The 54252-nt window shown below is 65.9% G+C and carries 59 protein-coding genes and 1 riboswitch (1 of these 60 cut by a window edge); of the genes, 30 read left to right on the top strand and 29 right to left on the bottom strand.

Annotation, left to right across the window (positions count from 1 at the left end; genetic code table 11):
* Positions 1-235, bottom strand: the 5' end (the start) of a protein-coding gene (locus ACQR1B_RS18235) for a TetR/AcrR family transcriptional regulator (RefSeq protein WP_434836190.1). The gene continues 392 nt to the left of window position 1, outside the view; the window shows 235 of its 627 coding nt (coding positions 1-235); the start codon lies at positions 233-235; the stop codon falls past the left edge of the window.
* A gap of 98 nt (positions 236-333) precedes the next feature.
* Between ACQR1B_RS18235 and ACQR1B_RS18240 the strand changes: the two genes are divergently transcribed.
* Positions 334-1119, top strand: coding sequence for a crotonase/enoyl-CoA hydratase family protein (locus ACQR1B_RS18240; protein ID WP_434836189.1), 786 nt, complete (start codon positions 334-336; stop codon positions 1117-1119).
* Here the strand turns inward: ACQR1B_RS18240 and ACQR1B_RS18245 are convergent, their stop codons facing one another.
* The 3 genes from ACQR1B_RS18245 to ACQR1B_RS18255 are packed head-to-tail and all read right to left on the bottom strand — an operon-like array spanning position 1120 to position 2857.
* Positions 1120-1815, bottom strand: coding sequence for a glutathione S-transferase family protein (locus ACQR1B_RS18245; RefSeq protein ID WP_434836188.1), 696 nt, complete (start codon positions 1813-1815; stop codon positions 1120-1122).
* A gap of 30 nt (positions 1816-1845) precedes the next feature.
* On the bottom strand, positions 1846-2085 hold the full coding sequence (locus ACQR1B_RS18250) for a hypothetical protein (protein WP_434836187.1): 240 nt from the start codon (positions 2083-2085) through the stop codon (positions 1846-1848).
* Between the two features lie 7 nt (positions 2086-2092).
* Positions 2093-2857: a TSUP family transporter gene (locus ACQR1B_RS18255; RefSeq protein ID WP_434836186.1), complete on the bottom strand. Its 765-nt coding sequence runs from the start codon at positions 2855-2857 to the stop codon at positions 2093-2095.
* Between the two features lie 92 nt (positions 2858-2949).
* On the opposite strand from ACQR1B_RS18255, the gene ACQR1B_RS18260 reads away from it, so the two are divergent.
* The 5 genes from ACQR1B_RS18260 to ACQR1B_RS18280 all read left to right on the top strand — a co-directional run bounded on the left by ACQR1B_RS18260 (position 2950) and on the right by ACQR1B_RS18280 (position 8641).
* On the top strand, positions 2950-3873 hold the full coding sequence (locus ACQR1B_RS18260) for a LysR substrate-binding domain-containing protein (RefSeq protein WP_434836185.1): 924 nt from the start codon (positions 2950-2952) through the stop codon (positions 3871-3873).
* Between the two features lie 66 nt (positions 3874-3939).
* Complete coding sequence (locus ACQR1B_RS18265; RefSeq protein ID WP_172112391.1) at positions 3940-4152, top strand: hypothetical protein; 213 nt, start codon at positions 3940-3942, stop codon at positions 4150-4152.
* Between the two features lie 181 nt (positions 4153-4333).
* Positions 4334-4516 (top strand): hypothetical protein, encoded by a 183-nt coding sequence (locus ACQR1B_RS18270; protein ID WP_434836184.1) that lies wholly within the window; start codon positions 4334-4336, stop codon positions 4514-4516.
* Between the two features lie 186 nt (positions 4517-4702).
* Positions 4703-7936, top strand: a complete 3234-nt coding sequence (gene uvrB, locus ACQR1B_RS18275; protein WP_434836183.1) for an excinuclease ABC subunit UvrB — start codon at positions 4703-4705, stop codon at positions 7934-7936.
* Positions 7937-8110: 174 nt separating this feature from the next.
* Positions 8111-8641, top strand: a complete 531-nt coding sequence (locus tag ACQR1B_RS18280; protein WP_434836182.1) for an REP-associated tyrosine transposase — start codon at positions 8111-8113, stop codon at positions 8639-8641.
* 917 nt (positions 8642-9558) lie between these two features.
* On the opposite strand, the gene ACQR1B_RS18285 is transcribed toward ACQR1B_RS18280, so the two are convergent.
* On the bottom strand, positions 9559-10512 hold the full coding sequence (locus ACQR1B_RS18285; protein WP_434836181.1) for a ribose-phosphate pyrophosphokinase: 954 nt from the start codon (positions 10510-10512) through the stop codon (positions 9559-9561).
* On the opposite strand from ACQR1B_RS18285, the gene ACQR1B_RS18290 reads away from it, so the two are divergent.
* The gene (locus ACQR1B_RS18290; RefSeq protein WP_434836180.1) at positions 10502-10681 is read left to right on the top strand and encodes a hypothetical protein; all 180 of its coding nucleotides are present in this window, start codon (positions 10502-10504) and stop codon (positions 10679-10681) included. The two genes, ACQR1B_RS18285 and ACQR1B_RS18290, sit on opposite strands and share 11 nt — an antisense overlap.
* On the opposite strand, the gene ACQR1B_RS18295 is transcribed toward ACQR1B_RS18290, so the two are convergent.
* The 4 genes from ACQR1B_RS18295 to lgt all read right to left on the bottom strand — a co-directional run bounded on the left by ACQR1B_RS18295 (position 10678) and on the right by lgt (position 14190).
* Complete coding sequence (locus ACQR1B_RS18295; RefSeq protein WP_434836179.1) at positions 10678-11241, bottom strand: hypothetical protein; 564 nt, start codon at positions 11239-11241, stop codon at positions 10678-10680. The two genes, ACQR1B_RS18290 and ACQR1B_RS18295, sit on opposite strands and share 4 nt — an antisense overlap.
* A 200-nt stretch (positions 11242-11441) precedes the next feature.
* Positions 11442-12188 carry a peptidoglycan editing factor PgeF gene (gene pgeF / locus ACQR1B_RS18300; RefSeq protein ID WP_434836241.1) on the bottom strand — a complete coding sequence of 249 codons (747 nt, stop codon included), beginning with the start codon at positions 12186-12188 and terminating at the stop codon, positions 11442-11444.
* 20 nt (positions 12189-12208) lie between these two features.
* On the bottom strand, positions 12209-13336 hold the full coding sequence (locus tag ACQR1B_RS18305; RefSeq protein WP_434836178.1) for a class I SAM-dependent methyltransferase: 1128 nt from the start codon (positions 13334-13336) through the stop codon (positions 12209-12211).
* Positions 13333-14190 (bottom strand): prolipoprotein diacylglyceryl transferase, encoded by an 858-nt coding sequence (lgt, locus tag ACQR1B_RS18310; RefSeq protein WP_434836177.1) that lies wholly within the window; start codon positions 14188-14190, stop codon positions 13333-13335. Before lgt ends, ACQR1B_RS18305 begins: the two co-directional genes overlap by 4 nt.
* A gap of 251 nt (positions 14191-14441) precedes the next feature.
* Between lgt and ACQR1B_RS18315 the strand changes: the two genes are divergently transcribed.
* From ACQR1B_RS18315 to ychF, 4 genes are all read left to right on the top strand, one after another.
* Positions 14442-14726 carry an accessory factor UbiK family protein gene (locus tag ACQR1B_RS18315; protein WP_434836240.1) on the top strand — a complete coding sequence of 95 codons (285 nt, stop codon included), beginning with the start codon at positions 14442-14444 and terminating at the stop codon, positions 14724-14726.
* 189 nt (positions 14727-14915) lie between these two features.
* Positions 14916-15614 (top strand): 50S ribosomal protein L25/general stress protein Ctc, encoded by a 699-nt coding sequence (locus tag ACQR1B_RS18320; RefSeq protein ID WP_434836176.1) that lies wholly within the window; start codon positions 14916-14918, stop codon positions 15612-15614.
* 72 nt (positions 15615-15686) lie between these two features.
* Positions 15687-16292, top strand: a complete 606-nt coding sequence (gene pth / locus ACQR1B_RS18325; RefSeq protein ID WP_434836239.1) for an aminoacyl-tRNA hydrolase — start codon at positions 15687-15689, stop codon at positions 16290-16292.
* A 40-nt stretch (positions 16293-16332) separates the two neighbouring features.
* A complete protein-coding gene (ychF, locus tag ACQR1B_RS18330) occupies positions 16333-17430 on the top strand; it encodes a redox-regulated ATPase YchF (protein WP_434836175.1) in 1098 nt (365 codons plus the stop codon).
* Positions 17431-17448: 18 nt separating this feature from the next.
* Here ychF and ACQR1B_RS18335 read toward each other — a convergent pair whose 3' ends face one another.
* Positions 17449-17739 carry a DUF4282 domain-containing protein gene (locus ACQR1B_RS18335; protein WP_434836174.1) on the bottom strand — a complete coding sequence of 97 codons (291 nt, stop codon included), beginning with the start codon at positions 17737-17739 and terminating at the stop codon, positions 17449-17451.
* A 219-nt stretch (positions 17740-17958) separates the two neighbouring features.
* On the opposite strand from ACQR1B_RS18335, the gene ACQR1B_RS18340 reads away from it, so the two are divergent.
* The 3 genes from ACQR1B_RS18340 to ACQR1B_RS18350 all read left to right on the top strand — a co-directional run bounded on the left by ACQR1B_RS18340 (position 17959) and on the right by ACQR1B_RS18350 (position 19155).
* Positions 17959-18420: a MaoC family dehydratase gene (locus tag ACQR1B_RS18340; protein ID WP_434836173.1), complete on the top strand. Its 462-nt coding sequence runs from the start codon at positions 17959-17961 to the stop codon at positions 18418-18420.
* Positions 18420-18899, top strand: a complete 480-nt coding sequence (locus ACQR1B_RS18345) for a MaoC family dehydratase (RefSeq protein WP_434836172.1) — start codon at positions 18420-18422, stop codon at positions 18897-18899. The genes ACQR1B_RS18340 and ACQR1B_RS18345 overlap by 1 nt, the downstream gene beginning before the upstream one ends.
* A gap of 109 nt (positions 18900-19008) precedes the next feature.
* Positions 19009-19155, top strand: coding sequence for a hypothetical protein (locus ACQR1B_RS18350; protein ID WP_434836245.1), 147 nt, complete (start codon positions 19009-19011; stop codon positions 19153-19155).
* Positions 19156-19521: 366 nt separating this feature from the next.
* Here ACQR1B_RS18350 and ACQR1B_RS18355 read toward each other — a convergent pair whose 3' ends face one another.
* From ACQR1B_RS18355 to ACQR1B_RS18375, 5 genes are all read right to left on the bottom strand, one after another.
* A complete protein-coding gene (locus tag ACQR1B_RS18355; protein ID WP_434836171.1) occupies positions 19522-19935 on the bottom strand; it encodes a hypothetical protein in 414 nt (137 codons plus the stop codon).
* Positions 19936-20086: 151 nt separating this feature from the next.
* Positions 20087-21022, bottom strand: coding sequence for a hypothetical protein (locus ACQR1B_RS18360; protein ID WP_434836170.1), 936 nt, complete (start codon positions 21020-21022; stop codon positions 20087-20089).
* Between the two features lie 127 nt (positions 21023-21149).
* Positions 21150-21590, bottom strand: a complete 441-nt coding sequence (locus tag ACQR1B_RS18365) for a nuclear transport factor 2 family protein (RefSeq protein ID WP_434836169.1) — start codon at positions 21588-21590, stop codon at positions 21150-21152.
* A gap of 199 nt (positions 21591-21789) precedes the next feature.
* Positions 21790-22056 carry a hypothetical protein gene (locus tag ACQR1B_RS18370; protein ID WP_434836168.1) on the bottom strand — a complete coding sequence of 89 codons (267 nt, stop codon included), beginning with the start codon at positions 22054-22056 and terminating at the stop codon, positions 21790-21792.
* A 133-nt stretch (positions 22057-22189) separates the two neighbouring features.
* Entirely contained in the window at positions 22190-22636 is a 447-nt protein-coding gene (locus ACQR1B_RS18375; protein WP_434836167.1) for a nuclear transport factor 2 family protein, read from the bottom strand.
* Between the two features lie 256 nt (positions 22637-22892).
* Between ACQR1B_RS18375 and ACQR1B_RS18380 the strand changes: the two genes are divergently transcribed.
* The 7 genes from ACQR1B_RS18380 (at position 22893) to ACQR1B_RS18410 (ending at position 29766) form a co-directional block, all read left to right on the top strand.
* Positions 22893-23132: a hypothetical protein gene (locus tag ACQR1B_RS18380; RefSeq protein WP_434836166.1), complete on the top strand. Its 240-nt coding sequence runs from the start codon at positions 22893-22895 to the stop codon at positions 23130-23132.
* A gap of 155 nt (positions 23133-23287) precedes the next feature.
* Positions 23288-23680: a hypothetical protein gene (locus tag ACQR1B_RS18385; protein WP_434836165.1), complete on the top strand. Its 393-nt coding sequence runs from the start codon at positions 23288-23290 to the stop codon at positions 23678-23680.
* A gap of 236 nt (positions 23681-23916) precedes the next feature.
* Positions 23917-25149 (top strand): benzoate/H(+) symporter BenE family transporter, encoded by a 1233-nt coding sequence (locus tag ACQR1B_RS18390; protein WP_434836164.1) that lies wholly within the window; start codon positions 23917-23919, stop codon positions 25147-25149.
* A gap of 127 nt (positions 25150-25276) precedes the next feature.
* Positions 25277-26596: an ABC transporter substrate-binding protein gene (locus ACQR1B_RS18395; protein WP_434836163.1), complete on the top strand. Its 1320-nt coding sequence runs from the start codon at positions 25277-25279 to the stop codon at positions 26594-26596.
* Entirely contained in the window at positions 26593-27528 is a 936-nt protein-coding gene (locus tag ACQR1B_RS18400; protein ID WP_434836162.1) for a carbohydrate ABC transporter permease, read from the top strand. The genes ACQR1B_RS18395 and ACQR1B_RS18400 overlap by 4 nt, the downstream gene beginning before the upstream one ends.
* Complete coding sequence (locus ACQR1B_RS18405) at positions 27525-28349, top strand: carbohydrate ABC transporter permease (RefSeq protein WP_434836161.1); 825 nt, start codon at positions 27525-27527, stop codon at positions 28347-28349. Before ACQR1B_RS18400 ends, ACQR1B_RS18405 begins: the two co-directional genes overlap by 4 nt.
* A gap of 322 nt (positions 28350-28671) precedes the next feature.
* Positions 28672-29766 carry an HWE histidine kinase domain-containing protein gene (locus ACQR1B_RS18410; RefSeq protein ID WP_434836160.1) on the top strand — a complete coding sequence of 365 codons (1095 nt, stop codon included), beginning with the start codon at positions 28672-28674 and terminating at the stop codon, positions 29764-29766.
* Between the two features lie 20 nt (positions 29767-29786).
* Here the strand turns inward: ACQR1B_RS18410 and ACQR1B_RS18415 are convergent, their stop codons facing one another.
* From ACQR1B_RS18415 to ACQR1B_RS18450, 8 genes are all read right to left on the bottom strand, one after another.
* A complete protein-coding gene (locus ACQR1B_RS18415) occupies positions 29787-30602 on the bottom strand; it encodes an XdhC family protein (RefSeq protein WP_434836159.1) in 816 nt (271 codons plus the stop codon).
* A gap of 28 nt (positions 30603-30630) precedes the next feature.
* Positions 30631-31836, bottom strand: coding sequence for a vWA domain-containing protein (locus ACQR1B_RS18420; RefSeq protein WP_434836158.1), 1206 nt, complete (start codon positions 31834-31836; stop codon positions 30631-30633).
* Positions 31833-32702, bottom strand: coding sequence for an AAA family ATPase (locus ACQR1B_RS18425; protein WP_434836157.1), 870 nt, complete (start codon positions 32700-32702; stop codon positions 31833-31835). The genes ACQR1B_RS18420 and ACQR1B_RS18425 overlap by 4 nt, the downstream gene beginning before the upstream one ends.
* A 316-nt stretch (positions 32703-33018) precedes the next feature.
* Positions 33019-35439, bottom strand: a complete 2421-nt coding sequence (locus ACQR1B_RS18430; RefSeq protein ID WP_434836156.1) for an aerobic carbon-monoxide dehydrogenase large subunit — start codon at positions 35437-35439, stop codon at positions 33019-33021.
* Entirely contained in the window at positions 35436-35936 is a 501-nt protein-coding gene (locus tag ACQR1B_RS18435) for a (2Fe-2S)-binding protein (protein ID WP_434836155.1), read from the bottom strand. The genes ACQR1B_RS18430 and ACQR1B_RS18435 overlap by 4 nt, the downstream gene beginning before the upstream one ends.
* 222 nt (positions 35937-36158) lie before the next feature.
* A complete protein-coding gene (locus tag ACQR1B_RS18440; RefSeq protein WP_434836154.1) occupies positions 36159-37022 on the bottom strand; it encodes an FAD binding domain-containing protein in 864 nt (287 codons plus the stop codon).
* 231 nt (positions 37023-37253) lie between these two features.
* Entirely contained in the window at positions 37254-38498 is a 1245-nt protein-coding gene (locus ACQR1B_RS18445) for an MHYT domain-containing protein (RefSeq protein WP_434836153.1), read from the bottom strand.
* Positions 38499-39133: 635 nt separating this feature from the next.
* Positions 39134-39745, bottom strand: a complete 612-nt coding sequence (locus tag ACQR1B_RS18450; protein WP_434836152.1) for a 6,7-dimethyl-8-ribityllumazine synthase — start codon at positions 39743-39745, stop codon at positions 39134-39136.
* 74 nt (positions 39746-39819) lie between these two features.
* Positions 39820-40015, bottom strand: a riboswitch (FMN riboswitch).
* A gap of 401 nt (positions 40016-40416) precedes the next feature.
* On the opposite strand from ACQR1B_RS18450, the gene ACQR1B_RS18455 reads away from it, so the two are divergent.
* Positions 40417-40917: a YbjN domain-containing protein gene (locus ACQR1B_RS18455; RefSeq protein ID WP_434836151.1), complete on the top strand. Its 501-nt coding sequence runs from the start codon at positions 40417-40419 to the stop codon at positions 40915-40917.
* A 164-nt stretch (positions 40918-41081) separates the two neighbouring features.
* Entirely contained in the window at positions 41082-41909 is an 828-nt protein-coding gene (gene proC / locus ACQR1B_RS18460; protein WP_434836150.1) for a pyrroline-5-carboxylate reductase, read from the top strand.
* A gap of 154 nt (positions 41910-42063) precedes the next feature.
* Here proC and ACQR1B_RS18465 read toward each other — a convergent pair whose 3' ends face one another.
* The 4 genes from ACQR1B_RS18465 to ACQR1B_RS18480 all read right to left on the bottom strand — a co-directional run bounded on the left by ACQR1B_RS18465 (position 42064) and on the right by ACQR1B_RS18480 (position 46399).
* Positions 42064-42459 (bottom strand): thioesterase family protein, encoded by a 396-nt coding sequence (locus ACQR1B_RS18465; protein WP_434836149.1) that lies wholly within the window; start codon positions 42457-42459, stop codon positions 42064-42066.
* A gap of 225 nt (positions 42460-42684) precedes the next feature.
* Positions 42685-42888 (bottom strand): tautomerase family protein, encoded by a 204-nt coding sequence (locus ACQR1B_RS18470; RefSeq protein ID WP_434836148.1) that lies wholly within the window; start codon positions 42886-42888, stop codon positions 42685-42687.
* 230 nt (positions 42889-43118) lie between these two features.
* Positions 43119-44711, bottom strand: coding sequence for a histidine--tRNA ligase (hisS, locus tag ACQR1B_RS18475; protein ID WP_434836147.1), 1593 nt, complete (start codon positions 44709-44711; stop codon positions 43119-43121).
* A 608-nt stretch (positions 44712-45319) separates the two neighbouring features.
* Positions 45320-46399, bottom strand: coding sequence for a branched-chain amino acid aminotransferase (locus ACQR1B_RS18480; protein ID WP_434836146.1), 1080 nt, complete (start codon positions 46397-46399; stop codon positions 45320-45322).
* A gap of 342 nt (positions 46400-46741) precedes the next feature.
* Here ACQR1B_RS18480 and ACQR1B_RS18485 point away from each other — a divergent pair, with 342 nt between their 5' ends.
* The 3 genes from ACQR1B_RS18485 to ACQR1B_RS18495 all read left to right on the top strand — a co-directional run bounded on the left by ACQR1B_RS18485 (position 46742) and on the right by ACQR1B_RS18495 (position 49950).
* Complete coding sequence (locus ACQR1B_RS18485) at positions 46742-47293, top strand: MarR family winged helix-turn-helix transcriptional regulator (RefSeq protein ID WP_434836145.1); 552 nt, start codon at positions 46742-46744, stop codon at positions 47291-47293.
* Positions 47290-48021: a response regulator gene (locus ACQR1B_RS18490; RefSeq protein WP_434836144.1), complete on the top strand. Its 732-nt coding sequence runs from the start codon at positions 47290-47292 to the stop codon at positions 48019-48021. Before ACQR1B_RS18485 ends, ACQR1B_RS18490 begins: the two co-directional genes overlap by 4 nt.
* 540 nt (positions 48022-48561) lie before the next feature.
* Entirely contained in the window at positions 48562-49950 is a 1389-nt protein-coding gene (locus ACQR1B_RS18495) for an ATP-binding protein (RefSeq protein ID WP_434836143.1), read from the top strand.
* Positions 49951-50242: 292 nt separating this feature from the next.
* On the opposite strand, the gene ACQR1B_RS18500 is transcribed toward ACQR1B_RS18495, so the two are convergent.
* Positions 50243-50788: a DUF3617 domain-containing protein gene (locus ACQR1B_RS18500; RefSeq protein ID WP_434836142.1), complete on the bottom strand. Its 546-nt coding sequence runs from the start codon at positions 50786-50788 to the stop codon at positions 50243-50245.
* 80 nt (positions 50789-50868) lie between these two features.
* Positions 50869-51174, bottom strand: a complete 306-nt coding sequence (locus ACQR1B_RS18505) for a hypothetical protein (protein WP_434836141.1) — start codon at positions 51172-51174, stop codon at positions 50869-50871.
* 167 nt (positions 51175-51341) lie between these two features.
* Between ACQR1B_RS18505 and ACQR1B_RS18510 the strand changes: the two genes are divergently transcribed.
* The 4 genes from ACQR1B_RS18510 to ACQR1B_RS18525 all read left to right on the top strand — a co-directional run bounded on the left by ACQR1B_RS18510 (position 51342) and on the right by ACQR1B_RS18525 (position 54074).
* Positions 51342-51821 carry a hypothetical protein gene (locus ACQR1B_RS18510; RefSeq protein ID WP_434836140.1) on the top strand — a complete coding sequence of 160 codons (480 nt, stop codon included), beginning with the start codon at positions 51342-51344 and terminating at the stop codon, positions 51819-51821.
* A 116-nt stretch (positions 51822-51937) separates the two neighbouring features.
* Entirely contained in the window at positions 51938-52639 is a 702-nt protein-coding gene (locus ACQR1B_RS18515) for a ribonuclease T2 family protein (RefSeq protein ID WP_434836139.1), read from the top strand.
* Positions 52640-52745: 106 nt separating this feature from the next.
* Positions 52746-53606, top strand: a complete 861-nt coding sequence (locus ACQR1B_RS18520) for a 23S rRNA (adenine(2030)-N(6))-methyltransferase RlmJ (protein ID WP_434836138.1) — start codon at positions 52746-52748, stop codon at positions 53604-53606.
* A gap of 252 nt (positions 53607-53858) precedes the next feature.
* Entirely contained in the window at positions 53859-54074 is a 216-nt protein-coding gene (locus ACQR1B_RS18525) for a cold-shock protein (RefSeq protein WP_006612991.1), read from the top strand.
* The last annotated feature ends 178 nt before the right edge of the window (positions 54075-54252 follow it).

The raw sequence follows: 54252 nt of genomic DNA on the forward strand, positions 1-54252 counted from the left end.
CCTCGGTCTCGTCGAACCAGCGTTGAAACAGCGCGAGGTTCGGCTGATCCCGCGCGCTGAGATAGGCTGCCACGAGATCATCCTTGCTACGGAAATGATAGTACAGCGTCTTCTTGGTGACGCCGGCCTTCTCGGCCACGGCATCGACGCTCACGGCGCGGATGCCATCGGCGTAAAACAGCTTGCTTGCCGCGGCGACAATGCGCCCCCGGGTCGGATCTGAAGAACGGGCCATGGCAACGCTCCGGCTCGAAGTATACTGACCAGTGAATATACGTGGCGCAGCACCAAGCCTAGTGTCGGTGGCATCACGTCGACCCGCGAGGCGCAGCCATGACCGAGCCTGTCCTGTTTCAAATGTCCGACCGCATCGCCCTGCTCACGCTCAACCGGCCGGAGCAGCTGAACGCGCTGAGCTACGCCCTGATCGATGCGCTGATGGCCGCGCTCGACCGCATCGAGACCGATGCCGGCATCAGGGCCGTGATCCTGACCGGCGCCGGCGACCGCGCCTTCTCGGCCGGCGCCGACATCGATGAGTTTTCGGAGAGCGTGCGCCAGGGCCGCGCCGCCGCGCTGCGCGACTTCGTGCGCCGCGGCCAGGCCATGACCGCGCGGCTGGAGGCGTTCCGCAAGCCGGTGATCGCCGCCGTGAATGGCCTCGCCTTCGGCGGCGGCTGCGAGATCACCGAGGCCGTGCATCTCGCCGTCGCGAGCGAGCGCGCGCGCTTCGCCAAGTCCGAGATCCGGCTCGGCATGCCGCCGACCTTCGGCGGCACGCAGCGGCTGCCGCGGCTGGTCGGCCGCAAGCGCGGGCTCGAGCTGCTGCTGACGGGCGATCCCGTGACGGCCGAGCGCGCGCTTGAGCTCGGCCTCGTCAACGCGGTGGTGCCGCATGACGACCTGCTGCCGGCGGCGCGTGCGCTGGCCCAGCGCATCATCCGCCACGGGCCGGACGCCGTGGCCAGCGTCATCACGGCCACGACGCGCGGGCTCAACATGGCCATCGCCGAAGGGCTGCAGGTCGAGAGCGAGCAGTTCGCCGGCCTGGTCGGCAGCCGTGATCTCGACGAAGGCCTGGCGGCGTGGCGCGCTCGCCGGCCGCCGCACGCCTCCTGATCAGACCGGAAAGCCCGGCGATTTCCGCGCCAGGCCGTCAAAGGCGTCGAGCAGCCGCTCGCGCCAGGCGTAGACGCTGTCGGTCTCGTCCAGCAGCTTGAACGGGCTCACCACGCGCGCCCATTGGAAGCCGCCGAACACGATGTAGTCGGCGTAATCGGGCGCGTTGCCGCCGATGAAGGCTTGCGTCTTCAAGGTCTGGCGCAGCGGCTCCAGCGATTTGCGGAAACTCGTGACCGTCTGGTCGCGCGGCGCCATGATCTCTTCGAGGCTCCTGCCGAACCGCGCCTCGCGCGAGGCGCGGAAATAGGCGGCATCCTCGGCCGCCAGATTCTTCGGGATGTCGGCGATGATCAGCGGAAAGATGCCGCCGACGATCGCGATGTCGCCCCAAGCGTTGATGAAGCGCGCCATGGCGCGGCCGCCGGCGCCGCCGAACAGCGACGGCCGGTCCGGATAGGTGTCCTCGAGGTAATTGGCGATCACCCAGGAATCCGCCACCGCGCGGTCGCCGTCGAGCATGACCGGCACCTTCTCCGAGCCATGCGGCGAGATCGCGCTCTTTTCGGTGAAGCGCCAGGGAATCGTATCAGCATTCAGCCCCTTGTGCGCCAGCGCCATCCGCGTGCGCCAGCAATACGGGCTGAACGGACGCGCCGCATCGGTCCCGACGAGTTCGAACAGCTTCAGTGCCATGCCCGGTCCTTTCTCGAGTCCGGCACCGTTCTAACCCACGACACGGCCGTTGTCGCGCAGCAGCTGCGCGCCGGCCTCGGTGACCATGACGACGGTGCCGACGCCCGCAATGGCCGCGCGCGCGACATAGCCGAGATCGGCCGCATCCTCCCACACCGTCAGCCGCGGGCAGCTCGTCCGCCAGGTCTCGACGACCTCGGCATGGCTGCGCGGCGCGCGCGCGACCCATTCGACGAAGTCCAGCACCAGGGGATCCGCGGTCGCCGCCATGGCATCCTCATTCCGCCGCCGCCGAGTTCTGCGCGAGCAGCAGCAGCCAGCCGCCGTAGAGAATGTAGTAGCTCGCCACCGCCGTGATGATCCGGTTGGCCCAGGTCCGGAACTGCTGCTCGCTCATCGCCTCCAAGAGACGGCGCGCCAAGGTGGTGCCGAGCATGGAGGCTGCGACGGCCACCAGGGCGAGCACGGGATCGAGGCTCGCGGCCTGGTCGATGATGCCGCCGAAATAGATCAGCTTGGTGAGATGGCTCGCGACCTGGCACGTCGCCTTGGTGGCGACGATGGATCGTCGGTCGAAACGCGCGCCGAGGAAGAAGGTGTCGAGCAGCGGTCCCGACACGCCGGTCATCAGCATCAGCCCCATGCAGATCGTGCCGTAGATCGCGCCCTGCCAGAGGCTGTCCGGATCGGGCTTGAGTCCGGCCGGCATCAGCCGCGCCATGAACGGCGTGACGCCGAGCAGCAGCAGCGCCACCGGCGTGTCCGGGACGTAGCGCAGCAGCGACCACAGGCCGAGCGCCAACGCGCAGCCGACCAGATACACCGCGACCGGCCGCCAGCGGATGTGCTTCCGCCACAGCACGGCGCGCCAGCCATTGGAGGCCATCTGCGTGATCGCGTGCAGCACCATCGCCGCCGGCAGCGGCATGATCGCGAGCAGCACGCCGATCAGGATCAGGCCTCCCGCCATGCCGAACAGGCCCGACAGAAACGCCGTCGCCACCATCAGCAATCCGAGCGCTGCAATCAGGACGGGCGTCATGGCCGATCTCCATTCAGTGCAATCATGTCGCACTGGCGGCCGCGGCACAAACCGAGTTATCTTGCCCTCCATCAGTTTTCCTGACGGCTGGCATGCGGCGGCTTCTGTTCCTGAACGGCATCAAGGCATTCGAGGCGGCGGCGCGGACCGGCAGCTTCGCGGCGGCCGGAGGCGAGCTCAACGTGTCGGCGGCGGCGATCAGCCGCATGGTCAACCTGCTGGAGCAGCGGCTCGGTGTGGTGCTGTTCGAGCGCAAGGCCAACCGGCTGGCGCTGACCGCGGCGGGCCGCGCCTATCAGAGCGGGCTGACGCCGATCTTCGACGCGCTGTCGAGCCTGACGGCGCAGATCATGGCGCCATCGTCGATGCGGGTGCTGACGCTCGGCGTCGGTCCCACCTTCGCGATGAAATGGCTGATCCCGCGGCTGGCCGATTTCAGCACCGTAGAGCCGGACATCGAGGTGCGCATCACCACCGGCGGCGCCGCGGTGCCGTTCGGCGACGATTGGAGTTGCGGCATCAAGCTCGGCGACGGCGCCTGGCCCGGGCTCGTCGCCGAGCCGCTGTTCGCCGCCGATCTGCTGCCGGTGTGCACGCCGCGGCTCGCCGCCACGCTGAAGCGGCCGACCGACCTCAAGGGTCCCAGCCTGCTGCGGGTGTCCCACGCGGCGGAGGACTGGGCGTTGTGGCTGAAGGCGGCCGGGGTCACGCGCGTGACCGCGCGCGGCACCGAGTTCCAGTATTACGGCCATGCGCTGCAGGCCGCCATCGACGGGCTCGGCGTCGCTATGGGCATCCGCCCCTACATCGATGACGACCTCGCCGCCGGACGTCTGGTTGCACCGTTCGCGCTGACCATCCCAAAAGGCGAGCGCTGGTATCTCGTCTACCGCAGCTTCCAGGCCGGACAGCGCGATTTCAGCGCATTTCGCCGCTGGATCATGCGCGCAGCCGCGCAATCCGCAACACGAAATGCGCAGCGAAGAGACCCGCTCAAAAAAGATCCCGTTCTGTGAACCTCTTCACAAATGACGGGACCAATCCATGCTGTCGTTGCCGTTCGGGACATCCAGGACTACGCAATGACGTACTTGTACGAAGATTTCGCCATAGAGCCGTTCGAAGCAGGAAAAGGCCTATGGCATGCGCGGATTCGCCGTGCGGACATGACTCCAGTGGTGATCAATGGCGTTTCGTTCCCCTCACTCGAAGTCGGCTTCGCCTGGTCGGATGCGGACATGGCGATCGCCGACGCCAAGAGTCACATCGACCGCTTCCGGAAACGCTGGGGATAGAGCGGCGAATCTGCAGCCAGCGGAGGATATCGGTCGAACCCCGGGAAAAGACGGATAGCGCAGCGTGGAGCAATCTCCGAGAGTGAACGCTCTGGGAGTCGTCCCGCTTCGATGGTTCCAAGCCGACATTCACAACGCCAATTCGAAATGCCGAGTGTATTCGTAATGCGGACTGCAATTCATGGCTGAGCCTGCCGTCAAACACCTCACTTATTCGGTTCGCACACGATGTCCGGACTGCGATGCGGAACTGAGCGTGCTCAGCGTCATCAATGGCCGCGGCGGCTCTGAATACTGGGCCCTGCAATGCGTCGCCTGTCACGGCGTGCATCTCGACATCGTCGAGCCGCCGACCCGGCATTAGGGCTGCGCCCACCCTGCGATCGACGATGGCTTCGCCGGCCGGCGAGCCGCATATGCACGAGCCACAGATCCATGCGCCGCGGATGCATGGGCGTGAGCCATCCTGCTGCCAGCATGCTGTCAGCAAGGGGCTGGCCGGCCTCCAATCGCTCTTTCATGTCGGCGTCTCCGGTCCCATATTCGGGCCATGGCGAAGACCCCCGACACCCCAAAAAAGCCCGGCCGCACGCCGAAATCCAAGGCGCATCGCCCGGACGTGCAGCCGATCGCGCCGGCGCTGGCCGAGCTGCTGAATCCCGCCATCAACCGCGGCGAGAGCGGCATCGGCTCCTCGACGGGACTGAAGCCGCCGCCGGATAATTCCTGGGACCGCCGCAGCGGCGGCGAAGCCGCCGCGCACCGCGCGCGCGCCTCGACCCGGACCAAGAGCAATGATGTCGCCGCCCGCGATGCGTCCGATCGCCCGATGCCGCTGCGGCCGAATCCGCAGCCGGTTGGACGCAAAACTTCAACGACCGATGCCCGTGGCTTGCCCCCACCCGCCCCTCTCAGAGCGAGCGAAGCTCGTCTCGACCCGCAGGCGGCGGAGGGCCAGGATGGGAGCGACTCTCCTCGCCATCAGAACCTCGAGGCGGATGATGCCGCCGCATCCCCCGGCCTCTCCGAGGCCCCGCAGGCCAATTACGGCACCGCCGCCACCATCCCCACGCTCGATCCCGAGCTGGCGCGGCAGCCCGGCCTGCCTACCGCCGAGGACGACGACGAGGCGCTCGCCCGTCCGCCGCGCAACAAGATGGAGGCACTCGGCGTCAAGGCCACGGCGGAAGCGCTGGAGTCGCTGATCCGCGAGGGCCGTCCCGAGTTCCGCAAGGACGACGGCTCGTTGCGGGTGTGGACGCCGCACCGGCCGCCGCGCCCGGACAAGTCGGAAGGCGGCGTCCGCTTCGAGATCAAGTCGGCCTATGAGCCGAAGGGCGACCAGCCGCAGGCGATCAAGGAACTGGTCGAAGGCATCGCGCGCAACGACCGCACCCAGGTGCTGCTCGGCGTCACCGGCTCGGGCAAGACCTACACCATGGCCAAGGTGATCGAGGCGACGCAGCGCCCGGCGATCATCCTGGCGCCGAACAAGACGCTGGCCGCCCAGCTCTATGGCGAGTTCAAGAGCTTCTTCCCCGACAACGCCGTCGAATACTTCGTCTCCTATTACGACTACTACCAGCCCGAGGCCTACGTCCCGCGCACCGACACCTACATCGAGAAGGATTCCTCGATCAACGAGCAGATCGACCGCATGCGCCACGCCGCGACGCGCGCGCTGCTGGAGCGCGACGACGTCATCATCGTCGCCTCCGTGTCGTGCATCTACGGTATCGGCTCGGTCGAGACCTACACCGCGATGACCTTCGCGCTGAAGAAGGGCGAACGCATCGACCAGCGCCAGCTGATCGCCGACCTCGTCGCCCTGCAATACAAGCGCACCCAGCACGATTTCACCCGCGGCACCTTTCGTGTGCGCGGCGACGTCATCGACATCTTCCCGGCGCACTACGAGGACCGGGCTTGGCGCGTGAACCTGTTCGGCGACACCGTGGAGAACATCGAGGAGTTCGATCCGCTCACCGGCCACAAGCAGGACGAGCTGGAGTTCATCAAGGTCTACGCCAACTCGCACTACGTCACGCCGCGCCCGACCCTGGTGCAGGCGATGAAGTCGATCAAGTCCGAGCTGAAGATGCGGCTCGACCAGCTGCACGCGCAGGGCCGGCTGCTGGAGGCGCAGCGGCTGGAGCAACGCACCACCTTCGACATCGAGATGATGGAGGCGACCGGCAGCTGCGCCGGCATCGAGAACTACTCGCGCTATCTCACCGGCCGCCTGCCCGGCGAACCGCCGCCGACCTTGTTCGAATATGTCCCCGACAACGCGCTGGTGTTCGCCGACGAGAGCCACGTCACGGTGCCGCAGATCGGCGGCATGTTCCGCGGCGACTTCCGCCGCAAGGCGACACTCGCCGAATACGGTTTCCGCCTGCCCTCCTGCATGGACAACCGCCCGCTGCGCTTCGAGGAGTGGGACATGATGCGGCCGCAGACGGTCGCGGTGTCCGCGACGCCCAGCGGCTGGGAGATCAACGAGGCCGGCGGCGTGTTCGTCGAGCAGGTCATCCGCCCGACCGGTCTGATCGATCCGCCGGTCAACATCCGCCCCGCCCGCACCCAGGTCGATGATCTCCTCGGCGAGGTCCGCGCCACGGCGCAGGCCGGCTATCGCTCGCTGATCACGGTGCTGACCAAGCGCATGGCCGAGGACCTCACCGAATATCTGCACGAGCAGGGCATCCGCGTCCGCTACATGCATTCGGACATCGACACCATCGAGCGCATCGAGATCATCCGCGACCTTCGTCTCGGCGCGTTCGACGCGCTGGTCGGCATCAACCTCTTGCGCGAAGGCCTCGACATTCCCGAATGCGCGCTGGTCGCGATCCTCGACGCCGACAAGGAAGGTTTTCTGCGCAGCGAGACGTCGCTGATTCAGACCATCGGCCGCGCCGCGCGCAACGTCGACGGCAAGGTGATCCTCTATGCCGACCAGATGACCGGCTCGATGGAGCGCGCCATCGCCGAGACCAACCGCCGCCGCGAGAAGCAGGTCGAGTACAACACAGCCCACGGCATCACGCCGGAGAGCGTCAAGAAGTCGATCGGCGACATCCTCAACTCGGTCTATGAGCGCGACCACGTGCTGATCGAGACCGGCGGCGGCACCGCGACCGACGACGCGATCTCGATCGGGCACAATTTCGAGGCCGTGCTCGCCGATCTCGAAACCCGCATGCGCGAGGCCGCCGCCGATTTGAACTTCGAGGAAGCCGCCCGCCTCCGCGACGAGGTCAAGCGCCTGCGCGCCACCGAGCTCGCGGTGGTCGACGATCCCACCGCCAAGCAGCGCACCGTGCAGAGCAAGGCGGGCGCTTACGCCGGCGCCAAGAAATACGGCGACGCCGCCAATCTGCCGACCACGGCCCTGAAGGGCCGCGGCGGCGCGCGCGGCGGATCGAAGTCGCGCGACCGCGATCCGCTCGCTCCCTCGATCGGCGATCTCATTGGCGGCTCGCCCCACGAAGACGGTGCCTCCGCCCCCTCTCCCCGTTCTTCACGGGGAGAGGGTCGGGGTGAGGGGCGCCCCACGGGCAGTCCCTCCACCTCCAAAGTCCACAAGCCCCATCTCGACGAGATGCACGGCCCGGAATCCCTGCCCTACCGCCCCAACGCCAAACTGCCGCCAAAACCTTTCGGCAGCAGCAGCAAGATCATCCAGCCGACCAACTCCCGCGAGTCTGGCCCCGAATTCGGCCCCGCGCCACGCTCGACCGGCGGCCAGCCGGGCAAGCGGGGCGGCTGGAAGAAGCGGTAGTTTCCATTCCTCAGACTAATGAGTTGCGGGCTCAAGCAGAATGCGTAGACGCGTAGGGCGGATTGGGCGAAGCCGTAATCCGCCGCCACTTCGCTTCGGCCACCGCTGGATCTTGTTCTACTACCCCTCTTCCGGTAGGCTGACCATTGATCATCTCGACGCTGGCTCTGGCCCATGCCCAACTATCGTCGCGCATTCGTTTCCGGCGGCTGCTGGTTCTTCACCGTCAACCTCCTCGATCGGCGTCGGAGTCTGCTGATCGAGCACGTCGATCTCTTGCGTTCGTCCGTAGCCACGACCCGGAAGCGATACCCTTTCGAGATCGATGCCTTCGTCGTCATGCCGGATCATCTGCACGCCGTCTGGACCCTGCCGCCTGGTGATGCCGACTTCTCAACGCGCTGGCGGCTGATCAAAAGTCGGTTCGCGCGTGAGTTGCCACGAACAGAAAGCCTGAGCTCAGTTCGCCTTGCGAACCAGGAGCGAGGCATCTGGCAGCGTCGATTTTGGGAGCATCTGATCCGCGACGAAGACGATTATGCCCGGCACGTAGAGTATTGTTACATCAATCCCGTGAAGCATCGTCTCGTCAGTCGTGTGGTCGATTGGCCGCATTCGTCATTTCACCGCGATGTGCGCGCAGGGCTGTTTCCGAGCGATTGGGCTGGCGATGCCGCCGTTAGCGGCGCGTTCGGAGAGCGATGATCGTTCCGCCATCTCGAAATGATTGTGCTGGGCGATGGCGGATTACGCTACGCTAATCCGCCCTACGGGTGCGGAGTGCGTAGGGCGGATTAGGCAAAGCCGTAATCCGCCATTGCCGCTTCTTCGGATAAAAATAAATCACTTGACGATTTCGCCAAATCAGCATTATGGTCCGCTCGTTCCGTTGCGTCGGAGGGGACGTATCGCGGTCGTCATGGACGTCGGCAGCGGAATGCGGTGGGCGCAGGGAAACGCAGCGTGGCTTCGTGTCGCGCCGACGAACGGTTTCCTGCGCACGGCGAAATCGTGCGGTCCTGACACCCCGATGCTGGTGTCCCGCGGCGGCGTGCGCGAGCGCGTTGTCGCGACATGGTGGCCAGAAAGCCCGGTGCACCAGGGAGACCACGTATAAGCCGTTCCAACCATTGCGCGGGGAAGGCCGGGCGTTTCTCGGCCAGACCTGTGGTACCTGCCGCCTGCATTTTTTACGCAGGCGGGCCACGGGCGCGGCCAGCGCCCGGCCTTCCCTGCACCCTTCATTTGAAGGGTGATGCTGAGATCAAAGCTCGGACGCGACACGCGCCGCGAGATCGAGGCGACGCGTCCGCAGTGTCGATTGCTGATGCAAATCGTAGTTGTGGAGCCGTCAATGCGCCTCATCCTCCACTGTCGTCCCGGACAAGCCGCAGTGAGCGGCAGCGCGCTGCGGCGCAGATCCGGGATCCATACGCCGCGGAAGTCATGATGAGCAAAAAGCCAAATGGCCAGCGTGCCTCAATCCGCACCCTGGGGGTATGGGTCCCGGCGTTCGCCGGGACGACGGCAGTGGCCGCTGGGACAGCCGGGCCGGCATCTCGCCGTCATGGCAAAATGTCCCGTTCGACTAGGATCAGTCGAACAGGCTCAGTCCAACAGCCTCAGTCGAACAGGCTCGACACCGACTCTTCCGCGGCGGTGCGGCCGATGGCCTCCGCGATCAGCGGAGCGATCGGGAGTGCGCGGATGTTCGGGGCGTTGCGCACGGCTTCGGTCGGCTGGATGGAGTCGGTGATGACGAGCTCCTTCAGGCGCGACGAGGTGATGCGGGTCGCAGCACCGCCGGAGAGCACGCCATGGGTGATGTAGGCGTAGACTTCCCTGGCGCCGTGCTTGAGCAGCGCATCCGCCGCGTTCACCAGCGTGCCGCCGGAATCGACGATGTCGTCGATCAGGATGCAGGTGTGGCCGGAGACGTCGCCGATCACGTTCATGACCTCGGACTCGCCGGGGCGCTCGCGGCGCTTGTCGACGATGGCGAGCGGCGTGTTGATGCGCTTGGCCAGCCCGCGAGCGCGGGCGACGCCGCCGACGTCGGGCGAGACCACCATGACGTTGGAGAGGTCGAAGCGGTTCTTGATGTCGCGCACCATCAGCGGCGCGGCATAGAGGTTGTCGGTCGGGATGTCGAAGAAGCCCTGGATCTGACCGGCATGCAGGTCGAGCGTCATGACGCGGTCGACGCCGGCATGGGTGATCAGATTGGCGACCAGCTTGGCCGAGATCGGCGTGCGCGAGCCGGATTTGCGGTCCTGCCGGGCGTAGCCGAAATACGGCACCACGGCGGTGATGCGGCGCGCGGAGGCGCGGCGCAGCGCATCGGTGATGATCAGCAGCTCCATCAAGAGGTCGTTCGCCGGATAGGACGTCGACTGGATGATGAAGACGTCGGAGCCGCGCACGTTCTCCTGGATCTCGACGAAGATCTCCATGTCGGCGAAGCGCCGGACCACGGCCTTGGTCAGTGCCAGCCCGAGTTCGGCGGCGATGCCGGCGGCGAGAGCGGGGTTGGAGTTGCCGGCTACGAGCTTAATGGAGCCGTTCTTGGCCGACATCGCGAATTCTCCTCGCGTCTCGCTGGAGACCTTGTTCAGCATATCGGGCTATCCGTGGAACCGGCGGTTTTGCACGGGCGAGGTGATATCAAGGACACTGCGCAGCTGGCAACCCGCCGCGGCTGTTTTCCCGATCAAAAAGCGGCGCAAAATGCGCCGCTTTGCCTAATGGTCGGTGTAGCCGAGGGCGACGACGCTGCCGCCGGCGGACGCAGGCGATGCCGGCTCGGCCGCGGCAACGGCAGGGCCGCTGGCGGCGGGCGCCGCCGGGGGCGCGCTCTCGACCGGGCCCGTGCCGTTCAGCATGCTGGTGAGACCGCTGAATCCGGCCTGCGCGATCTTCCGCAGCACCATGTCGTCGACGGTGCTCCAGGGATCACGGCCACCGCGTCCGATCGCCTCCTGGCCCGAGAGGCGGAGCGCGCGTTGCTGGTTGCGATCATAGACGTCGAACACCCAGGCGATCACGCTCTTGCCGCTGACGACCTGCGCCGAGAGATAGGCGCGCACACGATACGCCGCCGGCGCCTCGCGCGAGACGATCGCGAGGCTGCGCAGCTTGGATTCGCTGTCGAGCACGCTGACCATACGATCGAAGATCTGCGGCGGCGGGCCGTCGATCTGCTCGAACGCGATGGTCGCGGCATCGGACGACGGCGCCATCGCATAGGCGTTGGCCGGACCAGCGCCGCTGCTGCTCGCGCAGCCGCCGAGCGTTGCTGCGGACATCACCAGGGCTGCGGCAGCGCAGGCGTGCTGCGCGGCGCGGCTGATCCGTCGAAATGGTGTGGGCGCTCCCCTCATCATCGGGAGCGATATCGTTAAAATGGATTAACGTCTAGGTCGCGGCTGCCACAGATTGGGACAGAGTGCACTCGATTGTACAGAAAGGGTTAAGCATCGCCATGCAGCCACAATCGCACCCAGCTTCAGCCTTCGAGCATGATCGCGTGGACGTGGCGGCCGTAGTCCGGCTCCTGGCGATGCACCGAGCGGCGGTAACTGAAGAAGCGCGCGTCGGCATAGGTATCGAGGCCGAGATCGTCGATCAGCAGCACGCCGGCTCTTTCCAGCCGCATCCGGATGAAGCCGCCGAGGTCGAACATCGCATGGCCCGCGCGATCGGACGGCAGGAAGAAGCGGCCGTGCTCGGCGTCATCGTCGACGAAGCGGGTGACGAATTCCGCGCCGACCTCGTAGCTCTGCTGGCGGATCAAGGGACCGATCGCGGCGATGATCCGGCCGCGCTCGGCGCCCAGTTGCTCCATCGCCTGCAGCGTGGATTCGAGCACGCCGGTCAGCGCGCCCTTCCAGCCGGCATGAGCCGCACCGATGACGCGCGCGTTCGGATCGACGAACAGGATCGGCCCGCAATCGGCCGTGGTGACGCCGATCGCGAGGTTGGGCGTCGCGGTCACCAGGGCGTCGGCCTTCGGCCGGACGGCCCCGTCCCAGGGCCCGGTCGCGACCACGGCGTCGGGCGAATGGATCTGGTGCACGCTGAGGAAGTGCTCGGGGACGACGCCGAGATGCGCGGCCATGCGGCGGCGGTTTTCCCGGACGTGCTCCGGATCGTCGTTCGATCCGAGCCCGCCATTGAGCCCGGCATAGATGCCGTCGGAGACGCCGCCCTCGCGGGTGAAGAAGGCGTGGCGCAGGCCCGGAATCGCAGACATCACATCCGATGACACCAGCATCACGCGCCTCCCGTCTTGTCGTTGGTGTGCTCGTCGCTGATGCCCGCCAGCACCGGTATCGCCGGATCGGAGACGCCGAGCACCTTGAACAGCGCGCCCATGCCGTCGCGGCCGCCGCCGGTCAGCCGCTTCAGCCCGCTCGCGATGTCGGCGGACACGTCCGCCGATGCCTTCTGCATCAGGGTCAGGGCCCGCGTCTCGATCCCGAGCCGCTGCAGGAACTCGCCTTGCGTGACAGGCCCGTGCACGCGCGCGCCGACCGCCTCCGCCGTCCGCGCCAGCGCATCGAAATCGACATGCGCGGTGATATCGGCAAGCCCCGGCGTCTTCAGCGGATCGGCAAAGCTGTGCCGCGCGATCGCCTGGAAGGTGTCGCCGACATCGCTGCGAACATGGCCGTAATCGATGATGACGGCGGCGCCGCGCTGCTCGCGCAGGCGTTTTGCGATCGCCATCATCTCGGTGTTCGGCCGCCATTCGAAGATCGCGCCGGACGGTGCGGCGCGCACCAGCGGCGGCAGCAGCAATTCGAAGCCCGGCATCGGCTCCGCGGCCGTGCCATAAACGAAGTTCTCCTCGTCATCGAGTTCGACCACGCGCTCGTGCCAGCCGGTTTCGCGCCTCACCATCTGGTGCACCGGCAGCACGTCGAAATACTCGTTGGCGAAGATGACGCTCGGCCCCTCCGGCACGTCGTCGAAACTGTCGTGCCAGCTGACGTTGCGCAGGCCCGTCAGCGTCGCCTTCTGTTTGTCCCGCAGCACCGGATTGACCTCGACCAGGTGCACCGAGATCGTCTGGTACAGCGGCGGCAGCACGCGCAGCGCGCGCAGCGCATCGGACATCATGGTGCCGCGGCCCGGCCCCAGCTCGATCAGGCGGAACTGCTGCGGCGAGCCGGCCGACTTCCAGATCGACGCCGCCCACAGGCCGAGCAGCTCGCCGAACATCTGGCTCACTTCCGGGGCGGTGGTGAAATCGCCCTCGCGCCCGAGCGGATCGCGCGAGATGTAGTAGCCGTGCTCGGGATGCATCAGGCACAGCTCCATGTAGCGCCACACCGGCATCGGGCCGGACGCCTTGATCAGCCGCTTGATCTCGGTGTGGAGCGGAGAGGTTTCGATCACGACTGGGCCTGCAACGAGGGAGTGGCGTGATGGACCTCGGGCTTGCGCAACGCCCTGATCACCAGGATCGCGCCGACGATCAGCATCGGCAGCGACAGGATCATGCCCATCGTGAGGTGGCGCCAGAAGAAGCCGAGCTGTTCGTCCGGCTCGCGAAAGAACTCGCTGACGATGCGGGCAACGCCATAGAGACCAATGAAGCTGCCGAGGATCAGGCCTGGGCGTTTCAGCGCGCCGAACCGGATCATGGTGGCGAGCACGACGAACAGCACGATGCCTTCGAGGCAGGCTTCGTAGAGCTGGCTCGGATGGCGCGGCAGATGGGTCGGATCGCGCGGGAAGATCATCGCCCAGGGCACGCTCGAATCGGCCGGGCGGCCCCACAACTCACCATTGATGAAATTGGCGATGCGGCCGAGCAGCAGGCCGATCGGGGCGACCGCGGTGGTGATGTCGCCGAGCGACAGGATCGGCAGGCCGTTGCGACGGGCGAACCAGATCACCGCGACCACGCAGCCCATGAAGCCGCCATGGAAGGACATGCCGCCGTTCCACAGCTGGAAGATCTCGAGCGGATGATCGATGAAGAACGGCAAATTGTAGAACAGCACGTAGCCGGTGCGGCCGCCGAGGATGATGCCGAGCGTGGCCCACAGGATGAAGTCGTCGAGTTGGATCAGCGACACCGGCGCCGGGCCGCCCCACAGCCGTTCCTTCTTCAGCAGCGAGCGGGCGTAGAGCCAGCCAAGCACGATGCCGCAGATATAGGCCAGCGCATACCAGCGGATCGCGAGCGGGCCGATCGCGATCGCAGTCGGATCGAACACGGGAAAGTCGATGAGGAGAGGCGTCATTCACAGGCTTTCGTGGGCGCGGCGTTCCGCGTCGGGACGCACGGGGCGATGCGGGCTTTGAACGGGCCCCACATGAACATATGCGGCGCATGTGGTCCTTCGGCCGCTCATACAGCGCGGCGGGCCGGCGCAACAAGTACGATGACAAGGAAACCGCGGCATGACAAGACGGGCCCATCTTGAAGGCGGCGGCGCGGATCGCCATTCTGTCTTCCATCATCGTGCTCGTCGCGGGACGCGGAGTTTTTGACATGACCCAGACCAACAACCGGTTTTTCGATGAACTCGGCCGCCTGATGAACGACGCCGCGGGCGCCGCCCAGGGCATGAAGCGGGAGGTCGATTCCGTCATCCGCAATCAGGCCGAAAAGATCCTGAACGACCTGGACATCGTGAAGCGCGAGGAGTTCGAGGCGGTCAAGGACATGGCCCGGCTTGCCCGCGAGGAGAACGAGGCGCTGAAGGCGCGGATCGCCGCCCTGGAGGCGAAGCTGGACGGGGCGGCCACGTCGGGAGCCGGCAGCACCGGTGGCTGAGGCCGCGGCCGGACCGCACCGGGACCGGAGGAAGGGGCGGCCTGCCCCTTCATTTCCTTGTCATTTCCCGGGTTTGCGGCTAGAACGCCGCCACGTCCGCGGCCCCCGCACCCCTGGAGGCTTGCCGAAGGACGTCCAGCAACGGGCCGCATTGCGGCCTTTAACTTTTTAAAACAAGGACTTAACACGATGGCGACCGTCAGAGAACTGAAGGCGACCGCCCGTCCGTCAGTCGGCAAGGGGGCCGCACGGGCAGAGCGTCGCGCCGGGAGAGTGCCCGGAGTGATTTATGGAGACAACCAGCCCCCTCTGCCGATCTCGGTGGAAGACCGCGAACTGCGCCAGCGCATCCTGGCGGGCCGGTTTCTGACCACGATCTTCGACGTCACCCTCGACGGCAAGAAGCACCGCGTGATCCCGCGCGACTTCCATCTCGATCCGGTCAAGGACTTCCCGATCCACGTCGACTTCATGCGGCTCGGCCAGGGCGCGACCATTCGCGTCAGCGTGCCCTTGCATGTGGTGGGTTCGGAAGGCGCCCCGGGCGTCAAGCGCGGCGGCACCGTCAACATCGTGACCCACACGCTCGACCTCGAGTGCCTCGCGGAGAACATTCCGCAGTTCATCGAGGCCGATGTCAGCGCGCTCGAGATCAACCACTCGCTGCACATCTCCGACGTCAAGCTGCCGACCGGCGTGAAGACGCTGTCGCGCGACGATGCGACGCTCGTCACCATCGTGCCGCCGTCGGGCTATGGCGAGGAGGCGAAGACCGCTGGTGCAGCGGCTGCTCCGGCCGCTGCGGCGCCGGCTGCCGCTGGCAAGGCTCCTGCCGCTGCCGCCAAGGCGCCGGCTGCCGCTGCCAAGGCACCCGAGAAGAAGAAGTAAGCCGATGTGCCTCCGGCCTGCGCGAGCCCTGCTCGCGCCGGCCGGAGCACCGGCATGTCCGGATGCCGCGCCATGCTGCTGTTCGTCGGTCTCGGCAATCCCGGCGCGAAATATGCGCGCAACCGGCACAATATCGGCTTCATGGCCGTGGACGAGATTTCGCGGCGCCACCGCTTTTCGCCCTGGCGCCGCAGGTTTCAGGGCGAGACCTCGGAAGGCACGCTCGACTCCGAGAAGGTGATCCTGCTGAAGCCGACCACCTACATGAACGAATCCGGCCGCGCCGTGCAGGAAGCGGCCAGCTTCTTCAAGCTCGGCGTCGGCGACGTCACGGTGTTCCAGGACGAGTTGGAATTGCCACCCGGCAAGCTGCGCGTGAAGGTCGGCGGCGGCATCGCCGGCCATAACGGGCTGCGCTCGATCTCGGCGCATCTCGGCAACGACTACCGCCGCGTGCGGCTGGGCATCGGTCATCCCGGCGTCAAGGAGCTGGTGCATGGCCACGTGCTGTCGGATTTCGCCAAAGCCGACATGCCCTGGGTCGAGGCGCTGTGCGAGGCTGTCGCCGACAATGCGGAATTGTTGACGGGCAAGCGCGACTCCACCTTCGCCAACAAGGTGCATCTGGCGCTGCAGGCCAAGGGTTTTCTGGACAAGGGCGATGCCGGCGCCGCGTGAGGCGCGCACGGCCGTCGCCTGAAAGGATGCGGGACGGATCATGGGATTCAAATGCGGTATCGTCGGGCTGCCCAATGTCGGCAAGTCGACGCTGTTCAACGCGCTGACGGAGACGGCGGCGGCGCAGGCCGCGAACTATCCATTCTGCACCATCGAGCCGAATGTGGGCGAGGTCGCCGTGCCCGATCCGAGGCTCGACAAGCTCGCAGCCATCGCGAAGTCGGGGCAGATCATCCCGACGCGACTCACCTTCGTCGACATCGCCGGCCTCGTGCGCGGCGCCTCCAAGGGTGAAGGCCTCGGCAATCAGTTCCTCGCCAACATCCGCGAGACGGACGCGATCGCCCATGTCGTGCGCTGCTTCGAGGATTCCGACATCACCCATGTCGAGGGCAAGATCGCCCCGCTCGCCGACATCGAGACCATCGAGACCGAGCTGATGCTGGCCGATCTCGACAGCCTCGAGAAGCGGGTCGACAATCTGGCTAAGAAGGCCAAGGGCGGCGACAAGGATGCCAAGGAGCAGTACGAGATCGTCACCCGCGCGCTGGTGCTGCTGCGCGACGGCAAGCCGGCGCGGCTGCTGGAGCGCAAGCCGGAAGAGGAGCGCGCCTTCGGCATGCTAGGCCTGCTGACCTCGAAGCCGGTTCTGTACGTCTGCAACGTCGAGGAAGGTTCGGCCAAGGACGGCAACAGCTTCTCGCAGGCCGTTTTCGCGCGCGCCAAGGAGGAAGGCGCGATCGCCGTCGTGATCTCCGCCAAGATCGAATCCGAGATCGCGACCTTGTCGCGCGAGGAGCGGGTTGATTTCCTGGAGACGCTCGGGCTCGAAGAGGCCGGTCTCGATCGGTTGATCCGTGCCGGCTATCAGCTGCTCGACCTGATCACCTATTTTACCGTCGGCCCTAAGGAAGCGCGCGCCTGGACCATTCACCGCGGCACCAAGGCGCCGGCGGCGGCGGGCGTGATTCATACCGATTTCGAGAAGGGCTTCATCCGCGCCGAGACCATCGCCTATGCCGACTACGTCGCGCTCGGCGGCGAGGCGGGCGCGCGCGAGGGCGGCAAACTGCGGCTCGAAGGCAAGGAATATGTGGTCGCCGACGGCGACGTGATGCACTTCCGCTTCAACAACTAAAGAGGTACCGTGGAGCGGCTACATCCGCCCCTGCTCGCGGATCGCGCCCAGATGCTCGTTGATGCGGAAGACGATCAGCACGAACTCCGCGATGATGCGCGAGAACACCATGCCGACGATGATGCCCGCGAGCGAGGACAGCAGCATCAGGAAACCGCCGAACGGGCTGATGGCCATTTCGGCAAGGCCGGTGAAAATACCGCGGATTCCCGAGAGGATGACGAGCGCGATCACAAGCCAATAGAACGTCTTGATGATCGTGGGCGTGATGAAACGGTCCCACTGGAACAAATCGCGAAATTCCAACATCTGATCCCCCAGCAACTTCCGAATCGCGGTCGAATACGTCTTTAAGTCGCGCTCGAATCCCGCGCCAGATGACGATCGGGCGCGGCCCCATCATCTCGGTGTGCGGAGCCTTATGGCACTCTTTCGCGACCGGACCGGGCGTCAGCCATGCGAGCAGCCCGGTTGTGATTGCCGCAAACTGCGGCCACAATCAGGCTTCTTTCAGCCATTCACGACTCCATGACCCTGACCTTCGAAGATTTTCCGCCAGGACCGTTCGGCAGCTTCGGTCCGCGACACGTGTCCCGCGACGAGATCATCGCCTTCGCATCCGAGTTCGATCCGCAACCGATGCATCTGGATGAAGGCGCAGCGATGCAGTCGATGCTCAAGGGCCTGTCCGGCTCGGGATGGCATCTCTGTTCGCTGATGATGCGCATGATGTTCGACGGCTTCATCAGCCGCACCGCCTCGCTCGGCTCTCCGGGAGTCAACGAGGTCAGGTGGCTATCGCCGCTGCGGCCCGACGACGAGCTGACGCTCGATGTCGCGGTCGTCGAGTCCCGCGTGTCGCGGAGCCGGCCGTCGACGGGAATCGTCACGTTCAAATGCCGCGCGCGCAACAAGGCCGGCGCGATCCTTTGCGAGATGGAATCTCCGATCATCGTCGAGCGGCGCGACAGCAGCGGACAGGTGAGCTGATGCGCTTCTTCGAAGATCTGGAGGTCGGCCAGCGGCGCGAACTCGGCTCCTACACGTTCACCGCCGACGACATCAAACGCTTCGCCCGGCAATTCGATCCGCAGCGCTTTCATCTCGACGAGGAAGAAGGCCGCAACTCACTATTCGGTGGGCTCGCCGCATCGGGCTGGCACGTCGGCTCGGTCTGCATGAAGCTGATCATCGCCGACAATCAGCGGCTGGCGGAGATCGCGCGCTCGCGCGGCGAACCGATCGCCGTCGGAGGACCGTCTCCCGGATTTCGCGAGCTGCGCTGGCTCAAGCCCGTGCTCGCCGGCGATACGATTACCTTCTCCAGCGAAATTGATTCGCTGCGTGCATCCGCCTCGCGCCCGCAATGGGGCATACTGCAAGCGCGCAACACCGGCATCAATCAACATGGTGAGCTGGTGTTTTCCGTGCTCGCATCGGTGTTTGTCCCGCGAAGGAACAATGGTTGAGGCGAAAAGGTCACGCTTGGTAGGATTGTCGGCGCGGAACGAACTTCGCGCTAACGCATTCTGAACCTCGACTCTATAAGACAGCCAACCAGGGATCAGGATGTGGGGGATGAGTATGGCAGATCGCAGCGGTCTGAAACTCCTCGGCTTTATCTTTGCCAGCGTGACACTCGCGGTGATGCTCGCGACCGGGATGGTCGTGAAAGGTTATGCCGACGGCTCGTATTCGCTGGAAACGTCAGCGTCCCTCGATTGAGGTCTTAAGCAGCCGTTAACCGATTTACGGCACTGCTCTCTTCATCGGTGGCCTCTTCATCGGAGGTCTAGCGGCTCCGGATGAACACCAAGGCCGCCGTCGCAACCAACAGCAATCCGACGAAGCGGACCATGATGGTCCCGATCCGCTGAGGCTCTTGCCGAAAAGGTATCGGATCGGGTTTTTCCGGCCGGATCGTTTCCATCGAGATGGCAGCCCCTAGACCCAACGATGCCCGCAAGCAGATGGGCATGTGTTGGTCACGGGGCTTCTGGCAGACGTTCAACGATATGACGACGTCCCAAAGACGAAAACCGCCGCGCGATCTCTCGCGCAGCGGGTTCATATAAGAGCCGGAAATAACGTTCAGCTGCCGCGCAGTCCGTCGGCCGCACGCTTCCACTGGGTAACGTTTTCGGCGATGGCGCGGGTGGACTTCATCGCCGCCTGGCTCAGCTGAGCGTAGCTCGCGATCTCACGCTGGACGCGCTGGCCTTCGGCATGCAGCAGTTCGCGCAGGCCCTCGAGCTCCCCGATCAGGCTCTCGATCTCCGACAGCGACGTGCCGGCGACACGCTGAATCAGCGTGGTGACGCTGTTGACCGCGGCGTCGGCATCGATCGCGGCCTCTGCCGTGGCAGCGGCATTGGGACGGCGCAGATAGGCGATATCATTACGCACGAAATCGCGAATGCCGGCCTCGACTTCGGAGACCGCCGCAAGATCCGTGTCCAGCTCGGCTTCAGTTCCATCGATCTTGTCCGGACGAATGACATTCATCGGCTATTTCCTCATTTCGCGTTCAAGCGAGCGCGGTGTCCCCGCACGACGAAATTCTCAAAGCCTATCAGTGCGGCGAAATTGGGCCATAACGCGGCGAAGCTGCGGCGATGGTTCGACTATTCGTGACGGCTGCCGCAATCGTTAACGATTACCAACTCCGCTTGAAGCCGGCCGAGATGCTCTTGCTGGTGCCGCCCTGCGCGGTTTCGCCGATCGCACCCGATACGGTGAGCCCATCGCTGAGCTTCTGCTCGGCGCCGAGCTTGCGCAGCCACTTGTCGTCGCTCGACGACATGGTCTGGCCGGCGACGACGCTGGTGCCGGTCTCGCCGATCGAGAGCCTGGCTGATTGCTCGGTGTCGAAGCTGCGGCTGGTCTTCGGCGCCGCGCCTGGGATCGGCACCATGCCCTGCTGGGTGACGTTGTAGCCGTTCTGGAGGGTCAGATTATAGTGATCAATCGGCACCGCCTTGGTGATGGTGGTGCCGAGCCGGCTCTGATCCGACCCCGGATCGACGCGGGCCTCGATGGCGGTCTTGTCCCAGATCGAGCCGGCGCCGGGCGCGGTGATGGCAGCCCAGGCCGAGCCGCCGGATTGCGGAGCACTGCCGCCGTTCTCAGCCTTCTCTGCCAGCAATTCCGACATCGTGGTCGGCTGTCGCGCGACCGTCATGTCTGCGCCTACGCGGGCATCCCAGAACGGCGACACCGACTGCTTGACCGCCACGCCGGAGGCGAGGTTGCCCTTGTTCTGGTTTGACCAGTCAAGCGAGGCGGCCCTCTCGGCAGCTGCCTTGCGCTTCGCCGCAGCGGCCGCCTCCGGGCGATCGAGGAAGGTCGTCTCGTCGATCGCGAGCTGGCTCCAGTCGAGCTTGTCGACCTCGATGTCCTTCATCGGGTCGGCTGCGGCAACCTGGTCGTCAGGCTTGTCGTCGTCCTCGTCCGGTTGCGCCGGCGCGATTTGCTGCCACGGGACGATCTGCAGCGGTTGCGGCGCCTGAAGCAGCGTCTGGGCCGGCGCCACGGACGCAAGAAGGCCGAAGCCGGCCGTGAAAAACGCCAGCGCGCAACCATAAGATGTCATGAGAGCAACCCCCGCCGCCCGAACCTGTCCGTCGAAATATGGTGGAATCTTGGCGCAAAATTGTGACTGCGCCAGTCACGATGTGTTGGGTTGTTGGTGAGTGTGACTGCAATCCAACACGCTGAGGTCAGGCGAAGCTGCCGATGCGCGGCAGGTCGATCGGGCGGCCGAGTGTCTGCTCGACGAGATCGAACGTGTCGATCAGGATTCGCAACCGCGACAGCTTGCCGGCGCGGAATTGCAGGAATTGCGCGAGCCGGGCGGTGATGGGCTTGTCGGAATCCTGCGTCGTCATCGCGCAACGGACCATAGTGGCTGCGGCGCCGTCGTCCAGCATCAGCGTCTCGCGCTCCACCTTGCGAATGTGCACGTTGTTGGCGATCTGCCTGACCGTATCGAGTACGGCGTCCTTGCCCATGCGGGCGCCGAGAAAAGGAAACATGTCGATGGGGCCGTAGATGGCCCAATCGATATCCTCGTCGACCATTGCGGCGAACTCGTCGAATTGGCGTTCGTTGATCGCACGATGCAGCGCGCGCGACAGACGCCAGAGGCTGTGCTCCGTCATCTTTCCGGTGATCCTGATCTGGCCTGCGAGGCGGCGCGCCGGAATGCGGCGACATCGTCAATGATATCGCGCCGGGGCACTGAATTTAACTCATCGATCGCCTGAATACGCCAATGAGAGGCATGCGCAATGATTGTTTTTGCATTGCACAAATGCTGGAGTTTGCGCCCCAGCTCAGGGGTGGCGCGTTCATGATCCGTTAGTGCTGTTCGCGTGGCATGTGCTGACGTGCGATCGCGACCTCATGATCACGGAAGGCCGCCATCCCGAACATCGTGGCACCGGCGAGCCCGCCGATCAGGGCGCCGAGCGGCATGAAGGTGAAGAACACCAGCATCCCGGCGTAGCCCTCGAACTCGCTGGTGCTGAACAGTTCGATCCAGGCAAGCCCGAGGCCGATTCCGACCGTGGCGCCGCCCACGACTCCCATCACCAATCCTGCCATTGCCAGGAACGCGATCTTCATGTGCACCGATGCCCCATCAACCACCGCTGATGGGTCAGCAGCCCCGGCTGAAGGTTCAAAGCGCGCACCGACTTTTTTCTGACGTTTGCGTGATCGAAGCGGCGTGTCCGCGCAGGGCCGGGCTCGGCGCGATTCAGGGCCGCGCGGTGCCGGCGATCAGCAGCCGGCTGAGATCGCATTCGAGCACCTGCTGCACCAGGTCGAACGTATCCATGATTTCGCGGATGCGGCTGATGCGGCCGTCGCGCAGCGTATAGAACACGGCGAGGTCGTATTGCACGATGCGATCGTTGTCGCGCTTGCGCAGGTAGATGCGGAGGTCGGCAGCGACCTGGTCGCCTTCGCAGATCATCGATTTGATCTCGTGCCTGACGCCGACATAGCGGCTGCGCGCGATCTCCCACATCTGCCGCACCTCGGCCTTGCCGCGGCGCCGCCCGAGATGGGGGAAGATGTCGATCGGCGCAGAGGCGAAATGCTCGATGTCGTCGTTGCAATGCGCCAGCACGGTGTCGAAATCGCCGGCGGCATGGGCCTCGAGCAGCTTGCGCACGCGCTGCTTGTTGATGTGCTCGATCATCCTGTCTCCACCGACTGGAGTCCCCTTCCGCACCATACGTTCTGGAGAGTGTGGCCCACACTCGTCAATCATTTGTGCGACCACCTGCAGTTTCAAAGCTCCGAACGGTGAATGGAAGCTTGGCGACAAGCCCGTGCGCGATTGAACTTCTCAAGCCGTAGGTCACACGTGCGATCAAGAGGTTCACAGCAGGCTCTGTCGCGGAACCACGTCGCAGGACCGTCGTTAGAGAGCAACATTCCTGCGGAGCACGATCATGAAGACCATGCTTGCCTTGTCCGTCGCAGCCGTCGCGCTGCTGTCCGCCCCGGCCGCCGACGCCAAGGGTTGCATCAAGGGCGCAATCGTCGGTGGCGTCGCCGGCCATTATGCCGGTCACCACGGCGTGCTCGGCGCTGCCGCGGGCTGCCTCTATGGCCGTCATCGCGCCAAAGAGCAGGACCGCCAGCAGCAGCAGCAGCAGCAGAGCCAAGTGAACGGCCAGAGCCGCATGTAGCCCAGCGCCGGCGTCGACCGGCCTTGACGCATCATGGCGTCAGCGGGTCATGACGCCGCGATCTGTGATTGGCCTCACGGTCCTTCCGGCGGTCGCGGGCTAGATGGCAGAGGTCTGGTCCTCACCGAGGGCCTCCGCCAACCGGATGTTCAACCATGTCGGCCGCGTCGTCTCCCGGTTCATCGGCGCCGAAGGCGCCACTGCTCAACCTGCTCGAAGGCATGGCGCTGACGGCGCTGTTTCAAGCCCTTCCCACCTACGCAGGCGCCGCGCTGATCCTCAAGCTCGCCCACAGCAGCACGCTACCGATGAGCATCATCGGCTTCGTCGTGCCGGCGAGCATCATCCACGTGCTGATGATCTCGGCCATCGGGCCGCGTTATCCGCAATTGCTCAAACAGGCCTATGCGGCCAACTTCTACGACGCTACGCTCGGCCTCGCCGACAAAATCTTCCGCTGGCGCACGCAGCCGGAGGGCTCGCTGCAACTGCTGGGCTCGACGGCCATGCTGGCGCTGCTGTCGACCGCCGTGCTCGCGATGGGCTGAGGCGCGTCCTCAGCATCGCTGCGAGTCCGGCTCATCACCAATCCAACGTCGTGACGCGCCGAGGCCGCTGTGGGCGCCACGATGACATCCCATCGGAGCATGGGCTCCATTGAGAGGCGACGACCAGCGAAGCGACGGCCAACCAGCGCCCGCCTTGCACACTTCGTCCGGTTCAGCCACAACGTCTCGCGCGACACCCCGGACAACAACAAGAACACGGCCCGAGCCCGCCCTCCATGTTCAGCGCCATCGAACGCCCCGCGGGCTCTCCACCCGGCCTGAGCCGGATCGCCGATGATTTCGGTCCGCTCTACGCCTCGCACGGCTTCATCGGCTGGCTGTTCGCCATCACCGGACCGGTCGCCATCATTCTGTCGGTCGGCGCCAATGGCGGACTGTCGCAGGCGGAGATCGCGTCGTGGATCTTCGGCGTGTTCTTCATCAACGGCCTGATCACGCTGCTGCTGTCGTGGCTCTACCGCGAGCCGCTGGTGCTGTTCTGGACCATTCCCGGCACCGTCCTGGTCGGCCAGTCGCTGACGCATCTCAGCTTTCCGCAGGTCGTGGGTGCATTCTACGGTACGGCGCTGCTGATGCTGGTCCTCGGGCTGTCGGGCTGGGTCAAGCGCGCGATGCAATTGGTGCCGATGCCGATCGTGATGGGCATGGTCGCCGGCGTCTTCCTGCGCTTCGGGCTGGACCTCGTCCGCGCCGTGTTCGCCGACTTCGCCATCGCCGGACCGATGGTCGTGTTCTGGCTGCTTCTGACCGCGCTGCCTGCGCTCGGCCGGCGCTGCCCGCCGATCATCGGCGCGCTCATCATCGGTACGCTCGCAACCATCCTGTTCGGCAAATACGACCAGAGCGCATCACTGCAACTCGCGCTGATCCATCCCGTGATCCCGACGCCGTCCTGGTCGCTCGCGGCCATGATCGAGTTGATCGTGCCGCTCGCGGTCACCGTGCTCGTGGTGCAGAACGGCCAGGGCCTTGCCGTGCTGGCCGCCGCCGGCCACAAGCCGCCGGTCAATCTCGTTACCGTCGCCTGCGGCATCGGCTCGGCGTTCGCCGCGATGGTCGGCGGCGTCTCGACCTGCCTGACCGGACCGACCAACGCGATCGTCGTCTCCGGCGGCGAGCGCACGCGCCATTACACCGCGGCGATGGTCGTGGGCGTGCTTGCGCTCGGCTTCGGCCTGCTGGCCCCGACCTTCACGGCCCTGCTGCTGATCGCGCCCAAATCACTGATCACGGCGCTGGCGGGCCTCGCCATGCTGCGCGTGCTGCACACGGCGTTTGTGACCGCGTTCAAGACGCGGTTCTCGCTCGGTGCGCTCATCGCCTTTCTGGTGACCGTCGCCGATGTGCCGCTGCTCAACATCGGTGCCGCGTTCTGGGGACTGGTGGCAGGCTTCGCGCTGTCGCTGCTGCTGGAGCGCGCGGATTTCGCGGCGCCGTCCGACGCGTGAGCTGCTTGCCGCATCGCACCACGCGGCATCGTCGCATCCCCTGTTGAACGAGCAACGCGCTGTTGCAGCGCCGCTGGATCACGCTACACTTCCCAACCAAAGAAGAATGATCCTGGGGAGGTTACGAATGACCGCGATTACGCGCCGCAACATGCTTGCGGGCACGGCAGCAGCAGGCGCGCTGGCGCTTGCAGGCCAGCCTGCCTGGTCGGAGCCGCAGTGGAAGAAATATGCCGGCACCAAGCTCGAGGTCATCCTCGCCAAGGGTCCGCGCGGCGACAATCTGCAGAAGAACATCAAGGAATTCACCGCGCTGACCGGCATCGAGGTGGAGTCCGAGCAGATTCCCGAGCAGCAGCAGCGGCAGAAGGTCGTGATCGAGCTGTCGTCCGGCAAGCCGAGCTTCGACGTCGTCCATCTCAGCTATCACGTGCAGAAGCGGCAGTTCGAGAAGGCCGGCTGGCTCACCGACGTCACCGATTTCATGAAGGATCCGAACCTCACGGCGCCGGATCTCCTGCAGAGCGATTTCTCCGCCGCGGGTCTGACTTACGCCAGCAACGACAAGGGCCGCATGTTCTCGCTGCCTTGGTCCGTCGACTATTTTATCCTCTACTACAACAAGGAGCTGTTTGCGAAGAAGGGCGTCGAGGTGCCGAAGACGCTCGACGAGATGGTCGCGGCGGCGCAGAAGCTCACCGATGCCAAGGACGGCACCTTCGGCTTCGTCGGCCGCGGCCTGCGCAACGCCAACATGACGCTGTGGACCAACTTCTTCCTGAACTATGGCGGCGAGTTCCTCGACGCCAAGGGCAACATTCAGACCGATGGTCCGGAGGCGATCGAGGCCACCAAACTGTATCAGAAGCTGTTGACGACCTGCGCGCCGCCCGGCGTCGCCGGCTTCAACTGGATGGAGTCGATGGCCTCGTTCACGCAAGGCCGCTCGGCGATGTGGATCGACGGCGTCGGCTGGGCGCCGCCGCTGGAGGATCCCAACGCCTCGCGCGTCGTCGGCAAGGTCGGCTACACGGTGGTGCCGGCCGGACCCAAGGGGCAGTATTCGGCGACCTATGGCGACGGCGTCGGCATCCCCGCGGCGTGCAAGAACAAGGAGGCCGCCTGGCTGTTGTGCCAATGGGTGGTCTCCAAGGCGCAGGGCGCGCGTCTGGTGCAGGCCGGTGGCGGCGTGCCGTTCCGCAACTCGGTGCTCAACGACGCTGAGGTGCAGGGCGGCGTGAAGATGCCGAAGGAGTGGCTGCAGTCGGCGATCGACTCCGGCAAGATCTCCAAGCTCGGCCTGCCCGTCATCATCCCGGTTGCCGAATTCCGCGACCTCGTCGGTGCGGCGCTGACCGCGACGCTGTCCGGCGCCGATCCCGCGACCGAGTTGAAGAAGGCGCACGAGCAGTTCCGCCCGATCCTGGAGCGCAGCGAAAAAGCGTGAGCACGATCGTCGAACAGGCTGGCGCGGCAGCGGAGGCTGCTGCGCCGGAACGTGCGTTGCGGCCGCCGTCGTACTGGCCGTTCGTGGTGCCGGCGCTGGTCACCGTGCTCGCGGTGATCATCTTTCCCTGGCTGTTCACGATCTGGATGAGCTTCCAGGAGTGGAAGGTCGGCGCGCCCACCACCTTCGTCGGGTTGTCGAACTATCTGCGGCTGCCGGCCGATCCGCGCTTCGTCGAGTCGGTCGGGCATACGCTGTCCTACACGGCCCTCTCTGTGCTGCTGCCGCTGGTGCTCGGCACCTTCGCCGCCGTGGTGTTCCATGCCCGCTTCCCCGGGCGCGGCCTGCTGCGCGCCCTGTTCATCATGCCGATGATGGCGACGCCGGTCGCGATCGCGCTGGTGTGGACCATGATGTTCCACCCGCAGCTCGGCATCCTGAACTATGTGCTGTCGCTCGCCGGCCTGCCGCCGCAGCTCTGGGTGTTTCACCCGGGCACGGTGATCCCCTCGCTGGTGCTGGTGGAGACCTGGCAATGGACGCCGCTGGTCATGCTGATCGTGCTCGGCGGCATCGCCTCGCTGCCGACCGAGCCGTATGAAAGCGCGCAGATCGACGGCGCCAGCACCTGGCAGATGTTCCGTTACATCACCCTGCCCTTGATCATGCCGTTCCTGTTCATTGCCGCGATGATCCGCGCCATCGACGCGATCAAGAGCTTCGACATCATCTTCGCGATCACCCAAGGCGGACCGGGCTCGGCGTCGGAGACCATCAACCTGTATCTCTACAGCGTCGCCTTCGTCTATTACGACCTCGGCTATGCCTCGGCGATCGCGGTGGTGTTCTTCGCGCTGATCGTGGCGCTTACCGCGCTGCTGCTGTGGCTGCGCCGGCGCGCGCAGTGGAATGCGCTGGGGACCGACACATGAGCGTGCACACGCTTCTCGGCCGGCTTGGCCTCGCGCTCGGCGTCTTCCTCATCGTTTCGCCGGCGATCCTGTTCTTCCTCTGGATGATCTCGCTGTCGGTCAAGTTCGAGGTCGACAACGCCGCCTATCCGCCGGTGTTCTGGCCGGAGCATTTCGCCTGGAAGAACTACACCGACGTGCTGTCGTCGAACCGCTTCTTCACTTACTTCAAGAACAGCCTGCTGGTGACCGGCGGCGCGACGTTCCTGGCCATGCTGGTCGGCGTGCCCGCAGGCTACGGCATCGCGCGGATGGCCGCGCACAAATCGGCGATCGTGATCCTGATCGCGCGCATCACGCCCGGCCTGTCCTATCTCATTCCGCTGTTCCTGCTCTTCCAGTGGCTCGGCCTGCTCGGCACCCTGTGGCCCCAGATCATCATCCATCTCGTCGTCACCGTGCCGATCGTGATCTGGATCATGATCGGCTATTTCGAGACCACACCGATCGAGCTGGAAGAAGCCGCACGGATCGATGGCGCCACGCGCTGGCAGGTCTTCCGTCACGTGGCATTGCCGGTGGCGAAGCCGGGACTCGCCGTCGCCTTCATCCTGGCGGTGATCTTCTCGTGGAATAATTTCGTATTCGGCGTCGTGCTGGCCGGCCGCGAGACGCGCACTCTGCCGGTAGCCGTTTACAACATGATCTCGTTCGATCAGCTGAGCTGGGGCCCGCTCGCCGCCGCGGCACTGATCGTAACGTTGCCGGTGCTGCTGCTGACGGTATTTGCGCAGCGACAGATCGTTGCGGGCTTGACCGCAGGTGCCGTGAAGGGTGGCTGACCACCGCTGCGAATCGTGCAGGACGGCCTGCTTCGGCTGAGGTCCCCAGTATAATGCATTCCAGCCAAAAGCAGCGGCAGAATACCCAAATTGCCTTGGTCAGGCCATAGTCTGCCCCTTGGTTGTCATTCATGGAACCTGGAATCGTCAACGTATGCCTGGGGCTTGCGACCCCGGACTGGAAGCTTTCCAGATGTGTCCGTACAGGCTTCGCTTCAGCCGACCTGTCACTACGTCGCACGATCGACCGATTCTGGACTGGCGCCCGCTCGGTCCGTCGTGCCCCACTTCACAGGCTGAATGCCCGACCGACGAAAGCTGCATGACGTCCGATCGCGACGCCTCCGCGCCAAACCGAATGACTGCCTTGTTGCAGACGGAGCTGCTCGACTCGCCGCCCGAGCCGGGCTTCGACCGGGTGACGCGTCTGGCAACGCGGCTGCTCGCGGCGCCGGCCTCGATCATTGCGCTGGTCGACCGCGACCGGCAATTCTTCAAGAGTTCGTTCGGCCTGTGCGAGCCGTGGAATTCACTTCGCGAGACGCCGCTCAGCCATTCATTCTGCCAGCACGTGGTCACAACGGCACATCCGCTGATCGTGAGCAATGCGCAGCAGCACCCCCTGGTGAAGGACAACCTCGCAATTCCCGTCCTCGGCGTGCACGCTTATCTCGGCGTGCCCTTGAAGCTGCCCGGCGGAGAAGTGATCGGCGCGCTGTGCGCCATCGATCACGAGCCGCGGCCATGGAGCGACGACGACATCGCGCAGCTCACCGAGCTCAGCGAGATCGTGATGGACGAGATCGCGCTGCGCACCGAGAACGCGCGGCGGCGCGCGATCGAGCAACACCATCGCGTGCTGGTCCATGAGCTCAATCACCGCGTCAAGAACACGCTGGCGCTGGTCGACAGCGTCATCGCGCTCAGCATCCGCGCCGATCCCGCGCTGACGGAGTTCGGCGAGGTGCTGCGCGGCCGTATCGCCGCGCTGACCCGCAGCCATGCGCTGGCGCTGGATCGCGGCCGCGAGGCCATCGCGCTTGACGAATTGGTTCAGGCTGAGCTGGCGCCGCTGCAGGGCGACCGCGTCGCCGTCGACGGCCCTCCCGTGCAGCTCGCGCCGGGCGTCGCGCTCTATCTGTCGATGGGACTGCACGAACTCGTCACCAACGCGGTGAAATATGGTGCGCTGTCGAACGATGCAGGCCGCGTGGCGCTGAGCTGGACATTCGATGACGGCTGCCTGGTACTGCGCTGGCAGGAGAGCGACGGTCCGCCGGTCACGCCGCCCGCCCGCAACGGCTTCGGCTCGCTGCTGTTCGAGCGCATCCTCGGCGCAGCGCTCAAGGGCCAGGTGACGCGCGACTTCGCCCCGGACGGGCTGAAGGTGACGTTCGAGCTGCAACTGGCGCTCTGAGCCAGGCCGCAGCACCCGTCTCAGCCGCGCTGGCCGCGCCGGCGCGTCAGCGTGATCTCGGCCAGGATCGACATCGCGATCTCCTCCGGCGTGATGGCGCCGAGATCGAGGCCGGCCGGCGCCTTCACCTTGTCGAGCAATGCGGCGTCGATCCCATCCAGGATCAGCTTGTCGCGCAGGCTGTCCATCTTGCGCCGGCTGCCGACGAAGGCGTGGTAGGCCGCATCGCAGGCGAGCGCGGCGCGCAAGCCGGCTTCGTCACCCTTGCCTTGCGTCGACACCACGACGAAGCGTCGGGCGTCGCCGAGCCGATCCAATGCAAAGCCATCGATCAACAGATCGGCCTCGGGCGCGGCGAGCAGATCGGATGCGGGCGCCGCCAGGGTGACGTGATAGCCGAGCGGGCGCGCCTGCGCCGCGAGCGACAGCGACACAGGACTTGCCCCGAGGATGACCAGCGACGGATGCGGCAGAACCGGCTCGACGAAGATGTCCATCGTGCCCTGGCTCGGGCACATGTTGGCGGCGAAGCGCACGCCCGCTTTCGTCTCACCCGGCTTCACCCCGAGTTCGGCGAGCAGGTCGTTCGGCTGCACCGAGACCATGCGCGGGATGCCGTCGGCGAGTGCCTCGCGCGCCGCCTTCAGCACCGCCCCGCGCGCGCAGCCGCCGCCGATCCACCCGGCGACGATCGAGCCGTCCGGCCGGATGATCGCCTTCGCACCGGCCTTCGCCGCCGTCACCGACACGGTGCGGACGACGGTGGCGAGCACGAAGCTTTCGTCGGCGGCCTTCAGCTGCGCGGCGAGATCGAGCAGTTCTGGGGATGTGCTCATGGATGAGCTCCTGTTGACGGCATGACCATCACAGCCTCGCCAGGTAAGGCTCGAGCGCCGCGAGCGACGACAGCGTATGCGCCGGCGCATAGAGATCGACATGCGGCAGCGCCGCCTTGATGCCGCGCGCCTCCGGCGCGTAGCCGTCCCAGCCGAGCATCGGATTGAGCCAGACGATGCGGCGGCAGCGGCGGCGCAATTGCGCCATCTCGCGGTCGAGCAGCGCCGGATCGCCGGTGTCGTAGCCGTCGGAGACGATCATCACGCAGGTGCGCGAATGGATCACGCGCGCGGCATGCCAGCGGTTGAAGGTCTGCAAGACCTCGCCGATCCTGGTGCCGCCGCCGGCGCCCTGCGCCATCATCGAGAGCCGGTCGAGCGCCCGCGCCGCGTCTCTCTCCTTCATCGCGTCGGAGACGTAGGCGAGCCGCGTGTGGAACAGGAACGCTTCGGCCTCGCGGAACGAGTCGAGCACGCCGTGGATGAAGCGCAGGAACATGGCCGTGTAGGCGCTCATCGAGCCGGAGGCGTCGAGCAGCACCACCAGACGCAGCGGCTTGGTCTTGCGGCGGCGATGCACCAGCGCGATCGGCACGCCGCCATGGCTGATGTTGCGATGAATGGTCCGGCGCAGATCGAGCCGCTCTCCCTTGCGCCTGATCTGGTCGCGCCGTGTCAGCCGCGTCCGCATCACCTTGGCGAGCCGCTCCGCCGCCTCATGCGCCTGCGCGACCTGGTCGGGATCGGCGAGCTTGCGGAAGTCGGTGTCGGCGAGCGTCTCAACGCGCGAGGCGCCCTCGCTGCGGCCCTCCCCACCGGCGTCGCGGGGCGTGTCGTCCCCGGGGATCTGATCAGTCGCCCCCTGCGGGCCTTGCTGACCTGCATTGGCGTCCTGCAAGCTCTTCAACGACGGACTGTTCGCGACCTGCGCGGCCCCTGAGACGAGTGAGCGGGAGCGGACGCGCTTGCCCAGCCAGAACGCATCGAACAGGCCGTCGAAACGGTCCCACTCGCTCTTGCGCGCCGAGAACAGATGTTTGAACGCCGAACGCAGCAGACCTGGCCGGTCGGAATAGCCTTGGGCCATCACGGCTGCGGCATCCCGCCCCTCGGCGAGACCGACCGCAAAGCCGTTGTCACGCAAGGTCTTCAGGAAGGCGCCGAGACGGCCCGCGACCAGCCGCGCCACCGCGTCCAGCTCCTCATGATCGGGCGTGGCGCCACAGCAGCTCATGCGACCTTCCCCAACAGCCGCGCCGCGACCTCGCGCGTGATGCGCGAGCGGTCCTCGTTCGTCTTCAGCAGGCACATCAGCGTGTCGTGGATGACCTCCGGCTGGTCCTTGAGATCGCGCACGTCGAGGCCGACCAGCGCCGCGGCCCAGTCGAGCGTCTCGGCCACGCCCGGCACCTTGCGCAGCTCTTCTTTCCGCAAGCCCTCGACCAGCCGCGCGATCTGCAGCGCGAGCGATGCCGAAGCGCCGTCGATCCGCGTCAGGATGATGCGGGCCTCGCGATCGACGTCGGGATAGTCGACATAGTGATAGAGGCAGCGCCGGCGCAGCGCGTCCGACAGCTCACGGGTGCCGTTCGAGGTCAGCACCACATGCGGAATGCTGATCGCCTTGATGGTGCCGAGCTCGGGGATCGAGATCTGGAAGTCGGACAGCAATTCCAGCAGGAACGCCTCGAACTCGTCGTCGGCGCGGTCGATCTCGTCGATCAGCAGCACCGGCGGGGTGGCGCGTCGGATGGCGGCGAGCAACGGTCGCTCCAGCAGGTATTTCTCCGAGAAGATCTGGTCCTCGATGGCGTCGCCGTGGCCGCGATGCGCCTCGATCGCCAGCAGTTGGCGCTGGTAGTTCCACTCATACAGCGCGGAGCTCTGATCGAGGCCTTCATAGCATTGCAGCCGGATCAGCTCGGTGCCGTGCACGCCAGCCAATGCCTTGGCGACCTCGGTCTTGCCGACGCCGGCCTGGCCTTCGAGCAGCAATGGCCGCTTCAACAGCTGCATCAGCGCGAGCGCCGTCGCCAGCTCGGCATCGGCGATGTAGCCGCAGGCGGCGAGGGATTGCGCGATGTCGTCGTGGGTTTTCATGTCACCTTCTTGCCTATTCGGCCGACGCGGTGTAGCGCAGTCCTCACCTCTCCCCGCTTGCGGGGAGAGGTCGGATCGCATCGCCAGATGCGATCCGGGTGAGGGGGACTCTCCGCGAGACCGGTCGTGGGGAGAGTCCCCCTCACCCCAACCCTCTCCCCGCAAGCGGGGCGAGGGAGCGCACTGCCGACGCCGTTACAGTTTCGACTCTCTCGTCGCGAGCGAAGCGAAGCAATCCAGGATGGTGGGCGGGACTCTGGATTGCTTCGTCGCTTCGCTCCTCGCAATGACGGTGTTGTTGCCTAGGTTCACGCCTCTACCCGACCACCCCCAACCTCTTCGCCGCCTGCCAGTTGCGCCAGAAGTCGTGCGGCATCTGGATGTGCGTCGAGCCGAGGAAGGAGAAGGCATCGTTGACCGCGTTCGAGAACGCCGGCACGCCGCCGACGTTCGGGCTTTCGCCGACGCCCTTGGCACCGATCGGGTGATGCGGCGAGGGCGTGACGGTGAAGTCGGTCTCCCAATGCGGCGTCTCGACCGCGGTCGGCATGAAGAAGTCCATGAACGAGCCGGTGACGACGTTGCCTTCCGAATCGTAGCGGATCTCCTGGCCCATCGCGATCGCGAAGGCTTCGGTGAGGCCGCCATGAATCTGGCCCTCGATGATCATCGGGTTGATGCGGGTGCCGCAATCGTCCAGCGCATAGAAGCGCCGAACCTTGTACACGCCGGTATCGACGTCGATGTCCATCACGCACAGATACGCCCCGAACGGATAGGTCATGTTGGGTGGATCGTAGTAGCTGACCGCCTCCAGCCCCGGCTCCATGCCCGGCGGCACGGAATTATACGCCGCCCAGCAGATGTCCTTCATCGACATCACCTTCTCGGGCAGGCCTTTCACGCGGAAGCCGTCGATGTCCCATTCGAGATCGTCCTCGTGGACCTCGAGCTTGTAGGCCGCGATCATCTGCGCCTTGGCCTTGATCTTGCGCGCCGCCATCGCGATGGCAGCGCCCGCGACCGGCGTCGAGCGCGAGCCGTAGGTGCCGAGACCGTAGGGCGCGGTGTCGGTGTTGCCCTCCTCCACCATGATATTGTCGGCGGGGATGCCGATCTCGGTGGCGATGATCTGCGCCCAGGTGGTCTCGTGGCCCTGGCCCTGACTCTTGGACCCCACGCGCGCGATGCCGGCCCCGGTCGGGTGCAGCCGGATCTCGCAGGAGTCGAACATCGCAATCCCTAGGATGTCGCAATTCTTCGACGGGCCGGCGCCGACGATCTCGGTGAAGAAGGAGATGCCGAGACCCATGATCTCGCGGGTCTCGCCGCGCTTGAACGCCGCGCGCTTGTCGGCCTGCTCCTTGCGCAAGCCGGGGTAGTCCACCGCCTCCATCATCTTGCGCATGGCGGTGTGATAGTCGCCGGAATCGTACTCCCACCCCAGTGCCGAGTGATAGGGAAACTGCTCCGGCCTGACGAAGTTCTTCAGCCGCAGCTCGGCTGGGTCCATGCCGAGCTTCTGGGCGAGAATGTCCATCGCGCGCTCGATGCAATAGGCCGCCTCGGTGACGCGGAACGAGCAGCGATAGGCGACGCCGCCCGGCGCCTTGTTGGTGTAGATGCCGTCGACGACGCAATGCGCGACCGGGAAGTCATAGGAGCCGGTGACGATGTTGAAGAAGCCGGCCGGCCATTTCGACGGATCGGCACAGGCATCGAAGGCGCCGTGATCGGCCAGCACGTGGACGCGCAGGCCGGTGACCTTGCCCTCCTTGGTCGCGGCAAGCTCGGTCGTCATATGATAGTCGCGCGCGAACGACGTCGCGGTCAGGTTCTCGATGCGGTCCTCGACCCATTTGACCGGCTTGCCGGTGACGATCGAGGCGACCGCGGCGCAGATGTAGCCGGGATAGGCGCCGACCTTATTGCCGAAGCCGCCGCCGATATCGGGCGCGATCACGTGGATCTTGTGCTCCGGGATCTTGGCGATCAGCGCCACCACGGTCCTGATCACATGCGGCGCCTGGAAGGTGCCCCAGATCGTCAGCTCGCCCTTGATCTTGTCGAACGAGCACACGCACTGGCAGGTTTCCAGCGGCGACGGATGGGTGCGGTGATAGGAGATCATCTCCTTGATGGTCACATCGGCCTTGGCGAACGCCGCGTCGGTGAGATCCTTGTCGCCGATCGCCCATTCGAAGACGTGGTTGTGATGCTTGCGCGGGCCGTGGGCGCCCGACGTCTTGCCGGCGAGATCCTCGCGCAGCACGGGCGCATCCGGATCCATGGCCTTGGACGGATCGACCAGCACCGGCAGCGCCTCGTAGTCGACCACGACCTTGTTGACGCCGTCGTCGGCGGCATAGCGGTCGGTCGCGACCACGAAGGCGACCTCCTGGTTCTGGAACAGCACCTTGCCGTCGGCGAGCACCATCTGCACGTCGCCGGCGAGCGTCGGCATCCAGGCGAGGTTGACGGTCTTCAGCGTCTCGGCGGTGATCACCGCGAGCACGCCCGGCACTTTCAGCGCCTCCTCAGTGTGGATCGCCTTCACGCGCGCATGCGCGTGTGGCGAGCGGACGAAGTCGCCGTGCAGCATGCCCGGCAGCTTGACGTCGTCGACATAGTTGCCCTTGCCTTGCGTGAAGCGGATGTCCTCGACCCGCTTGCGCTTGCAGCCCATGCCTTCGAGCGCAGCTTCGCGTTGTTCCCGCGTGGGAGTCATGTCGTTCATTCCGCGGCCTCCTGGAATTCCACGCCGTTGATCTTGGCGGCGGCATATTGGATCGCCTTGACGATGTTCTGATAGCCGGTGCAGCGGCAGATGTTGCCGGAGATGCCGGCACGGATCTCGGTCTCGGTCGGCTGCGGATTCTCCTGCAGCAGCCGATGCGCGCGAAGAATCATGCCGGGCGTGCAGAAGCCGCATTGCAGGCCGTGCATCATGCGAAAGCCTTCCTGCAGCGCCGACAGCGAGCCATCGGCATTGGCCACGCCCTCGATCGTCGTGATCTCGGAGCCATCGGCCTGCACCGCGAGCATGGTGCAGCTCTTCACGCTCATGCCGTCGATATCGATCGTGCAGGCGCCGCAATGGCTGGTCTCGCAGCCGATATGGGTGCCGGTGAGCTGCAGATTTTCGCGCAGGAAATGAACCAGCAACGTGCGCGGCTCGGCGAGGCCTTCGACCTCGCTGCCGTTCACCTTCATCGTGACGTGGGTTTTGGGCATTTGGTGCTCCCTGAAAAATTTCGTCGAGCTTGGCCCGGCTATTAGCCGCGCTCTCGGTGCGCTCCCTCTCCCCGCCTGCGGGGAGAGGGTTGGGGTGAGGGGGAGCCTCAACGAGCACCGAACTCGCGGAGAGCCCCCTCACCCGATCGCTTCGCGATCGACCTCTCCCCGCAAGCGGGGCGAGGTGAACCGTGCGCTTGGCAACAATGTCGCCTGCGCTAACTACTTCGCCCGGCTCGCCGCGCGCTGCAGCGCGCGCATGACCATGATACCGCCGACATGCGTGCGATATTCGGCTGGTCCCCGCGCATCGGACGCCGGCTGCATGATCGCCCGCGCGGCGGTCGCGGCCGCCTTCAGTGCGGCGTCATCCAGCGTGGTGCCGATCACGGCGTTGGCCGCGTCGGTGGCCAGCAGCGGCGTCTCGTGCAGATTGGTCAGCGCGATGGTGCAGCTCGCGACCTTGCCACCCGCCATGGTCAGTACGACGCCGGTCGCTGCCGTCGCATAGTCGCCGACCTTGCGCTTCAGCTTCTCATAGGCATAGCCGTGGCCTGCGGGCGGAACCGGAATGCTGATTCCGGTCAGGATCTCGCCCGGCTCGAGCGCGGTGAAATAGGCGCCCTGATAGAAATCGCGCGCGGCGACCTCGCGGACGCCGTTCGGGCCTTCGAGACGATAGGCCGCATCCAGCGCCAGCATGAGAGCCGGCATGTCATTACCCGGATCGCCATTGGCGACGTTGCCGCCGAGCGTGCCGCGGTAGCGCACCTGCGGATCGGCGATCAGCAGCGCCGTCTCATGCAGGATCGGCAGGCTGGTTCCGATCTCGCTGGACGCCAGCAGCTCGGCCTGCGTGGTCATCGCACCGATCACGATGTTGTCGCCGTCGCGGCAAATGCCCTTGAGGCCGGCGATGCCGTGCAGATCGACCAGATGTGCCGGGGTCGCCAGCCGCAGCTTCATCATCGGCAGCAGGCTGTGGCCGCCGGCGAGCGGTCGCGCCTCGTCGCCGAGATCGGCGAGCAGCCTGATCGCGTCGCTGACGCTCGCGGGCCGGTGATAGTCGAACGGGCCAGGAATCATCTGGTTTCCTCTCCTGTGCTGGCGCGCCTTGTCGGCTTGACCGTTCGCGGCTGACGTTCATGCTGCAAGAGCGAGACGTGGCCGCCGATCGTGAGCGCTGATTGACACGGAGGGTCGACCGCGACGGCCGGCTGCGCAACGCGGCCAGCACGGAGGACGATGAAATCGCACGAAATGCGGATGCGCGCGCACGAACTGCGTCAGCCAGCGCGACCCAATCGCGCGCGCCGCTCAGGCCTGCCGCCGCACCAGGCCGAGCCGCGCCTTGACCTCGGCGACCTTGGCGCGACTGACGGGGACCCGCGGCTTGGACGGACCATCGAGCTCGATGATCGCGCCCTCGCCCTCCTTGCCGACGAAGGTGACGTGCTCGATCGCGACGATGTGGCTGCGGTGCACGCGGATGAAGCGGCCGGGATCGAGCTGCGCCTCGGCCTCGGAGATCGACCACGGGCACATGCGCTCGCGGGTGCCGTCATGCACCCTGGTATAGTGCGCGTCGGCGCGGACACTGCGCACCTCGCCGGCGTCGATGAAGTGGGTCCCGTTGGCACCTTCGAGCGGCAGACGTGCCACGGCGACCCGCGGCGGCTGGCCGATGCCGCCGAGTGGCGCCGCGGTGACGCGCCCCGGCGGGCTGCTCTCGGCAGCAGGACCGGCGGACACCGCGATCGCCGCCGGCTGCACCACTGGTGAGGATGCGGCCGGCTCCGGCGCCAGTTGCGCCGTAGCATCGGCAACAGCCGGCGCCGGTTCCGTTGGGCGGCGCGGCTCCGGCACCAGTGACAACAGAAAGCCCGCCGCGATCACGAAGCACAACACCGCAACCACGATGGCCAGCGCCTGCGGCGATGCAGCAAGCCCCGTTGCGCCGTGATGATGTCCCTCGCCGTCGGGCACGACGTGCATGCCCAGCATCGCGGTGTAGTGCATGCCGGACACGGCGATGCCGAACGCGATCGCGCTGATGGCGAGCCGCAGGCCGTCCTGTCGGGCCAGGAAGATGCGCAGGCCGCCATAGGCGGCGATGATGGCGATGCCGACCGACAGCGCCACCAGCGCCGGATCATGCGCCAGTCCGAAGCGCCCGGCGAGGCCGTGCATGCCGACATAATGCATGCTGGCGATGCCGGCGCCGAGCAGCAGCGCGGACGGGATGACGCGCTGCGGGCCGGGATCACCGATGCTGACGAAGAACAGCGAGACGCCGACCACGAGCGCGCAGATCAGGAAGGAGATGATGGTCGGCAGCACCAGGTAGACGGCATCCGGAGGCAGCGGCGCCGCCATCATGCCCACGAAATGCATGGTCCAGATGCCCACGGCCAGAATGCCCGCGGCGCCGGACAGCAGCACGCGCGTGTCAGCTCCCGGCCCGCTGCGGATGCGCGCGGTGAGACTGAATCCGGTATAGCCCCCCAGGCTCGCGATCACGACCGAGAGCGCGACGAGATAAGGATCGTATCCTTCGATCATCCTTGGCAGCCCGCCCGTCGCCACGGGCAAGCCTCCTCCCAGCGATGATTCTACAGGGGCCGCGCGGAGAATGACAACACAAGCCGCGGAGCATGAGGGGCGTGGTGCCGCTGGCGGCTTGGTGAGCCGCAATCGCGCAGCGATTGCCGCGTGGGGGAGGGGTCGGGGGTCCGAGTGGTACCAACCGGGCTGAGTCCTGACGTTTTGGACCGGATTGATTCCTGACAGGCGAGTCCGACCCTGGCTGATGAGCACGCTCCAACGAGACATCAGCGAACCTGCACATCACGACGTTCAGCGCCCGGAGACCCCCACCCCCGACCCCTCCCCGCAAGGGCAGGGCAATCGCATATGGCCAATCTGAGTTTGTCGCGAAACTGGCCCCTCATCGTCATGCCCGGGCTCCGTCCCGGGCATCCACGTTCTCAGCATGCCGGACGACGTGGATGGCCGGGACGGAGCCCGGCCATGACGACGTGGAGGGAGACGGGTGCAACACGTCGATGGTCAAATGCGATAGCCCTGCCCGCAAGGGGGAGGGGAGCTCACTGCCGATGCCGTGAGATATCGACTTCCACGATCAGATCGAAATGCGGCGGGTGTGGCTGGCCTCGCCAGCCACACGCATCACCGTCTCAGACGATCCCCGCCGCCACCTGGCCACGCAGGCGCTCGAGGCTCAGCAGGGTCTCCGCGCAGGCGGCCGCCACCTCGATGCCCTTGGTGGCGAAATGCTTGCGGAAGAACTCGAAATGGGCCTGCGACTCGTGGAACTGCTGCGGCGTCAGCACGGCGGAGAACACCGGCACCTCGGTGCGCAGCTGCACGTCCATCAGCGCCTTGATCACGGTATCGGCGACGAACTCGTGGCGATAGATGCCGCCGTCGACGACGAGGCCGGCCGCGACAATCGCGGTGTAGCGCCGGGTCTTGGCGAGCAGTTGCGCATGCAGCGGAATCTCGAACGAGCCCGGCACCTCGAAGATGTCGACGCGGTCAGGCGGAATGTGGCGCGCCTCGATCTCGTCGAGGAACGCGATGCGGCATTCGGCGACGACGTCGCGATGCCAGGCCGATTGCACGAAGGCGACCCGCTGCGGCTTGGTGAAGCGCGGATGCGCCGGGGCCGGCGGGGCCTCGTCGGGTGGGCTCGGCTCGATCGGCGTCTGCGCCGCGGGCGGCGCGTCGGCAGCGATGGTGTCAGTGGGAGAGGTATCGGTAGGAGCGTCTTGCAACATCTGATTCATGGCTTTCCTCGTCAGACCAGAATCAGGGCACACGGAACGACGACGCCTCCGCGCGAGAGGCGCGGAGTGCCGGGACCCGTTCTCTTTCATCCGGACTGTGACCGTCGGCTTCGGAGTCGCACCGAATCTGCTGACCCTTCTCCGTGCGAGGCGATCGGGAGAACGGAATTCTCCAGATCGCGCCGTGCAAAGAAGGCGCTCGCGGGCTCGCGCACTCGACCGGGAGCGCTTACCGCCGGTGGGGAATTTCGCCCCGCCCTGAGAACAGGGCCGCCCGGAATGGACGGCCCGCACGAACTATGCAGGGGGCCGCCGCCTCCGGCAAGGCCTGTTCCCCGCATTGCGCTGAGGGCGGCCATGCGGCCTCCGAAAGCCCGCCGACGGCGGCTGCGGGTCCGCCAGAGGCCTCTCGGAGCCTTTTGCGCCGCATCCGACTCCGTTTTGTTCTCGTCAGCGCATGATTCCACAGGCCGGACAGGAGTTGTGGACGAAGCGGTGTTTGGCTGTGGACGGACTCGCCCCCCCGTTGCGCAGATTCCGCAAATCACATCAGTTTGTCTCGCACCCCGGGGGACCTCCGGGACTGCAGCCGGGTCTCGAAGCGCCGACGGGGCGTGGGCCGGGTCGCCGCGTATGTACCAACGAAATCAAGAAGACGAGGTCGAGACGGCATGTCCCTGCTCGAAAGCACTATCGATTCCGCCGATCATCCGCTGAGCGTGGTCGAGACCATCGCGGCTGACAACAACTGGATGTTCGAGCGGTCCGGCGAGGACGAGATCACGATCGCCTCCAAGGGCCAGTGGACCGACTATCAGCTCTCCTTCACCTGGATGGCCGAGATCGAGGCGCTGCATCTGGCCTGCGCGTTCGACATGAAGATTCCGGAAGCGCGCCGCGCCGAGGTGCAGCGCCTGATCGCGGCCATCAACGAGCAGCTGTGGCTCGGCCATTTCGACATCTGGACCCACACCGGCATGGTGATGCACCGCCAGGCGCTGGTGCTGCCGGGCGGCATCACCGCCTCCGGCCCGCAATGCGAGAGCATGCTGGCCGGCGCCATCCATGCCTGCGAGCGCTATTTCCCGGCCTTCCAGTTCGTGGTCTGGGCCGGCAAGTCGACCCAGGACGCCATGGCGGCGGCGCTGTTCGATACCGAAGGCGAGGCGTAAGCGACGCTGCCTCAACACACTCGATGTCGTCCCGGCCTCCGAGCCGGGACCCCTACCGCGTGATGTCCGTGGGACGCGCGCTGCTTGTCGCTCTGCCCTCGCTCCACTAGAACCGCCTGTGATTATGGGTCCCTGCTTTCGCAGGGACGACAGCGGAGCTTGTCGTGACATCAGCGGACAACAACCTGCTTCATCAGCTCACCGGCACCATCGTGCTGGCCGGCGCCGGCAAGATGGGCGGGGCGATGCTGACCGGCTGGCTGGCCGGCGGGCTCGATCCCGCGCGCGTCGTGGTGATCGAGCCGATGCCGTCGGCCGAGATCACGGCGCTGGCGGCGAAGGGCGTGCGGCTCAATCCGGCCGAGGCCGCCGCGGCCGAGGTCGTCATCCTCGCCGTCAAGCCGCAGATGTTCCGCGAGGCGGGGCCGGCGCTGAAGCCGTGGGTCGGAAACGACACGCTGGTGCTGTCGATCATGGCGGGAACCCCGATCGCAAGCCTGCAGAGCGTGGTGGGCGGGGCGGTGGTGCGGGCGATGCCGAACACGCCGGCCGCGATCGGCCGCGGTATCACCGTCGCCGTTCCCGCCGCCAACGTCAGCGCCGCGCAGCGGGCGCTGACCGACGCGCTCTTGCGCGCCACCGGTGCGGTGGAGTGGGTCGACGACGAGACGCTGATGGATGCAGTGACCGCCGTGTCCGGCTCCGGTCCCGCCTACGTGTTCCTGCTCGCCGAGGAACTCGCCCGCGCCGGCATCGCCGCCGGCCTGCCCGAGGCGCTGGCGACGAAGCTCGCCCGTGACACGGTCTCGGGCGCAGGTGAATTGCTGCACCGCTCGGACCTGCCGTCAGCGACCTTGCGCCAGAACGTCACTTCGCCCGGCGGCACCACCGCCGCTGCGCTCTCGGTGCTGATGGGCACGGGCGGCTTCCAGCCGCTGCTGGAGCGCGCGGTGGCCGCGGCGACGGCCCGGTCGAAGGAATTGGCGAAGTAACAGGCGGCGCCATGTGCGGTGCCCCCTCCCCTGGAGGGGGAAGGTCGCCTCACGGCGAGCGAAGCGAAACGTGAGGCGGGGTGGGGTGATGCCTCCACATCCACCATTGCTCGCGGCTTCACCCCAGCCCGCTCGCCCTCCAGGGGAGGGTGGACTACGGCACCGCGAACCGTTTCTTGAACTGCTCGACATTGATCAGCCCGCGGCCATGGCGGCCGTCGCCGATCTTGGTCTCGCCATGATAGGCCTCGACGCTGAAGCGGATGACGCGGCGCTCGACCTCAATTACTTCGGCGACCGTGCGGATGGTGGCGCCGACCGGCGAGGCCGCGAGATGGCGGATGTTGACCTCGGTGCCGACCGTGACCCAGCCCGGCGGCAACACCGGATTGATGGCATCGCCGGCCGTCATCTCCATCTCCAGGATCATCATCGGCGTCGCATAGACCATCGGCATATGCGGAACGAAGTGCCCGACCGTGCGCTCCGGCGGCACGACGAGCAGGCGCTCGGCGCGCATGCCCGGCTTGATGATGTCACGTGCGTCCATGGTGGCTCCAAGTCAGATGTCGTCCCGGACAAGCGGCGTCGCGCGACAGCGCGGCGTAGCGCCGATCCGGGATCCATACGCCGCGGCGGTCGTGATGGGCAGAAGGCCAATCACCAGCACGTCTCGAACCGCTCCCTGGGGGTATGGGTCCCGGCTTTCGCCGGGACGACCGCGGTGGTGATCGAAACAGATGCTATTGGCTTCGCTTCGGCGTAACGACACCAACTACTTCTTCTGCTCGGCCGCGCGCTCGACGAAGGTCTTGCCGCCCTTCATCTTGTGCGCCAGCGGCGCCTCGTTGATCTGGATCACCACCGCTTCCGCATCGACGCCGAGATGCGTCACCAGCGCCTTCGTGATGTCGCGCATCATGTTGGCCTTCTGCTCGTCGGTGCGGCCAGCGGCCATGTTCACGGTGATCTCGGGCATTCGTTTCCTTCCCCTTATCGAGATTGCTCTCGCCATTCGGCGCGCTGCACCCTCTCCCCCTGTGGGAGCGGGTGGATCGCCGACGCGGAAGCGGCGGCGAGCCGGGTGAGGGGTCTGCATCCGCGGAGAGAGACCCCTCACCCGGTTTCTCACTTCGTGAGAAACCACCCTCTCCCACTCTAGGCAACCGCTATGCGATCGCCGTGAGGGAGAGGGTGCACTTCCCGCGTCTATCCCCAGCTCACGTCGTGGCGCGCGAGCACCTCGCGGACGGCGGCGACGAGTTCGTCCTCCTTGGCGGAGAATTGCGCCGGGCGGCTCTCGCGCCATTCCTGGTTGGAGGCAATGGCGGCGGCGGCCTTGGCGCCCTCGATCAGGTCCTTGATCTGCACCTCGCCGCGCGCCTTCTCGTCCGAGCCCTGGATGATGACGCAGGGCGCGTTGCGGCGGTCGGCATATTTGAGCTGGTTGCCCATGTTCTTCGGATTGCCGAGATAGAGCTCGGCGCGGATGCCATGGCCGCGCAGGGTCGAGACCATCTTCTGATAGTCGGCGACCCGGTCGCGATCGAACACGGTGACGACGACGGGACCGAACGCGGGCCGCGTATCGAGCTTGCCGAGCAGGGTCAGCGCCGCCTGCAGCCGCGACACGCCGATCGAGAACCCGGTCGCCGGCACCGGCTCGCCGCGGAAGCGCGAGACCAGGCCGTCGTAGCGGCCGCCGCCGCCGACCGAGCCGAACACCACCGGCTGGCCCTTTTCGTTCGGGATCGCAGCCAGCAACTGCGCCTCGAACACCGGCCCCGTGTAGTATTCGAGACCGCGCACGACCGACGGGTCGACCATGATCTGGCTGTGGTAGCCGGCGGCATCGACCAGCCGCGCGATCTCGACCAGCTCGTTCAGGCCATCGACCGCGAGCTTGGAGTCGGCGAAGGTCTCGCGCAGCATGTCGGCGATGCGGCGCGAGATGTCGTACTCGCTTTCTTTGCGATCCGCATCACCGGCCAGGCGCTGCGCGACATCCTTGTCGCCGGCATAGGCGAGCGTCGGCGGCGCGACCAGCGCGCGCGCATTGACGAAGGTCTCGATCTTCTTGATCTGCGTCTCGTCGAGGCCAGCGCCCTTGGTGAAGTCGCCGCTCTCGTCCTTGCGGCCGGCGCCGAGCAGTTCGCGCACGCCGCGCTCACCGAGCCGGTCGAGCTTGTCGATCGCGCGCAGCACGGTCAGTCGTCGCCCAAAGTTCTCGTCGCCGCCGAGCCCGATCGACTCCATGACGCCGTCGAGCACCTTGCGGTTGTTGACCTTGACCGCGTAGTCGCCGCGCGCAATCCCCAGTGCCTCCATCGTGTCCGCCGCCATCATGCACATCTCGGCGTCCGCCGCCGGCGAGCCGGAGCCGACGGTGTCGGCGTCGAACTGCATGAACTGGCGGAAACGGCCGGGGCCGGGCTTCTCGTTGCGGAACACGTAGCCGGCGCGATAGCTGCGGTAGGGTTTCGGCAGCGCGTCGAAATTCTCGGCGACGTAGCGCGCCAAGGGCGCGGTGAGGTCGTAGCGCAGCGAGATCCACTGCTCGTCATCGTCCTGGAACGAGAACACGCCCTCGTTCGGGCGATCCTGGTCGGGCAGGAATTTGCCGAGCGCGTCGGTGTATTCGAACGCCGGCGTCTCCACCGGCTCGAAGCCGTAGCGCTCGTAGACGGCGCGGATCTTCTCGACCATTTCGCGCGTGGCGGCGATCGCGGCCGGGCCGCGATCCTCGAGCCCGCGCGGCAGCCGCGCCTTCAGCTTCTGGAGTTTCTTGGGTTTGTCGTTCATCTGTGACCAGAACGTAGGGTGGGCAAAGCGCAGCGTGCCCACCGTTGGCTGACAAATACCGGAACGGTGGGCACGGCCCGCTTCGCGGCCCTTTGCCCACCCTACGGGATGGATGCGTTGAAAGGGTGGTAGCAGCCGAGGAAGGGTGCGGCAACCGGAAGCAGGATCGGGCGCGGGGCGCAGTGACCTGGCTTTGCCTTGTCAATTTGAGCCGAGCACTCGCCCCGCATGCGATGCGCCCCCCTCCCCCTTGCGGGCAGGGGTCGGGGGTGGGGGTCCCAGCAAAAGACTGCCCGTGTGGACCCCCACCCCCGACCCCTCCCCGCAAGGGCAGGGCAATCGCATATGACGATCGCGGGTTTGTGCTCTTCTATCTCCACGTCGTCATGGCCGGGCTTGTCCCGGCCATCCACGTCGTCCGGCATGCTGAGAACGACGTGGATGCCCGGGACAAGCCCGGGCATGACGGAGTAACTCATCGGCAAGATTGCCTGCCTGGACAGTTCCTCATCTCCATATGCGATAGCCCTGCCCGCAAGGGGGAGGGGAGCGCACCGTCATCGCGGCTCGGCTGTGCCCAGAACCTGCGAGCGGACGCGAGCCCTGCCCTACTTCACATCCCTGATCCACTGGTGCAGATCCGGGCTCCGGCCGTACTGGATGTCAACCAGCTGCTTGCGCAGACCCATGGCGACCGGGCCAGCCTCGCCGCCATTGATGACGACGTCGCCGCTCGCCGAGCGCACCTTGCCGATCGGCGAGATCACCGCGGCGGTGCCGCAGGCGAACGCCTCCTTCAGCTTGCCGCTCGCGGCATCGGCGCGCCACTGGTCGATCGAATACGGCTCTTCGCGCACCTCCCGGCCGGCATCGCGCGCCAGCTTGATGATGGAGTCCCGCGTAATGCCCGGCAGGATGGTGCCGAGCGGCGGCGTCGACAGCGAGCCGTCGGCGAACACGAAGAACACGTTCATGCCGCCGAGCTCCTCGACATAGCGGCGCTCGATCGCATCCAGGAACACCACCTGGTCGCAGCCCTGCGCCATGGCCTCGGCCTGCGCCTTCAAGCTCGCGGCATAATTGCCGCCGCATTTGACCCCGCCGGTGCCGCCCACGGCAGCGCGCGTGTAATTCTCCGAGACCCAGATCGAGACCGGGGCCGGGCCGCCCTTGAAATAGGAGCCGACCGGCGAGGCGATCACCGCGAAGATGTATTCCGCCGACGGCTTCACGCCGAGGAACACCTCGTTGGCGATCATGAACGGGCGCAGATAGAGACTGCCCTCGCCGCCCGGGATCCAGGCGCGGTCGATGCGGACGAGTTGCTCGACCGCCTCGATGAAGACCTCCGGCGGCAATTGCGCCATCGCCATGCGCTCGGCCGAGTTCCAGAAGCGTTGGGCATTGGCAACGGGGCGGAACAGGTTCACGCCGCCATCGTCGCGCTTATAGGCCTTCAGCCCCTCGAAGATCTCCTGCGCGTAGTGCAGCACGGCGGCCGCGGGATCGAGCGGGAAGTTGGCGCGGGATTCGACGCGTGCGCTGTGCCAGCCCTTGTCCTGGCTGTACTGGACCACGGCCATGTGATCGGTGAACACCCGGCCGAAGCCCGGATTGGCGAGCTTGGCTGCGCGCTCCTGATCGGAGGTGGGGTTCGTCGTCGGCTTGATGTCGAATGTCAAAGTCATGTCCTTGGCTCCCCCGCTTGATCGCCATGCGCGAGTTCTGGCGCCGACCCGCCCCATCGGGCAGTCGGCCTTTGAAAATTTGAGACCTGCAACCGGCCATTCCGCCGGTCGCCGGGCAAGCGTGCCACCACAGGACATGCTTTTGCGCCCGGTGGAAGTCCAGTATGGTTTGCCGAAATGCCGCTCGACATCACACGGTTGTTCGCTGCGTGGCCCAAGTTGCCCGTTCGGGTTGCCATCGGCCCGTTCGGACACGCCTCCAGACCATTGCCCGCCGATGAAACGATCTAAAATTTCGTAGCGGGCAATTGTTTTGTAACATTGAACCGCAGAAACGTCAATATGGCTGACATAAATTTCTCGTCTCCGACGTTGAGCCCCGAGCTGCGGGCGGCTGAGCCGGCCACGGCTGCCGACGGGCAGCCGCTGCGCTGGGACATCATCGAGCTGCTGTTCTTCGCCTATCGCGACTTCGTCGGCGATGCCGACCACGAGCTGGAGGCGTTCGGCTTCGGCCGCGCCCATCACCGCGTGATGCATTTCGTCACACGCTATCCGGGCCTGAAGGTCGCCGATCTGCTCGACGTCTTGCGCATCACCAAGCAGTCGCTCGGGCGCGTGCTCAAGCAGCTGCTGGACGAGGGCTACATCGTGCAGAAGACCGGCAACAACGATCGCCGGCAGCGCCTTCTTTTCGCCACGCCGAAGGGCGAGGCGCTGGTGGCCAAGCTGGCCGGGCTGCAGACCAGGCGCATCGACCGTGCGCTGGAGCAGGTCGGCCCCGTTGGCGCCGAGAAGGTCCGGCAATTCCTGCGCGCGATGATCGATCGCGACGATCCGGACAAGGTGCTGGAAGCCATTTTCCGGACACCCGTCGCCACCCCGAAGGAGTGACCGTGCCGATCGCCGCCATCGCCCCGCATCATCCGCAGACGCCGGCCGACGACGCGCCGCATCTCCTGCTCGTCGACGACGACCGCCGCATCCGTGATCTCCTGTCGCGCTTCCTGCGCAGCGAAGGCTATCGCGTCACCACGGCGGCAAGCGCGAGCGATGCCCGCGCCAAGCTGACGGGCCTGCACTTCGATCTGCTGATCCTCGACGTCATGATGCCCGGCGAAAGCGGCTTCGATCTGGCGCGTTTCATCCGCACGCAGTCCTCGGTGCCGATTGTGATGCTGACGGCGCGGTCCGAGCCGGACAGCCGCATCGAGGGCCTGCAGCTCGGCGCCGACGACTACGTCGCCAAGCCGTTCGAACCCAGAGAACTCGCGCTGCGCATCGGCAACATCCTCAAGCGCGCGGCGCCGCCGCCGGCGGAGGAGGTCATCGAGCAGATCGCGTTCGGCCCGTTCGTCTACCATCTGGCGCGTGGCGAATTGAAACAGGGCGAGGAGATCGTCCACCTCACCGACCGCGAGCGCGAGATGCTGCGCATCCTCGCCAATGCCCGCGGCGAGACCGTGCCGCGCGGCGCACTGACCGGCAACGGCACCGTCAACGAGCGCGCCGTCGACGTCCAGATCAACCGCCTCCGCCGCAAGATCGAGAGCGACCCGGCCAATCCGCTGTTCCTGCAGGCCGTGCGCGGCATCGGCTACCGGCTGATGGTTTCAGGTTGAAAATGAAAACCTGCTCCGACATGACGCGCGCCGTTTTCTCCCGCAGCGATCATGCGAGTCCGCCTCTCTCGAAGGCTGAGGCGTATGGAGCTCTCCCGGCACGGTCCACGGTTATCGCATATGGAGATGCGCAGCCGTACGCGCGAACGATCCTGCCCATTTGTTACTCCGTCATGCCCGGGCTTGTCCCGGGCATCCACGCGGTCCCCAGCATGCCGAACGACGTGGATGGCCGGGACAAGCCCGGCCATGACGACGTGGAAAAAGACGAGCGCAAGACTGCGAACGTCAAATGCGATAGCCCTTCGGCACACTCGGTGCACCCTCTCCCCTTGTGGGAGAGGGTGGATCGCATGAGCGGAGCGAAATGCGAGCCGGGTGAGGGATCTGTGTCGGCAGACGAGATCGCGGAGGCAGACCCCTCACCCGGTTTCGAACTTCGTTCGAAACCACCCTCTCCCACAAGGGGCCCCACAAGGGGAGAGGGTGCACCGACCCTGCCGTGGGCGGTCGTGCAACAACAACGATGCTCTGTCTGACATGACCACGCTCGACACCGGCCTCACCCTGATCCGCACCGCCTCGCGCCGCGTGTCGCGCGCCAACAGCATCGTCGGCAACGCGTTCAAGGGCTGGATGCCGACCGGCCTCTACGCACGTGCGCTGCTGATCATGATCGTGCCGATGGTGATCCTGCAGACGGTGGTCGCCGGCGTGTTCATGGAGCGGCACTGGAACACGGTGACGCGGCGCCTGTCGGCCGCCGTGGTGCAGGACGTCGCGGCGCTGATCGACATCTACAAGGGCTATCCGCAGGACAAGGACCGCACCATGCTGCGGCGGATCGCGCAGCAGCGGCTCAACCTCGTGGTCGACTTCCTGCCCGCCGGCGACATGCCGCCACCGGGTCCGAAGCCGTTCTTCAACCTGCTCGACCAGTCGCTGTCGAGCCAGATCGGCCGCCAGATCAGCCGGCCGTTCTGGATCGACACCGTCGGCCGCTCCAATCTGGTGGAGATCCGCATCGCGTTGGATGACGCGGTGATGCGCATCTTCGCGCAGCGCGGCGCCGCCTATGCGTCAAACACCGACATCTTCCTGTTCTGGATGGTCGGCACCTCCTCGATCCTGCTGATCGTCTCAGTGCTGTTCCTGCGCAACCAGATCAAGCCGATCCTGCGGCTCGCCGACGCCGCCGAGAGCTTCGGCAAGGGCCGCGAGGTGCCGAACTTCCGGCCGCGCGGCGCGCGCGAGGTGCGGCGCGCGGCGCACGCCTTCCTGGAGATGAAGGCGCGTATCGAGCGCACGCTCGAGCAGCGCACGGCTATGCTCGCCGGCGTCAGCCACGACCTTCGCACCATCCTGACGCGCTTCAAGCTCGAACTGGCGCTGCTCGGCGACAGCCCCGAGATCGACGCCATGCGCAAGGACGTCGACGAGATGTCGCACATGCTGGAGGACTATCTGGCGTTCGCGCGCGGCGACAATGGCGAGATCGCGCAGCCGACCGACATCTCCAACGCGCTCGAAGAGCTGCGCGGCGACGCCGAGCGCAACGGCCATTCCGCGACCGTGTCGTTCCACGGCCTGCCGGTGGTCACGGTGAAGCCGCAGGCCTTGAAGCGCTGCCTCGGCAACCTCGTCTCCAATGCCGCGCGCCATGCCGATGCGATCGCCATCACCGGCCATCGCGATCATCGCTATCTCACCATCACCGTCGACGATGACGGCCCGGGCATTCCGGCCGCCATGCGCGAGGAGGTGTTCAAGCCGTTCCTGCGCCTCGACGATGCCCGCAACCAGGACGAGGGCGGCACCGGCCTCGGCCTCGCCATCGCCCGCGACATCGCCCGCTCGCATGGCGGCGACATCACGCTGGGCGACAGCCCGATGGGCGGCCTGCGCGCGAGCGTGCGGATTCCGGTGTAGCGACGCAGGCGCACGGCAGTCGTATTCGGCATGTCACAGCGCGGGCAGTGCGCTCCCCTCCCCCACGCCGCAATCGCGCAAGCGATTGTCGGCAGCGGGGAGGGGGCGGGGGTGGGGGTCCACGAGTCCGGCTTTCAATGAGAAAAGGGCAGCCGCCGGCGCGTCGCATGCCTGCCGTCGGTGAGAGATAGCCAATACAGAACGGGCTCCCCACGACGCTCCGCGTCCGGAGACCCCCGCCCCCAACCCCTCCCCGCAAGGGGGAGGGGAGTTCACTGCCTGCGCGGCAAAGCTACTGCTTCACGCCCGGGATCAGGTTCTTCAGCTTGTTCATGTCCTTGATGTTCATCTTCATGCCGCCGGGCATCACGATGTCGCCGGGCTTCTGGTCGGCCTTGCAGGCGCCGAGCCATTTGGCCTCGATGGTCATTGCGGTGTCCTTGGTGCCGGAACCGGCGGCGCCGCCCTGGATCTTCGACGACGTCTTCACCGTATAGGCCGAGTTGAAATCGCCGGTGATCTCGGCATGCGAGGTCGTGCTCATGCCGCCGAAACTGCAGACCGAATCGCTGACATAGCCGGTCGCTGTCTTCTGGATGTCCTGCTTGGAGCAGGCCTGCTGGGCCATCGGCGAGGCCATGTTGTTCATGTCCCGGTCGGTGGTCTCGTCGGTGCAATGCTGCATCGTCATCTCCGGCAGCTGGCCGCCGGACCGGATCATCTTGAGCTCCCACAGGCCGGCCTTGCGCACAGGCAGGTCGATTGCAAAGGCGGCGCCCGCCGCCCCGCCCAGAAAGCCACAACAAAGAATTCCGGCGACGAGGCGGTGACGTGTCATGATTGTGTTCCGGCTTGATGTCGATCGGCGGACCGATGACGCCGAATCATGGCGTTAGTGTAGTGCGGCCTCGATTGGGTTCAGTACAGCGTCCGCAGCGGCCGCTCCGCCGAGCCATAAGGCACCCAGCGGCAGGCGAACGAGACGTAGCCGCCGTAATGGGGATCGACGGCGCGGAACTTCGCGACCTTGCCATAGGAGGCGCAATGATCGACCGCGAGCTGGCGCGCATCCGTTCTCTGGGCCAGCTGGTACGCGATGATACCGCCGGTGTCGTTGCCCTTGAAAGGCGGCACCACGTCGGCACGGGCGGACGCGGCGGCCAGCAGCGTCCCAACGGCCACGAGGCCTGCAGTCTTCACGAATCCGGCCTTCAGCGTCCGCATCGCATTCTCCTTGAGCTGGCTGTCATCCTAAAGGTCCTGTCCCGTCAAGAAAAGAACACCGACCCCGGGTTAACAGGACTAATCGTGGAGTGTTGCCGCGTTGCACTTGACCTCCTGTGGTCGCCGCGGCACGGTCCACGCTCCCGGATCAGCCTTGCGGACGACCCATGCGCGACTTCAGCACCCCCTTCAAGACGTTCGGCGCCAAGACGCTTGGTGCGGGCTGCGGCGCACTGCTCGCCGCCATGGTCGCAACCGCGCCGGCCCACGCCGCCAACCCGCTCGAAATGAATTTCTGGCTGTCCGGCCCGAAATATGAAGGCCGGGTCGCTCCGTGCGAGTCGGCGATTCCGACCATCGTGTCGCGGTTCCAGGACAAGGAGAGCACCTTCTGGAATTCGTCGCTGACGATCACCGGTGTCGCCAACGTTCATGAGATCGCCTTCCGGCCCTGGCAGTCCGACAACATTCCGCGCCGCTTCTGCACCGGCAGCGTGATGATCAGCGACGGCAAGGCGCGCACGGTCAATTTCTCGATCATCGAGGACGGCGGCTTCGCCGGCTATGACCAGGGCGTCGAGTTCTGCGTCGTCGGCCTCGACCGCAACTGGGCGTTCAATCCGGCCTGCCGCGCCGCCAAGCCCTGAGGCTCTGCGCTTCCATTTTCGAAGGGGGAACGAGGCTGCCTGCGGAGGCGGCCTTTTTTGTTCTTGAAATGTTCCCGAGGACTGTTAGGCTCCCGCCATCCTCCGGGGAGTTTGCCATGTCCGTTTGCCTGCGCCGACCTGCCGTTGCGTTGTCCGGGACGATTGCCTGTCTGGCTCTGCTGCTCTGTGCGCTCACGACGGCACCTGCGGGCGCGCAGGACCGCCGCCAGAATGCGCCGGGCGCGTTCGATTTCTACGTGCTGTCTTTGTCCTGGTCGCCGTCGTTCTGTGCCGAGGCCGAGGAACGCGGCCGCGGCAGCCGCTCGCAGCAATGCAGCGGCCGGCCCTACTCCTTCGTCGTGCATGGGCTGTGGCCGCAATACGAGACCGGCTATCCCGAATATTGCGAGCAGCCTTCGCCGCGCCTGCCGCGCAACATCATGACCTCGATGCTCGACCTGATGCCGGCACCGGGCCTGATCTACAACGAATGGGACAAGCACGGCACCTGTTCCGGACTGTCGGCGAAGGCCTATTTCGAAGCCATCCGCAAGGCGCGCGCCGCGATCAAGATTCCGCCGGAGTTTCTGGATCTCGCGCAGGCCAAGACGGTATCGCCGGCCGCGGTCGAGGAGGCCTTCATCAAGGCCAATCCCAAGCTCACGACGTCGGGCATTGCGGTCACATGCAACCGCACGCGCCTGAGCGAAGTGCGGGTCTGCCTGTCGAAGGATCTGGAATTCCGCAACTGCGACGAGGTCGACCGTCAGGCCTGCCGGCGCGACGAGATCAACATGCCGCCGGTCCGCGGCGGGTAGAGAGGCCGGCCAAAGCAGCCGATCGGTCGCGGCGGCGGGCGGATAAGCCGCGCACAGGCGAACGACGGGGTACCCTTTTGCCGCGGAACGGCGTAACCGGTGCGGCATGAACTACCGACACGCCTTTCACGCCGGCGGCTTTGCCGACGTCATCAAGCACATCGTGCTGACCCGCATCCTGCTCCATCTTCAGGACAAGCCGGCGGCGTTCCGGGTGATCGACACCCATGCCGGCGCCGGCCTGTATGATCTCACCGGCGACGAGGCCACGCGCAGCGGCGAATTCCTCACCGGCATCGCGCGCGTGCTGCAGGCGCGCTTCTCCGAGCAGGCCTATGCACTCTTGTCGCCCTATCTCGACATCGTCAGATCGTTCAATCCGAAGGCCGAACTCGTCGCCTATCCAGGCTCGCCGCTGATCGCCCGCGCCTTGCTGCGGCCGCAGGACCGCATGACCCTATGCGAGCTGGCACCGCTGCCACGCAAGCAACTGATCGATGCGCTGCGCCGCGACACCCAGGCCCGCGTCGTCGATCTCGACGGCTGGGTCGCCCTGCCCGCCTTCGTACCGCCGAACGAGCGCCGCGGCCTCGTACTGATTGATCCCGCCTTCGAGGCCAAGGATGAGTTCGAGCGTCTCGCCAATCGCTTCACGAGCGCGTTCAGCAAATGGCCGACCGGTATCTATATGCTGTGGTATCCCGCAAAAAGCCGCCGTGCGACCGATGATCTGGCACACCACGTCGCAAGCCGCGCCGATTCTGCAAAGCCGTCGGGCAAGGTGCTACGCGTGGAGTTCAGCGTCGCGCCACAAAGCCAAGGTGAGGCCCTTACCTCCACCGGCCTGCTCGTCGTCAATCCGCCCTGGACCCTGCCTGATGAGCTCAAGCTCATTCTGTCCGAGTTGCAGAAGCCGCTCGGGCAAGGCGGCGCTGCACGTTTCCGGCTGGAATTCCCCAAAGCTTGAATGCGGTACGCGTCGAAAATCCGTAGGCAATCGGCGCAGAAGCATATTAGACTGACGAATTGTAAGACTGGCTTTACGTTCCGCTTCCGCGAATGGTTGCGGCGGGGTGATGAAGGCCTAACAAGATCCGGCGATCCGGCGCGCACAGCGCGGGACGTTAAGGTGGCCAACGCTTTCCGATCAAAGTGATGTCCGGTCGGACGCTGCGCAAAGCGCGCAGTGGAGGAAGCATTGCGGGGGAGGAGTTTCCCGATGGCCATGACTGGGACAGTCAAGTTCTTCAATGGTGAGCGCGGCTACGGCTTCATCAAGCCGGACGATGGTGGACGCGACGTGTTCGTGCACATCACAGCGGTCGAGCGCGCGGGCTTGAAGGATCTGACCGAAGGACAGCGTATCAGCTTCGAGGTCGAACCGGACAAGAAGGGCAAGGGCCCGAAGGCCGTGAACCTGGTCCTGTCGTCGTAGACAGCGCCCGCTCGGCAGCGGCCGCGCCTTGTGCGCGGACCGTCGCAGCGGGCGCTTCGACGCCATTTCACTCGTTTGGTCTGACAGCCGCCGGCAGCGCAGCCGGCTCCCGCGCAGAGCATTCGGCTCGCGGCGCGCGCGATGGTGCGCGCCTCTGCGCCACACGCGGGCGAGACAA

This window comes from Bradyrhizobium oligotrophicum, assembly GCF_051168495.1.
Lineage (GTDB): Bacteria > Pseudomonadota > Alphaproteobacteria > Rhizobiales > Xanthobacteraceae > Bradyrhizobium > Bradyrhizobium oligotrophicum_A.

Bases quoted from the DNA above. Each gene is read 5' to 3' on its own strand.
- ACQR1B_RS18240 (WP_434836189.1), top strand. From the start codon at position 334: ATGACCGAGCCTGTCCTGTTTCAAATGTCCGACCGCATCGCCCTGCTC.
- ACQR1B_RS18245 (WP_434836188.1), bottom strand. From the start codon at position 1,815: ATGGCACTGAAGCTGTTCGAACTCGTCGGGACCGATGCGGCGCGTCCG.
- ACQR1B_RS18250 (WP_434836187.1), bottom strand. From the start codon at position 2,085: ATGGCGGCGACCGCGGATCCCCTGGTGCTGGACTTCGTCGAATGGGTC.
- ACQR1B_RS18255 (WP_434836186.1), bottom strand. From the start codon at position 2,857: ATGACGCCCGTCCTGATTGCAGCGCTCGGATTGCTGATGGTGGCGACG.
- ACQR1B_RS18260 (WP_434836185.1), top strand. From the start codon at position 2,950: ATGCGGCGGCTTCTGTTCCTGAACGGCATCAAGGCATTCGAGGCGGCG.
- ACQR1B_RS18265 (WP_172112391.1), top strand. From the start codon at position 3,940: ATGACGTACTTGTACGAAGATTTCGCCATAGAGCCGTTCGAAGCAGGA.
- ACQR1B_RS18270 (WP_434836184.1), top strand. From the start codon at position 4,334: ATGGCTGAGCCTGCCGTCAAACACCTCACTTATTCGGTTCGCACACGA.
- uvrB (WP_434836183.1), top strand. From the start codon at position 4,703: ATGGCGAAGACCCCCGACACCCCAAAAAAGCCCGGCCGCACGCCGAAA.
- ACQR1B_RS18280 (WP_434836182.1), top strand. From the start codon at position 8,111: ATGCCCAACTATCGTCGCGCATTCGTTTCCGGCGGCTGCTGGTTCTTC.
- ACQR1B_RS18285 (WP_434836181.1), bottom strand. From the start codon at position 10,512: ATGTCGGCCAAGAACGGCTCCATTAAGCTCGTAGCCGGCAACTCCAAC.
- ACQR1B_RS18295 (WP_434836179.1), bottom strand. From the start codon at position 11,241: ATGTCCGCAGCAACGCTCGGCGGCTGCGCGAGCAGCAGCGGCGCTGGT.
- pgeF (WP_434836241.1), bottom strand. From the start codon at position 12,188: ATGTCTGCGATTCCGGGCCTGCGCCACGCCTTCTTCACCCGCGAGGGC.
- lgt (WP_434836177.1), bottom strand. From the start codon at position 14,190: ATGACGCCTCTCCTCATCGACTTTCCCGTGTTCGATCCGACTGCGATC.
- ACQR1B_RS18315 (WP_434836240.1), top strand. From the start codon at position 14,442: ATGACCCAGACCAACAACCGGTTTTTCGATGAACTCGGCCGCCTGATG.
- ACQR1B_RS18320 (WP_434836176.1), top strand. From the start codon at position 14,916: ATGGCGACCGTCAGAGAACTGAAGGCGACCGCCCGTCCGTCAGTCGGC.
- pth (WP_434836239.1), top strand. From the start codon at position 15,687: ATGCTGCTGTTCGTCGGTCTCGGCAATCCCGGCGCGAAATATGCGCGC.
- ychF (WP_434836175.1), top strand. From the start codon at position 16,333: ATGGGATTCAAATGCGGTATCGTCGGGCTGCCCAATGTCGGCAAGTCG.
- ACQR1B_RS18335 (WP_434836174.1), bottom strand. From the start codon at position 17,739: ATGTTGGAATTTCGCGATTTGTTCCAGTGGGACCGTTTCATCACGCCC.
- ACQR1B_RS18340 (WP_434836173.1), top strand. From the start codon at position 17,959: ATGACCCTGACCTTCGAAGATTTTCCGCCAGGACCGTTCGGCAGCTTC.
- ACQR1B_RS18345 (WP_434836172.1), top strand. From the start codon at position 18,420: ATGCGCTTCTTCGAAGATCTGGAGGTCGGCCAGCGGCGCGAACTCGGC.
- ACQR1B_RS18350 (WP_434836245.1), top strand. From the start codon at position 19,009: ATGAGTATGGCAGATCGCAGCGGTCTGAAACTCCTCGGCTTTATCTTT.
- ACQR1B_RS18355 (WP_434836171.1), bottom strand. From the start codon at position 19,935: ATGAATGTCATTCGTCCGGACAAGATCGATGGAACTGAAGCCGAGCTG.
- ACQR1B_RS18360 (WP_434836170.1), bottom strand. From the start codon at position 21,022: ATGACATCTTATGGTTGCGCGCTGGCGTTTTTCACGGCCGGCTTCGGC.
- ACQR1B_RS18365 (WP_434836169.1), bottom strand. From the start codon at position 21,590: ATGACGGAGCACAGCCTCTGGCGTCTGTCGCGCGCGCTGCATCGTGCG.
- ACQR1B_RS18370 (WP_434836168.1), bottom strand. From the start codon at position 22,056: ATGAAGATCGCGTTCCTGGCAATGGCAGGATTGGTGATGGGAGTCGTG.
- ACQR1B_RS18375 (WP_434836167.1), bottom strand. From the start codon at position 22,636: ATGATCGAGCACATCAACAAGCAGCGCGTGCGCAAGCTGCTCGAGGCC.
- ACQR1B_RS18380 (WP_434836166.1), top strand. From the start codon at position 22,893: ATGAAGACCATGCTTGCCTTGTCCGTCGCAGCCGTCGCGCTGCTGTCC.
- ACQR1B_RS18385 (WP_434836165.1), top strand. From the start codon at position 23,288: ATGTCGGCCGCGTCGTCTCCCGGTTCATCGGCGCCGAAGGCGCCACTG.
- ACQR1B_RS18390 (WP_434836164.1), top strand. From the start codon at position 23,917: ATGTTCAGCGCCATCGAACGCCCCGCGGGCTCTCCACCCGGCCTGAGC.
- ACQR1B_RS18395 (WP_434836163.1), top strand. From the start codon at position 25,277: ATGACCGCGATTACGCGCCGCAACATGCTTGCGGGCACGGCAGCAGCA.
- ACQR1B_RS18405 (WP_434836161.1), top strand. From the start codon at position 27,525: ATGAGCGTGCACACGCTTCTCGGCCGGCTTGGCCTCGCGCTCGGCGTC.
- ACQR1B_RS18410 (WP_434836160.1), top strand. From the start codon at position 28,672: ATGACGTCCGATCGCGACGCCTCCGCGCCAAACCGAATGACTGCCTTG.
- ACQR1B_RS18415 (WP_434836159.1), bottom strand. From the start codon at position 30,602: ATGAGCACATCCCCAGAACTGCTCGATCTCGCCGCGCAGCTGAAGGCC.
- ACQR1B_RS18420 (WP_434836158.1), bottom strand. From the start codon at position 31,836: ATGAGCTGCTGTGGCGCCACGCCCGATCATGAGGAGCTGGACGCGGTG.
- ACQR1B_RS18425 (WP_434836157.1), bottom strand. From the start codon at position 32,702: ATGAAAACCCACGACGACATCGCGCAATCCCTCGCCGCCTGCGGCTAC.
- ACQR1B_RS18430 (WP_434836156.1), bottom strand. From the start codon at position 35,439: ATGAACGACATGACTCCCACGCGGGAACAACGCGAAGCTGCGCTCGAA.
- ACQR1B_RS18435 (WP_434836155.1), bottom strand. From the start codon at position 35,936: ATGCCCAAAACCCACGTCACGATGAAGGTGAACGGCAGCGAGGTCGAA.
- ACQR1B_RS18440 (WP_434836154.1), bottom strand. From the start codon at position 37,022: ATGATTCCTGGCCCGTTCGACTATCACCGGCCCGCGAGCGTCAGCGAC.
- ACQR1B_RS18445 (WP_434836153.1), bottom strand. From the start codon at position 38,498: ATGATCGAAGGATACGATCCTTATCTCGTCGCGCTCTCGGTCGTGATC.
- ACQR1B_RS18450 (WP_434836152.1), bottom strand. From the start codon at position 39,745: ATGAATCAGATGTTGCAAGACGCTCCTACCGATACCTCTCCCACTGAC.
- ACQR1B_RS18455 (WP_434836151.1), top strand. From the start codon at position 40,417: ATGTCCCTGCTCGAAAGCACTATCGATTCCGCCGATCATCCGCTGAGC.
- ACQR1B_RS18465 (WP_434836149.1), bottom strand. From the start codon at position 42,459: ATGGACGCACGTGACATCATCAAGCCGGGCATGCGCGCCGAGCGCCTG.
- ACQR1B_RS18470 (WP_434836148.1), bottom strand. From the start codon at position 42,888: ATGCCCGAGATCACCGTGAACATGGCCGCTGGCCGCACCGACGAGCAG.
- hisS (WP_434836147.1), bottom strand. From the start codon at position 44,711: ATGAACGACAAACCCAAGAAACTCCAGAAGCTGAAGGCGCGGCTGCCG.
- ACQR1B_RS18480 (WP_434836146.1), bottom strand. From the start codon at position 46,399: ATGACTTTGACATTCGACATCAAGCCGACGACGAACCCCACCTCCGAT.
- ACQR1B_RS18485 (WP_434836145.1), top strand. From the start codon at position 46,742: ATGGCTGACATAAATTTCTCGTCTCCGACGTTGAGCCCCGAGCTGCGG.
- ACQR1B_RS18495 (WP_434836143.1), top strand. From the start codon at position 48,562: ATGACCACGCTCGACACCGGCCTCACCCTGATCCGCACCGCCTCGCGC.
- ACQR1B_RS18500 (WP_434836142.1), bottom strand. From the start codon at position 50,788: ATGACACGTCACCGCCTCGTCGCCGGAATTCTTTGTTGTGGCTTTCTG.
- ACQR1B_RS18505 (WP_434836141.1), bottom strand. From the start codon at position 51,174: ATGCGGACGCTGAAGGCCGGATTCGTGAAGACTGCAGGCCTCGTGGCC.
- ACQR1B_RS18510 (WP_434836140.1), top strand. From the start codon at position 51,342: ATGCGCGACTTCAGCACCCCCTTCAAGACGTTCGGCGCCAAGACGCTT.
- ACQR1B_RS18515 (WP_434836139.1), top strand. From the start codon at position 51,938: ATGTCCGTTTGCCTGCGCCGACCTGCCGTTGCGTTGTCCGGGACGATT.
- ACQR1B_RS18520 (WP_434836138.1), top strand. From the start codon at position 52,746: ATGAACTACCGACACGCCTTTCACGCCGGCGGCTTTGCCGACGTCATC.
- ACQR1B_RS18525 (WP_006612991.1), top strand. From the start codon at position 53,859: ATGGCCATGACTGGGACAGTCAAGTTCTTCAATGGTGAGCGCGGCTAC.